This window comes from Massilia sp. 2TAF26 (genome assembly GCF_052115005.1).
In the GTDB taxonomy this organism is placed as follows: Bacteria; Pseudomonadota; Gammaproteobacteria; order Burkholderiales; family Burkholderiaceae_D; genus Telluria.
Window position 1 is genome coordinate 1 of sequence record NZ_JBFRFV010000004.1, and the last position, 56,957, is coordinate 56,957.

Genomic DNA, 56,957 nt, shown 5'->3' on the forward strand with positions numbered 1-56,957 from the left:
CCGCGCCTGCGGCCGCACCGGCGACGGCGGCCGCCGCGCCGGCCGCCAGGTCCGCGCCGTCCGAGCTCTCCGGCATCGCCGCCCTGCTGCAGGGCGGCCGCCTGCTCGCCATCATCCCCGCCTTCATCCTGCTCGGCCTCGGCCTGGCGTTCACGCCCTGCGTGCTGCCGATGGTGCCGATCCTGTCCTCGATCATCGTCGGCGAAGGCCAGCAGAGCGGGCGCGGGCGCGGCTTCGTGCTGTCGCTTTCGTATTCGATGGGGATGGCGATCGTCTACACCCTGCTGGGCGTGGCCGCCGGCCTGCTCGGCGAAGGCCTTGCCGCGGCCTTGCAGAATCCCTGGGTACTGGGTGCTTTTGCCCTCTTGATCGCGGCGATGTCGCTGTCGATGTTCGGTGTGTTCCAGCTGCAGGTGCCGGCCGCGCTGCAGACCCGCCTCGCCGACGCCTCCGGGCGCCAGGCTTCCGGCAAGCTGGCCGGGGTGTTCGTGATGGGCGCAATCTCGGCCCTGATCGTCGGCCCCTGCGTGGCCGCCCCGCTGGCCGGGGCCCTGGTCTACATCAGCCAGACCCGCGACGTGCTGATCGGCGGCGCCGCGCTGTTCGCGATGGCCGTCGGCATGAGCATCCCGCTGCTGCTGGTCGGCGTCTCGGCCGGCTCGCTGTTGCCGCGTGCCGGTTTGTGGATGGAGTCGGTCAAGCGCTTCTTCGGTGTGCTGATGCTGGCGATGGCCCTGTGGATGGTGGCGCCGGTGCTGCCTGGCCTGCTGCAGATGCTGCTGTGGGCCGCGCTGCTGCTGGGTTACGGCTTCTACCTCCTGCGCGCCGCCGGCAAGCCGCGCCACTGGGCCGGCATGGCCTTCGGCGCGGCGCTGGCCGTGCTCGGCGCGACCCAGCTGGTGGGCCTGGCCAGCGGCGCGCGCGATCCGCTCGCGCCGCTGTCGCGCTTCGCCGGAGGCGCCCCGGCCGAGGGTCTGGCCTTTACCCGCATCAAGACCGTCGAGCAGCTCGACGCCGCGCTGGCCGCCACCAACGGCAAGACCGCCATGCTCGACTTCTACGCCGACTGGTGCGTGTCCTGCAAGGAGATGGAAAAGCTGACCTTCATCGCCCCCAAGGTCAAGTCGCGCCTGGCGAACACCGTACTGCTGCAGGTGGACGTGACCGCCAACGATGCGGCCGACCGCGCGATGCTGAGGCGTTTCGGCCTGTTCGGGCCGCCGGGCATCATCCTGTTCGACCGGGCAGGGAAGGAGATTCCCGATGGGCGGGTGATCGGCTACCAGGACAGCGCCAAATTCCTGGCCTCGCTGGACCGGCTGCAGTAAAAAAAGGAGCGCCGCGGCGCTCCTTGTTCATGGTGCGGACCGATCAGCCGCGCGCGGTCTCGCCGCCGCGGTGCTGCCAGCCGCCGTGGCCGCCATGGCGGCCGAAGCGCGACTGCATCTGCGCCGCCTTCTCGTCGAAGACCTTCTTCTGGTCCGGCGACAGCACCGAATAGAAGCTGTTCAGGGCGCCCAGGCGCTGCTCCATGAAGGCGGTGCGCTGCTTCTGCAGTTCGATCATCTTCTGGGCGCGCTGCGGCGCCGTCAGACCGGCCCAGGCGGCGCGGTCATGCTGCCCGGGGCGCTGGGCCGGCTTCATCGAGGCGACGAAGCTGTTCCAGGCGTTTTCCTGGGCCGGCGTGATCTTGAGCTCGTCGTGCAGCTTGGCGATGCGCTCGGCGCGCATCTGCTCGCGCTTGGCCGCGAACTCGGCGCGCTTGGCCTGGTGCGCTTCCTTGCTCAGCTGCGCTTTCGGGTGCGCGTCGGGCGCCTGGGTTTGCGCCTGGGCGCCAATCATTGCGCCGCCCAGCGACAGGGCGGCCAGTCCGGTGAGGAGGGTTTTGCGTAAGGTGTTCATCTCTTTTTTCCTTATCCACTAGTGCGTTGAATGTGGCGGCTGCCACGGCGGCGTGCATCCGACTTCGGATAACTTCCGGGAACTTCGGAGAACATCTCCTTGCACGGTGATGTCATCATCGGTGAAAGATGTAAGCGCAGCGTGTCCGCTGTCTCGCCCTTTGTATCAATTTGTTTCCCTGTGCCATCCATATACATGCCGATACAAAGTCGCTGTTCAGGGGTACGCTAAGTCGCGATAATGATGTCATGGATACTCCATCTACCATTCTGATCGTCGACGACGACCGTGACATCCGCTCGCTGCTGGCCGATTACCTGGAAGCGAACGGCTACCGCGCGCTGGCTGCCGCCGACGGCACGGCAATGTGGAAGACGCTGGATGAGTCGCGTCCCGACCTGATCGTGCTCGACCTGAACCTGCCGGGCGACGACGGCCTGACCCTGTGCCGCAAGCTGCGCGCCACCTCGACCCTGCCGGTCATCATGCTCACCGCCCGCAACGAGCCGCTGGACCGTATCCTCGGCCTCGAGATGGGCGCCGACGACTACCTGCCGAAGCCCTTCGAGCCGCGCGAACTGCTGGCCCGCATCCGCAGCGTGCTGCGCCGCAGCCACGCGATGCCGCCCAATTCCCAGGCCGAGAACGTGCAGCAGATGAAGTTCTCGGGCTGGACCCTGGACCTGACCGCGCGCCACCTGGTCAACCCGCAGGGCGTGGTCATCATGCTGTCGGGCGCGGAGTTCCGCCTGCTGCGCGTATTCCTCGAACATCCGAACCGCGTGCTGAACCGCGACCAGCTGCTGAACCTGACCCAGGGCCGCGACGCCGATCCTTTCGACCGCTCGATCGACATCCAGATCAGCCGCCTGCGCCAGAAGCTGGGCGAGGACGCACGCATGCCCCAGATTATCAAGACAGTCCGTAACGGCGGCTATGTGCTCGCCGGCCAGGTGAGCGTGGAGCCCGGCGCGTGAAGGCATTCTTCGGCTCGATGACGGGCCGTGTGTTCATCACCCTGCTGCTGGGGATCCTGCTGACCGCCGCGCTGACCCAGCTGCTGGCCGATGCGGAGCGCCAGCGCGTGCTCGACGAGTTCCGCGACCTGCATTCGCTCGACCGCGCCGAACAGCTGATCGTGGCCACCGAGATCGTCCCCGAGTCCGCGCGCAGCGCCTACCTGCAGGTGGCGAACCGCCCCGGCATGCGCCTGGAGGCGGTCGGCCCGAACCCGCCGGCGCTGACCCCGACGCCGAGCGAGTTCGTCGCAGACCTCGACGCGCGCATGAACAAATCCCCCGGCAACAAGCCCTACCGCCTGCAGTCGCTGGCGGTGCGGCCGGAGTCCTGCGCGCGCGCGCGCGAGCAGCCGGTGGTGTTCGGCCTGCTGCGCATGAAGTGGCGCGGCACCTGCGAGAGCATCATGGTCAATCTGCGCGACGGCACTCCGCTGATCCTGTCGGTGCTGCCGCCGCGCTCGGCCACCTCGCCGGAGCGCACCGACTACCGCGGCACGATTTCGCTGTTCCTGGTCAGCATCGCCTTCCTGGCCTACCTGGTGGCGCGCATGACCACGCGTCCGCTCAAGCAGCTGGCTCAGGCCGCGAAAGACCTCGGTAACGACATCAACCACCCGCCGCTGGACCTGACCGGCGCCGACGAGATCCGCCAGGCCAGCGCCGCCTTCAACGCGATGCAGGCGCGGATCCGCCAGTACATCTTCCAGCGCACCCAGATGCTGGCCGCGATCACCCACGACCTGCAAACCCCGCTCACGCGCATGCGCCTGCGGCTGGAGAAGGTCAGCGAGGAAGAGCTGCAGCAGCGCCTGATCGGCGACCTGTCGGCGATGCAGGCGATGGTGAAGGAAGGCCTGGACCTGGCGCGCAGCATGGACACCACCGAGACCATGCAGATGATGGACCTCGATTCGCTGCTCGATTCGGTATGCGCCGACGCCGCCGACGCCAGCCAGCGCGTGACCCTGAGCGGCACCGCCAACATGGCGCTGCTGGGCCGTCCGATGGACCTGCGCCGCTGCCTGGTCAATCTGATCGACAACGCGGTCAAGTACGGCCACTCGGCCAAGGTGTCGGTGGACCGCATCAACGGCGCGGCGCGGATCCGCATCCGCGACGGCGGGCCCGGCATTCCGGGCGCCGAGCTGGCGCGCGTGTTCGATCCCTTCTACCGGGTCGAGGGCTCGCGTTCGCGCGAGTCGGGCGGCACCGGCCTGGGACTGACGATTGCGCGCAACATCGCCGAACAGCATGGCGGCAGCATCGTGCTGGCCAACCACCCGGAAGGCGGGCTCGAAGTGACGCTCATGCTGCCGGAGTATTACCCAGGGAAGTAACGACGCGGTCATCCCGATGTGCGAAAATCGCCGCGGGGACCACGTGTCGACTGCGTGTATCTCATCCTCATCGATAATCATAAAAATGAAGCCGCCGGCACTGGCGGCATAGGGAGTGGAATGAAAAGGAATCACCTCGGACTCATCGCCGCCGCCGTCATCATCGCGGGCGCCGGCGTCAGTGCTTGCAGCCAGGAGAAGGACGGCGCCAATGGCGGCGCCGGCGGCGGCGCCAAGGGAAAGGGCGGCCAGCCGCCCGCGGTCGTCAACGTGGTGGCGCTGCAGCGCCGCGACGTGCCGGTGGTCCAGCAGGCCAGCGGCACCGTCACCCCGATCCGCACCGTCGACCTGCATCCGCAGACCACCGCGACCATCCGCCAGGTCCACATCAAGGAAGGCCAGTTCGTGAAGGCCGGCGAGCTGCTGTTCTCGCTCGACGACCGCGCCGACCGCGCCAACCAGGACAAGGCCCAGGCCCAGGTCGAACGCGACCGCGCCCAACTGGCCGACCTCGAGCGCCAGTACAAGCGCAGCCAGGACCTGTTCGCCCAGAAATTCATCGCCCAGAGCGCGGTTGACACCCTGAAGGCCCAGGTCGACCAGGCGCGCGCGACCCTGCAGTCGGACATCGCGGCCGCGCGCGCGGCCGGCGTCTCCACCAGCTACACCGCGATCCGCGCGCCGATGTCCGGCCGCGTCGGCGGCATCGGCGTCTATCCGGGCAGCCTGGTGCAGCCGTCCACCTCGCTCACCACCATCACCCAGCTCGATCCGATCACGATCGCCTTCACGCTGCCGGAAGCCAGCCTGCCGTCCCTGCTGGCGGCGCAGAAGCGCGGCAAGATCGAGGTGCAGGCCATCCCCGGCGCCGGCCTGGAGCCGGTCACCGGCACCCTGAGCTTCATCGACAACACCGTCGACCCGACCGCCGGCACCATCAAGGTGAAGGCCGAGTTCGCGAACCGCGACACCACCCTGTGGCCGGGCCAGTACGTGAACACCAAGGTGACGGTGCAGACCATCAAGGATGCCGTGGTGGTGCCGCAGAGCGCCATCATCACCAATGCCCAGGGCACTTTCGTGTACGTGCTGGAGAAGGATCACTCGGCGCGCCAGGTGCCGGTGCAGCGCCTGTACGGCGCCGGCATCGATGCCGCTGTCAGCGGCCTGAGCGGCAACGAGCAGGTCATCACCGAGGGCAAGCAGAACGTGCGCCCGGGCGGCAAGGTGCGCCTGGCTTCCGAAATGGGCAAGGGCGAAGGCAAGGGTAACGGCGCGGGCGAAGGCAAGGGCGCCGGCGCGGGCAGCAAGGGCGGGGCCGCATGAACCTCTCCGAACTATGTATCCGCCGGCCGGTCATGGTCGTGCTGCTGTCGATCAGCCTGATCCTGGTCGGCGTGCTGGCCTACACGCACATCCCGGTCGCGGCGCTGCCCAGCTATAACACCCCGGTCATCAACGTCAACGCCAACCTGTCGGGCGCCAGCCCGGAGATCATGGCGTCGTCGGTCGCGCTGCCGCTCGAGAAGCAGTTCTCGACCATCGCCGGCATCAACCTGATCACCTCGACCAGCACCCAGGGCAATACCTCTCTGACGCTGGAATTCGATTCCTCGATCGACGTCAACAAGGCGGCGGTCGACGTCCAGGCCGCGCTGCTGGGCGCCCAGCGCCAGTTGCCGCAGGAGATGACGGACCTGCCGTCCTACCGCAAGGTCAATCCGGCCGACGCGCCGGTGCTGTTCATGACCATGACCTCGCCGTCGATGAACCTGTCGGAGCTGAACGACTACGCCGAGAACCTGGTGTCGCCGGCGATCTCGACCCTGCCGGGCGTGGCCCAGGTGCAGGTCAACGGCGGCAAGAAGTTTGCCGTGCGCGTGCGCGCCAAGACCGACCTGATGAACGCGCGTAACCTGACGATGGACGAGCTGGCGGCTTCGCTGCGCACGGCCAACTCGAACGCCGCCCTCGGTATCCTGGACGGTCCGCAGCAGACCCTGACCATCCAGGGCCCGCCGCAGATGATGAAGGCGGCCGACTTCGCCGAGCTGATCGTCGCCACCCGCGACGGCCAGCCGGTGCGCCTGAAGGACGTCGCCACCGTCGAGGACAGCTACCAGTCGACCAAGGCCTACGGCGCCTACAACGGCGAGCGCGCGATCGTGCTGCTGGTGCAGCGCCAGCCGGACGCCAACACCGTCGCCGTGGTCGACCACGTGCGCAAGCTGCTGCCGCGCTTCCAGTCGCAGCTGCCGGCCTCGATCAAGATCAACCTGGTCAACGACCGCTCGGTCTCGATCCGCGAGGCGATCCACGACGTCAACTTCACGCTGGCGCTGACGGTCGGCCTGGTGGTGCTGGTGATCTTCCTGTTCCTGCATCGCCTGTCGGCCACCTTCATCCCGGCGATCACGATGCCGATCTCGCTGCTGGGCGCCCTGAGCCTGCTGTACGCGCTCGGCTACAGTCTCGACAACATCTCGCTGCTCGGCATCACGCTGGCGGTGGGCCTGGTGGTCGACGATGCCATCGTGGTGCTGGAGAACATCGTGCGCCACATCGAGATGGGCAAGAAGCCGCTGCGCGCGGCGCTCGAAGGCTCGCGCGAGATGGGCTTCACCATCATCTCGATCTCGGTATCGCTGGTGGCGGTGTTCATCCCGATCTTCTTCATGCCGGGCGTGATCGGCCTGCTGTTCCACGAATTCGCGGTGATCGTCGGCCTGTCGATCCTGGTGTCGGCGGTCGTCTCGCTGACCCTGGTGCCGATGCTGTCCTCGCGATTGCTGCCCGCTCATGAGGCAAATGCGGGCCATGACCACAGCGAAGAGAAGAGCTTCATCGGCCGCCATTTCGAGCGCGCCTTCACCAAGGTCCGGAACGGCTACGAGAAGACCCTCGACCTGGCGCTGCGCTTCCGCTTCGTGGTGCTGCTGATCGCCTTCGGCACCTTCGCCCTGACCGTGGTGCTGTACACGACCATCCCGAAAGGCTTCTTCCCCGAAGAAGACATCGGCCAGCTGCGCGTGTCCACCGAAGCCTCCGAAGACATCTCGTCGACCGCCATGGTGGCGCTGCAGACCCAGATCGCGGCCATCATCCAGGCCGATCCGGCGGTGCAGGACACGACCTCGTTCTCGGGCGGCGGCAACAACGGCCGCATGTTCGTGGTGCTCAAGCCGCGCGACCAGCGCGACAAGATGCCGCAGATCATGGAGCGCCTGCGCAAGGCGACCCGCAAGGTCGCCGGCATCAACGTCTACATGTCGCCGGTGCAGAACCTGCAGCTGGGCGGCCGCCAGAGCAAGAGCCGCTACCAGTACACGCTGCAGAGCGTGTCGGGCGGCGACATCGGCCACTGGGCCAACGAGTTCCAGGAACGCATGCGCAACAACCCGCTGTTCCGCGACGTCACCAGCGACACCCAGGAGAAGGGCCTGCAGGCGACTCTCGACATCGACCGCGACAAGGCCAACCTGCTGGGCGTGCAGCTGGGCGACGTGCGCACCGCGCTGTACGCCGCCTTCGGCGAACGCCAGGTGTCGACCATCTACTCGACCGCGGCCAGCTACTACGTGATCCTGGAAACGGCCAACGAAGACCGCCAGTTCGAAGACGCGCTGTCGCGCCTGTCGGTGCGCAGCAAGAACGGCCAGCTGGTCCAGCTGTCCAGCCTGGCCACCGTCAAGCGCACGGTCGGCCCGATCGCCGTCAACCACCAGGGCCAGCTGCAGGCGATCACGCTGTCCTTCAACCTGGCGCCGGACGCCCCGTTGGGCGACGCCACAGCGGCGATCGACCAGATGGGCCGCGAGATGAAGATGCCGGCCTCGGTCATCACGAAATATGGCGGGGATGCCGCGGTTTTCCAGGATTCCCAGTCGAGTCAGCTGATCCTGATCATCGCGGCGGTGGGCGTGATCTACGTGCTGCTGGGCGTGCTGTACGAGAGCTTCATCCACCCGATCACGATCCTGGCCGGCCTGCCCTCGGCGGCCGTCGGTGCGCTGATCACGTTGCGCCTGTTTAACCTGGACCTGACGATGATCGCCATGATCGGCATCCTGATGCTGATCGGTATCGTGAAGAAGAACGCGATCATGATGATCGACTTCGCCCTGGACGCCCAGCGCAACCAGGGAATGACGCCGCAGCGGGCGATCCGCGAGGCCTGCATCCTGCGCTTCCGTCCGATCATGATGACGACCCTGGCCGCGTTGATGGGCGCGCTGCCGATCGCCCTCGGCCTGGGGGCCGGCGCCGAGCTGCGCCAGCCGCTGGGCCTGGTGGTGTGCGGCGGCCTGATCTTCTCGCAGGTGATCACGCTCTACATCACCCCGGTGATCTATCTCTATCTCGACAAGTACAGCGGCAAGGGTCCGATGACCGATGACCACCTGGCCGAGCTGGAGTTGCCTCACCATGAGGCGCCGAAGGTCGTCCTGACCAAGGCTGCCTGATCGAAACGATTACGTTGGTCACCCCCGGTGACCAACGCTCTGTCGCGCCGCTGATACACTCTGTAACATCCATTAATCCGACCAGCTTGTAAGCTGTTAGCGAAGGTCCAACAAACGTGCGCGGGCCGCCCGAAACAGGGTAGACTGCGGCCCTCGGATCATTCTTTGCTACTTCCCGGAAAGTTGTACAGCTATCTTGCGTGACCATTCCCATACTCCATCGGACGAGAGCGATGTGTGCGCACATTGCGGCCAGCCCTTGCCTGGACGAAAGGTAGCGACGTATGGGGAGCGCCGCCTCAATCGCACCGGCCTGATCGTCACGATCGGCCTGCACCTGCTGCTGGTGGCGATCTGGCTGTTCCATCCACAGCGCGACCAGCACGCGGCGCCGCCGAAAGGGGAAGAAGCGATCGTCTGGCTGCCGCCCGAGAAGCCGAGCAAGCCGGCGCCGAAAACCCCGCAGCAGGAATCGAAACAGAGCGCGAAGCCGGCGCCGTCGAAGCCGAGGCCGCGCGTGACCCAGGTCCAGCGCCTGCCCGACACGATCACCTTGCCGAACGAAAAGCCGGTCGAGCAACCCAAGCCGCAGCCGAAGGAAGAGACCAAGCTGCAGCCGGACGAGACCGACATGGCGGCCTATATCGAGAAACGCCGCCAGGCACGCGGCGCCCGCAGCGAGCAGCCGGCCGAGGAAAGCGACGCCCAGCGCGGCATGCGCAACGCCCTCGCCAACGTCGCCGCCATCAACGGCCGCGGCGGCCAGGATCCGAACGAGACCGGCGGCGTGTTCAGCGTCACCAACAAGAGCTTCAGCCACGCCGACCTGAAATTCCGCGGCTGGAACCCGAACTTCAAACGGCGCTGGCTGACCGCGGTGTCGGTGGAGCGCGGCAGCGATCCGGACATCGAGACCGCCATCGTCAAGAAGATGATCGAGCTGATCCGCAAGGAAAAGACTGGCGACTTCGAGTGGGATTCGCATCGTCTGAACAAGGTGGTGACCTTGTCGGCGCGGCCTCAGGATACGAAGGAGCTGATGGACTTCCTGTTCAAGGAAATGTTCCCGGATTACAAGCCACCAAAGTGATCGGCATCCGGCAACAAAAAACCGCGCCTCGGCGCGGTTTTTTCATTGTTCAATTTATTTAAACAATCAAGCCATCGCCTTCAAACGACGCGCCACATCCAGCGCGAAATAGGTCAGCACGCCATCGGCGCCGGCGCGCTTGAAGGACATCATGGTCTCCAGGATGATCTTGTCCGGATCCAGCCAGCCGTTCTGGAAAGCCGCCTGCAGCATCGCGTATTCGCCGCTGACCTGGTAGGCGAAGGTCGGCACCTTGAACTCGTCCTTCACGCGGCGCACCACGTCCAGGTAGGGCATGCCGGGCTTGACCATGACCATGTCGGCGCCTTCGGCGATGTCCAGCGCCACTTCGCGCAGGGCTTCGTCGCTGTTGGCCGGGTCCATCTGGTAGGTGTTCTTGTCGGCCTTGCCCAGGTTGGCGCTTGATCCGACCGCGTCGCGGAAGGGGCCGTAGTAGCCGGAGGCGTACTTGGCCGAGTAGGCCATGATGCGGGTGTGGATGAATTCCCTTTCTTCCAGCGCCATGCGGATCGCGCCGATGCGGCCGTCCATCATGTCCGAGGGGGCGATGATGTCGACGCCGGCCTCGGCCTGGGCCATCGCCTGGCGGGTCAGCATGGCGATGGTCTTCTCGTTGACGATGTAGCCGTTCTCGTCCGGCAGGCCATCCTGGCCATGGGTGGTATAGGGGTCGAGGGCGACGTCGGTCATGATGCCCAGCTGCGGGAAGTTGCGCTTGAGCTCACGGACCGCGCGCGGCACCAGGCCTTCCGGATTGGTCGCTTCGACGCCGTCATAGGTCTTCAGCGAGGCGTCGACCATCGGGAACAGGGCCAGTACCGGGATTCCCAGGCTCACGCACTCTTCCGCGACCTTCATCAGCAGATCGACCGACACGCGTTCCACGCCGGGCATCGAGGCGACCTGCTGGCGCTGGTTATGGCCGTCGATGATGAACACCGGGTAGATCAGGTCGGACGCGGTGACGGTGTTCTCGCGCATCAGGGCGCGCGAGAACGGGTCGCGGCGCATGCGGCGCATGCGCACGGCGGGGTACTGGGAAGGGGTAATGATCGGCATGTCTTTTCCTTGAAAGGTTCAGAGCGGAGCGTCCTGCGGGGCCTCGTCTTCTTCGGTACCGTCGTCGTCCAGGCCCAGCAGTTCGATGATCTTGTCGTTCGCTTCGTCGATGCCCACGCGCTTGAGGGCCGAGAACAGCTGCACCGTGAACGGGAAGCCATTGCCTTCCTCGTCGACGTAGCTGTCGAGCACCTGTTGCGCCTGGCGCAGCGCATTCGTCGACTCGTTGCGGTTCAGCTTGTCCACCTTGGTCAGGATGCAGTGGATCGGCTTGCCGGTCGGGGCGAACCATTCCAGCATCTGGATGTCGAGCTCGGTGAACGGGCGGCGCGAATCCATGATCAGGACCAGGGCCGCCAGCTGCTCGCGGCGCTGCACGTAGTCGCCCAGCAGCCTTTGCCAGTGCAGCTTGGCGTCGCCCGACACTTCCGCATAGCCATAGCCGGGCAGGTCGACCAGCAGGGCGCGGATTTCGTCGACATTGGTCGCGTCCTTGCGGTGCATGGCCACGTGGGCGCCGCCGATCGAGAAGAAGTTGATGTGCTGGGTGCGTCCCGGCGTCTTGGAGGCGAAGGCGAGTCCCTTCTGGTTGGTCAGGATATTGATCGCCGTCGACTTGCCCGCGTTGGAGCGTCCGGCGAAGGCGATTTCCGGCACCTGGGTGCGCGGCAGGTCGCGCAACTGGTTGACGGTCGTGAAGAAGCGGGCTTGCCAGAGTTTGGACATGGGTGGGGGCGCTTGTTGAAGCGAAAAAGACAACAAAAGAGGCGGTTCGGAAACAAAGCTATTGTACAATAGGGAGTTACCTGTCGTCGGCGCTAAGAACGCGAACGCTCTTCGATGGCAGGACACGAGCATGGCCGCTGCACTGTACGCAAGAATTATTGTCTTAATTTTTTCAGGGTGCTTGAATGAATCGTGTGTTTCTCCCGGCCGCCGGCGCGGCAATCGTAAAGTCCTTGCTGCTCGCGACCCTGGTGGTTGCCGGCAGCGCCTCCGCCGCCGATGCGGCGCATGGCTCCGCTCCGAAGCTTGACCCCGCGAAGGGCGGCTCCCTGTACGACTCCGGCGACAACGCACGCGGCCTGCCGGCCTGCGCTTCCTGCCATGGCGCGGGCGGCAACTCCACCATCGTCGCCAATCCCAAGCTGGCCGCCCAGCCGGCGGCCTACATCCACAAGCAGCTGGTCGACTTCACCACCCCGAACCGCCAGCAGCCGGTGATGACCACCTACGCCAAGATGCTGAGCGACGACGAGAAGTCCAATATCGCCGCCTGGCTGTCGACCCAGCAGGTCAAGCCGGGCGCGGCGAAAAACAAGGACACCGTCGAACTGGGCCGCAAGATCTATCGCGGCGGCATCGCCGACCGCGGCGTGGCCGCCTGCGCCAGCTGCCACGGCGCCACCGGTTCGGGCATCCCGGCCCAGTATCCGCGCCTGGCCGGCCAGCACCAGGACTACACCTTCACCCAGCTGCAGGCCTTCAAGAGCGGCGCCCGCAACAACAGCCCGCAGATGGGCACGCTGGCCAAGCGCATGTCGGACGAGGAAATGAAAGCCGTCGCCGACTATATCGCCGGCCTGAAATAATCCGCCTGCGCGGGAGCGCGACGGGCGGCCGCGGCTGCGGCCGCGTGTTATCTTAGGAAGCGATGAGTACCACCGGAATTGAACTGAAGACCCGCCGCCGCGGCCTGGCCGAGGCGGTCGAACTGGTATCGTCGATGCGCTTCGCGATCACGCTGCTGGTGATGGTGGCGATCGCGGCCATCATCGGCACCGTGATGAAGCAGAATCAGGCCTCGCCCGACTACGTGAACCAGTTCGGTCCGTTCTGGTTCGAGATCTTCCGCAAGCTGGGCCTGTACACCGTCTACAGCGCCTGGTGGTTCCTGGCGATGCTGGCGATCCTGATCGTCTCGACCAGCCTGTGCATCGCCCGCAATGCGCCCAAGATGCTGCGCGACATGCGCAGCTGGCGCGAAAGCGTGCGCGAGGAATCGCTGCGCAACTTCCACCACAAGACCGAATGGACGGCCGCGGGCAGCCCGGTGGCGCTGGCCAGCCGGACCGCCCAGCGCCTCGGCAATGCCGGCTACCGCGTGAAGCTGGTCGACAAGCCGAACGGCGTGCTGGTGGCGGCCAAGAAGGGCGCCGGCAACAAGTTCGGCTATATCTTCGCCCACTCGGCCATCGTCGTGATCCTGCTGGGCGGCCTGCTCGATTCCGACCTGCCCATCCGCTTCCAGCAATGGTTCATGGGCAAGACGCCGTATATGGGCGCCGGCCTGATTTCGCAGATCCCGCCCCAGCACCGCCTGGGCCTGGGCAATCCCAGCTTCCGCGGCAACACCATGATCCCGGAAGGGCAGAACAGCAGTACCGCCATCCTGCAGCAGGCGAACGGCGTGCTGGTGCAGGAGCTGCCGTTCACGATCCACCTGAACAAGTTCATCGTCGACTTCTACTCGACCGGCATGCCCAGGCTGTTCGCCAGCGAAGTCGTGATCCGCGATCACGAGACCGGCAAGAGCTTCCCGGCCAGCATCAAGGTCAACCAGCCGCTGATCTACCGCGGCGTCGCTGTCTACCAGTCCGGCATCGAGGATGGCGGCAGCAAGCTGAAACTGACCGGCTACCCGATGACGGGAAGTTCGGATAAGGCGTTCGCGATCGAGGGCGAAGTCGGCGGCGCGACCGAATTGAAACCCGCCGAACTCCAGCGGGCCGGCGGCGCCTACACGATCGAATGGTCGGGCTTCCGCGCCTTCAACGTCGAGAACACGAAGGAAGGCCAGGACACGCGGGACGTCAAGAAGGGCGAGTCGTTCAACGAGCAGTTCGCGCGCACCCTGTCCCAGCATACGGGCTCGGCCGCCAAGAACGCCAACAACAAGGACCTCAGGAACGTCGGCCCGAGCGTCCAGTACAAGCTGCGCGACAGCACCGGCCAGGCGCGCGAATTCATGAACTACATGCAGCCGGTGACGCTCGAAGGCGCCCAGGTCTACCTGGCCGGCGTACGCAACAACCCGGGCGACCAGTTCAGCTACCTGCGCATCCCGGCCGACGACCAGCACAGCGTGCGCGAATGGATGCGCCTGCGCGCCGCGCTGGCCGACCCCGCGCTGCGCGAGGAAGCCGCGCGCCGCTATGCCGAGCGGGCGATGCCGCAGTCGCGCGATGCGCAGTCAAAGCTCGATCCCGCCCTGGCGCGCCAGCTTGAGGAATCGGCGGCCAAGACCCTGGCGATCTTCGCCGGCGACGGCAAGGGCGGCAGTGGCGGTTATGTGGCGGTCTCGCAATTCCTCGAACGGATTCCGCCGGCCGAACAGGAAAAGGCGGCCAATGTCTTCATGAAGATGCTCAACGGCGTGATGTGGGAGCTGTGGCAGGCTGCGCACGTGCATGCGGGCGAGCCGCCGGTCGAGCCCAGCGAGGCCCACGGCCGCTTCCTGCAACTGGCCACGAACGCCTTGTCCGATAGTTTCTTCTACGGCGCACCGGTCTACCTCTCGCTCGAGGATTTCACGGAAGTGAAGGCTTCGGTGCTGCAGGTGACGCGCTCGCCGGGCAAGAAAGTGGTCTACCTGGGCTGCTTGCTGCTGGTGATGGGCATCTTCGCGATGTTCTACATCCGCGAGCGCCGCATCTGGGTCTGGGTCAAGGAACAGGACGGGGATGCACATGCGCTGATGGCGATGAGCACCCAGCGCAAGACGCTCGACTTCGAACGGGAGTTCGATGATTTGAAGAACAGGCTGCCGCAAGCGGAGCAAATCGGCGTAAGCTAGGCCTGGCACCGGAGATAGAGAGGACCTATGTCTCAAGCAACCCAACCACCCAGCACGCCTTCGCAGGCGGCATATACGCAGCCGCCGGGCTTCTTCAAGAGCCTGACCGTCATCGACTGGCTCTACGGCGCCGGCCTGATGGCGGCAGTGCTGTTCGCCCTGCAGCGTTTCGGCAGCTTCATGGACGTCTACGAGCAGGCGATCCTGGTGCTGGCGGCGCCCACCTTCGCCCTGCTGGGCTGGCACTGGAAGCCGGTGCGCTGGCTGATCCCGCTGATCGCCGTGCTGTCGCTGTGGGGCGTGTCGCTGTACGGCGGCTCGCTGGATGCCGCGAACCAGAAATTCTTCCTCAAGTACATGCTGTCGAGCCAGTCCGCGATCCTGTGGATGAGCGCCCTGTTCGTGTTCTCGACCGTGTTCTACTGGGGCGGCCTGATCGCCAGGTCGCCGTTCGGCGCCAGCGTCGGCTCGACCCTGTGCCGGGCCGCCGTGGTGCTGGGCTTCACCGGCATGATGGTGCGCTGGTACGAGTCCTACCTGATCGGCAGCGACGTCGGCCACATCCCGGTATCGAACCTGTACGAAGTCTTCATCCTGTTCTCGATGATCACGGCGCTGTTCTACCTGTACTACGAACAGCGCTACAAGACCCGTCAACTGGGGCCGTTCGTGCTGCTGGTGATCTCGGCCGCGGTCGGCTTCCTGCTGTGGTACACGGTGGCGCGCGACGCCGCCGAGATCCAGCCGCTGGTGCCGGCCCTGCAGAGCTGGTGGATGAAGATCCACGTGCCGGCCAACTTCATCGGCTACGGCACCTTCGCGCTGGCGGCCATGGTCGGCTGCGCTTACCTGCTCAAGTCGCACGGCATCCTGGCCGACCGCCTGCCTGCGCTCGAGGTGCTGGACGACGTCATGTACAAGTCGATCTCGGTCGGCTTCGCGTTCTTCACGGTGGCGACCATCCTGGGCGCGCTGTGGGCGGCCGAGGCCTGGGGCGGCTACTGGTCCTGGGACCCGAAGGAGACCTGGGCCCTGATCGTCTGGCTGAACTACGCGGCCTGGCTGCACATGCGCCTGATGTCCGGCCTGCGCGGCCGCCCGGCCGCCTGGTGGGCCCTGATCGGCCTGCTGGTCACCACCTTCGCCTTCCTGGGCGTGAACATGTTCCTGTCGGGCTTGCACTCCTACGGCAAGCTTTGAATGACAGTCCGATTACAAATCTGTCAGAAGGCTCTACGGTAACAGCTAACCGGGAACAGATGGTGTAAGGTTGATATGTCCGGCGCATGTCGTGCGCCGGACATGCTTAGTGGAGCCAGCCATGCTGATCAAACGAAACCCGAACGGTATCGACTTGCCGTTTCCTTCCGAAATTACGCCGCGCGAGGTCTATGAAGGCCGGCGCAAGTTCATCGCGCAGATCGCCGCCACCGCCGCGGTCGGCTCCTCGCTGTGGGAGCTCGCCAACCGCGAAGCCTTTGCGCAGGGCGCTCCCGCCGCCAAGCTGGCCGCCACCCGCAACGCCGCCTTCTCGACCACCGAAAAGCCGACCTCCTTCGAGGATGCGACCCACTACAACAACTTCTACGAATTCGGCACCGATAAATCCGACCCGGCCCAGAACGCCCATACGCTGCGCACCCGGCCGTGGACGGTGCAGATCGACGGCGAAGTCAAGAAGCCGCTCACCCTCGACATCGACCACCTCACCAGGCTGGCGCCGCTGGAAGAGCGCATCTACCGCCTGCGCTGCGTCGAAGGCTGGTCGATGGTGATTCCCTGGGTCGGCTACTCGCTGGCCAACCTGATCAGGCAGGTCGAGCCGAACGGCAATGCGAAATACGTGGAGTTCACCACCCTGGCCGACAAGCGCCAGATGCCCGGCGTCGGCAGCCGCGTGCTGGAATGGCCCTATGTGGAAGGCTTGCGCATGGACGAAGCCATGCATCCGCTGGCCCTGCTCACGGTGGGCATGTATGGCCAGGTGTTGCCGAACCAGAACGGCGCGCCGGTGCGCGTGATCGTGCCCTGGAAATACGGCTTCAAATCGGCCAAGTCGATCGTGCGCATCCGTTTCGTGCGCGACCAGCCGCGCACCGCCTGGAACACGGTGGCGCCCGAGGAATACGGTTTCTATTCGAACGTGAACCCGAACGTCGACCACCCGCGCTGGTCCCAGGCCAGCGAGCGCCGCATCGGCGAAGGCGGCTTCTTCGCGCCGAAGCGCAAGACCCTGATGTTCAACGGCTATGATCAGGTGGCTTCCCTGTATAGTGGGATGGACTTGAAGAAATTTTTCTGACCAAGGAACGATGACAGCCAACGCGACCCAAAGACCGGCCATCAAAAAGCCGTCTCTCGGCCCGACGCCCAAGCAGCTCGCCGCGCTCAAGGCCGTGGTGTTCGTGCTGGCGCTGCTGCCGTTCGCGCGCATCGTCTGGCTGACGGTTCGGCAGGTGCCGGTCGACCCGGTCGAGTTCGTGACCCACGGGACCGGCGACTGGGCCCTCTACCTGCTGTGCGCCACCCTGGCGATCACGCCGCTGCGCCGCTTCACGGGCTGGAACTGGCTGATCCGCCTGCGGCGCATGCTGGGCTTGTATGCCTTCTTCTATGCGCTGATGCACTTCCTCACCTTCCTGTGGGCCGACCACCGCTTCGACTTCGGCGCCATGTGGAAGGACGTGATCAAGCGCCCCTTCATCACGGTCGGCTTCATCGCCTTCGTGCTGCTGCTGCCGCTGGCCGCCACCAGCACCAACGCCATGATCAAGCGCCTCGGCCGGCGCTGGGCCCAGTTGCACCGCCTGATCTACCTGATCGCGCCGCTGGCGATCCTGCATTACTGGTGGATGAAGGCGGGCAAGCACAACTTCGAGCAGCCCATCGTCTGGGGCCTGGTCGTCGCCGTGCTGCTCGGCCTGCGCGTGGTCTGGAGCTGGAACCGCGCGCGCAGTCCCGCTCCCTCGCGATCGGTGGGTTCCTGACGTGATGAAGGGGCCTTCCGTCATCGGCCTGCTGCTGGCACTGGTGCTCGTGCTGGTGCTGGCCGCGTCGCGCTTCCGTACCGGCTCGTCGGTCGACCGCTGCCTGGTGCTGGACGGACGCTGGAACGAGCAGGCCGCCGCCTGTGCACGCCAGGCCTGGCCGGAAGACCGTTCCCGCGGAAGAGATTAAGAGTTACAAATCGGCGCTGCAAACCGTGCAATCTGACCTAGAATTCAGTAAGGATCGCACTTGAGGACGTCGACATGGACACCCGTACGAAAGGCGCGGCGAAACGCCTGATTCTTTCGCTGGCGGCCGCAAGCCTGTCGGGCTGCGTCTACGCGCCGCCGCCCTATGCCGCCTACGATGCCTACGGCTCGGCGCCGGTGGCGGCTTCTCCCTATTATTACCCCTACAGCTACGGCTACCCGACCTATGTCGGGCCGCCGCTCTCGCTCAGTTTCGGCTTTTACGAGCACAGCTACCGCGGCGGCTATCGCGGCGGCTGGGGCGGCGGGCGCGGCTGGGGAGGCCGCGGCGGCTGGGGTGGACGGCACTGAGCGCTAGCGTACCAGCGAACGCGGCGTCGGCGCGAGGCGCAGGGTTTGCGGCGCCCCTTCCATGCGCGCCGCGGCGGCCGCCTGCATGGCGCGCCAGCGCTGGTCCGCCGCCAGCGCCTTCAGGTGCCTGTCGTAGGCGTCCGCATCGTCGAAGGCGGCAAAGCTGACGAACACGTTTTCCTTTTCCCGCACCGGCAGGCGCTCGAAGGTATTCCTGCTCCTGTCCGTCACATACTGGGCGAGGATGCGCGCGCCGCGGCCTTCGAGCAGCGGCGCCATCTCGCGCCGGAACGCGGCGGCGAATTCCGCCAGTGTGTCTTCCCGCAAGTAATAGATCGTCGCGACCACCAGGCGGCTGGCGGCAATGTCTCCCCTGGCCGGGCGGGCCAGGCCGTCGAGGGCGAAGCCGCTGCCGGCGAAGGCCGGGTGCAGCAGCAGCACGTTGTCGTTATCGGCCAGGGTGGCGTTGGCCTGGTTCCGGTTGGCCTGCCATACGGGACCGTAGTAGAAGGCGGTAAGGGCGTCGTGGCGCTTCTGCATGTCCGCAAAACCGCGCACCCACACGAAACGGTCGGGGTCGGCGAGGTCGCGGAAGGTGGCGGCGATGCGCATGCCGGTGGCTTCCTGGCTTTCGATGAAGCGGTCCTCGAACAGGGAGATGAGTTCGTCGCGCTTGCCCGGGTACATCGTGTACTGGCGCAGCTCGACGATCGGGCAGCAATCCTGGGCGGCCATGGCGGCGGACGAGCTCAGCGCGCAGGCCAGCGCCGCGCCGGAAAGGATACGGCGGCTCATGCCTGCCACCCTTGCACGACGGTGACGATGCCGGTGCCGACCAGCAGCATGCCGACCGCGCGCGTGGCCAGCCCGCTGGCGCCGAGCGAGCCGCCGGCCCTTTGCGCCAGCAGGGCGACGCCGCCGTAGACGCCGGCCTGGGTGCCGGCCGTGATCAGACCCAGCGAGGTGGCCTGGGCCCAGATCGGTCCCTGGGCCGGCTTCAGGAATTGCGGGAAGATCGCCAGCATGAACACATAGGCCTTCGGGTTCAGCAGGCAGGTCGCCATCCCCTTCAGGAACACGGACGACGCCGGCTGCGCGGGGGCGTCGGCGCGCACCTCGAGCGTGGTGGCGCCGGCGCGCGCCAGGTTCCAGCCGATCCAGGCGATATAGGCCGCGCCGGCCACCAGCAGCACATTGAACAGCGCGGGCCACAGCCGCACGATGGCGGCCACGCCGAGCGCGCCCATCGCGATATGGCAGACGCCGCCCGCGACGATGCCGCCCACCGCGGCCAGGCCTGCGCCGCGCCCGCCGGTCAGGGCATTGGCCAGCACATAGGCCATATCGAGCCCGGGCAGGGCGATGATGCCGAATACAAGGACAAAATACAGCCAGAGCGTGCCGCTGCCGTTCATGTTCGCCTCCATGGTCAAAATGTCAGCGTAAGCGGTATATAGGTCATAATCGGTCCTATGTACCATCCGACCACCCGCGTTCTCGCCTTGCTCGAACTGCTGCAGACCCATGGCCGCATGAGCGGCGCCGAATTGGCGCCGCGCCTGGGCGTGGACCGCCGCACCCTGCGCCGCTACGTCGGCAAGCTGGAAGACATCGGCATCCCCATCACGGCCGAGCGCGGACGGGCGGGCGGCTATGCGCTGATGCCCGGCTTCAAGCTGCCGCCGATGATGTTCACCGAGGACGAAACCCTGGCGCTCTCGCTCGGCCTGCTCGCCGCGCGCGGACTCGGGCTGGCCGAGGCGGCGCCGGCGGTGGCCAGCGCCCAGGCCAAGCTGGAGCGCATCATGCCCGACCAGCTCAGGCGCCGCGTGCGCGCCGTCGACGAAACCGTCAAGCTCGATGCGGCGCGCGCGCTGGCGCCGGCCAACAACCAGCCGCTGGTGCTGCTGACCGGTGCGGCCCAGGCTTGCCGCCGGGTGCTGCTGCGCTACCGCGACCAGCACGGCAACGAGTCCGTGCGCCGCTTCGATCCCTATGGCGTGGCGCTGCGCCACGGGCGCTGGTACGCGGCCGGCATGTGCCATCTGCGGCAGGAGTTGCGCACCTTCAGGCTGGACCGGGTCGCGGGCGTGGAGCCGCTGGAGGAAGATTTCGAGCGGCCGCCCGGCTTCGATCCGATGGCCCACGTCGTGCGTTCCATCGCGACCCTGCCGCGCGCCTTTTCCATTGAAGTGCTTTTGAAGGCCGACCTGGCCTCGGTGCGGGCCCACCTGTTTGCCGAAGCGGGGGTATTGGAGGAAACGGCCGGCGGCGTGGTGGTGCGCGCCCAGTCCGACGAACTGGACTGGTTCGCGCGCCAGCTGGCCAGCATGCCCTTCGAGTTCGAGATCCGTCACCCTCCAGAGCTGAGGGCGGCGGTGGGGGACTGCGTCCGGCGCCTGCTGCGCTGCGCCGAGAGCACCTGACAAATCCTCCATGGCAGCGTTGCATCGTCTCGCCGTACTAGCGTACTGTCTTCGCGGTCCGCCGCTGCGGCGATGCGCCTTGCCCTGAAGGTTTTGTCAGGCGCTCTTATTTGACGATGGTTTCCAGCGCAAACAGCTCTTCCGGCGTCTCGCGGCGGCGGATCAAATGGACCTGGTCGCCGTCGACCAGCACCTCGGCCGCGCGGCCGCGGGTGTTGTAGTTCGAGGCCATCGTGAAGCCGTAGGCGCCGGCCGCCATCATCGCCAGCACGTCGCCCGGCTCGACCGCCAGGTCGCGGTCGCGCGCCAGCCAGTCGCCCGATTCGCAAACCGGGCCGACCAGGTCGTACTTCACGGTGCCGCCTGCGCGCGGGACCACCGGCTTGACGTCCATCCAGGCCTGGTACAGGGCCGGACGGGCCATGTCGTTCATGGCGGCGTCGATCACGCAGAAGTTCTTTTCCTCGCCCGGCTTCAGGAATTCCACCGACATCAGCAGCACGCCGGTATTGCCGACGATCGAGCGGCCCGGTTCGAAGATCACCTTGATCGGCTTGCCCTCGTACTTCTCGGCGCGCCAGGCGTCCACGCGCGCGAACACGCGCGACACGTAATCGCCGATCGCCACCGGGGCGTTGTCGCCGGTGCCGTAGTCGATACCGAGGCCGCCGCCGACGTCCAGGTGGTGCAAGTGGATGCCTTCACCGGCCAGGGTGTCGATCAGCTCGATCAGCTTGTCCAGCGCTTCCAGCAGCGGTGCGTCATCCAGCAGCTGCGAACCGATGTGGCAGTCGATGCCGACCACTTCCAGGTGCGGCAGGGACGCTGCGGTACGGTAGGTGTCGAGCGCGTCCGAGAAGGCCACGCCGAACTTGCTGGCCTTCAGGCCGGTGGCGATGTAGGGGTGGGTCTTGGGATCGACGTTCGGGTTCACGCGCAGCGACACCGGCGCGCGCTTGCCGCGGCGGCCCGCCACCTCGTTGATGCGGTGCAGTTCGGGGATCGATTCGACGTTGAAGCACAGGATGCCCTGGTCGAGCGCCAGCTCGATCTCGGCCACGGTCTTGCCCACGCCCGAGAAGATCACCTTGCCGGGATCGCCGCCGGCCGCGATCACGCGCAGTAGTTCGCCGCCGGAGACGATGTCGAAGCCGGCGCCTTCGCGCGCCAGGATGTCGAGGATGGCCAGGTTCGAATTCGCCTTCATCGCATAGCAGACCAGGGCATCGCGGCCCTTGGCCGGCGCCGCATAGCCGCGGAAGTTCTGCAGCAGCTGGGCCTTCGAATACACGTAGGTCGGGGTGCCGAAGCCTTGGGCGATGGCGGACAGGGGGACGCTTTCGGCGTGCAGGACGCCGTCTTGGAACGAGAAGTGCGACATGGTTACTGTTGGCTGGCCGGGGTGGGCGGGTTGGTGGCTTGGGTATTGTTGGCGTTCGATCCCGCGCTCGGCGTGGTCGTGCCGGCGGCCGGCGCCGGCGGCGTGGCGGTGGTGGCCGGAACCACGGCGGCCGGGGCCGGAGCGGCGGGGCGGGCCGGCGGCTTGGGCATGTAGAGCGGGCCGGGCTGGCCGCAGGCGGACAGCAGGACCAGCGTGGCCACAGCAAAGGCCGGGAGCGCAAATGGGGACTTCACGATTAGAATCACGGTTTGATTAGCAGACCTTGGAGTGTAGCATGACCGAAACCGAATTTTTGGACCTCGCCGAGTCCACCCTGAACGAGATCGAACTGGCCTTCGATCGCCTGTTCGAGCAGGACGTCGTTGACGTCGAATGCAAGCGCAGCGGCAATGTGCTTGAGATCGAATTCGTCGACAACGGTTCGAAAATCATCGTCAACAGCCAGGCCCCGCTGCAGGAGATGTGGGTGGCAGCGCGTGCCGGCGGCTTCCACTACAAGCGCGTCGGCGACGAATGGCGCAATACCCGCGACGACAGCGAGCTGTTCACCTCGCTGTCCGACTACGCCACCCAGCAGGGCGGGGCGCCGGTCAAATTGCGCTGAGGACGCCCAGCAGGGCTTCCATGTCCACCGGCTTGACGAAATGGTGGTCGAAGCCGGCGGCGCTGGTCCTGGCGCGGTCTGCATCCTGTCCATAGCCGGTGATGGCGATCAGGGTCGCCTGCGCCATCCGTGGCAATTGGCGCAGGCGCTGCGCCAGCTCGTTGCCGTCCATGTCCGGCAAGCCGATGTCGAGCAGGCAGGCGTCGAAGGGCTCCGCGGCGGCGGATGCCAGTGCCGCGTGGGCGCTCTGCACGACCACGACCCGGTAGCCGGCGGTTTCCAGGAACAGGCCGAGCATCTGGCCGGCATCGTCGTTATCGTCGACGACCAGCAGGCGCAGTCCATGGGTGTCGCTCGGCGCCTCGCCGTGCTGCGCAGGGGCGGCGCCGGCGCCGGGCGTCTCGACCCGCGGCAGGCTGACCGTGAAGCGGCTGCCCTTGCCGGCGCCCTCGCTGAACGCCGAGACCCTGCCGCCATGACGCGCCACCAGGTTCCGGACCAGCGCCAGGCCGATGCCGAGCCCGCCCTGGGAACGGTCGGAGCTGCGTTCAGCCTGTGCGAACAGGTCGAACACCCGGTCGAGCATCTCGGGGGCGATGCCGATGCCGTTGTCGGTGACGGTATAGTCAACGCTGTCGCTAGTGGCGTGCAGCGCCACCGCGATCTCGCCGCCCTCGGGCGTGTATTTCGCGGCGTTGTTCAGGATATTCGCGACCACCTGCACCAGGCGCTTCTGGTCGCCGTGCACGAAGGCGGTGTCGCGCGGCAACTGGATCGAGACGCGGTGCCGCCGGCTCTCGATCAGCGGGCGCACCTGCTCGACGGCGGCGGTGACGATCTGCCTGGCGTCCAGCAGGGTTTCGTCGAGCGTGACCAGGCCGCGCGATACCCGCGACAGGTCGAGCAGGTCGTCGATCAGGCCCGTCATGTGCTTCACCTGGCGCGCAATGATCTCGCTGGTCTGGCGGATCTTTTCGCGGTCGAGGTCGGGGATGCGGAGCAGGTCGGAGGCCGCGCGGATTGGCGCCAGCGGATTGCGCAGCTCATGCCCCAGCATGGCCAGGAACTCGTCCTTGCGCTGGTCGACTTCGCGCATCGCATACTGCCTGCGGCGGGCGCGCAGGGCCGACTGCGCGGCGCTCACCAGGGTCACGCCCTGCGCCGGACGCTCCAGCAGCGAGACATTGCCCAGTTCCAGGTAGCGGTGCTGCGGGCCGGGCGCCGCGGCGCCGCGCCGGCTCATGATCAGGACCGGCAGGTCGGACCAGTCCGGTTGGTGGTCGATGAAGTGCCTGAGGACGCGCACGAAGTCCGGCGTGACCGCTTCGTCGCCGACCAGCACCGCACCGGCGCCGCGCCCGAGTTCGTCGATCAGCTGGCCAGGCTGGGCGCACACGCCGCAGGCGATGCCGGCGCGCCCGAACAGCTCCTCGATCAGGCGCGCGTCCTTGCCCACCGGTGCATGGATCAGGATGCGCTCTTCGAGATCGTTGGCCTGCATCAGTTCGCAGAAGCGGGATCGTGCCGTCCGCCGTCCGGGTCCAGGATGGTCGGTACGCCCGTCAGGACACCCTGGAAATTCCTGAGCACGGCGCCGACGACGATGCCGTTTTGGGTGATGTCGAACTGCCGAAGCGTGGTCTCGTGCGCGCTRCCGCGCTTCTTGAACACGGAGATCGCCTTCTGGACGGCGCCCTGGGCTTCGAAATAACGCAGGATCAGGACATTGTCCGCCATGTAGCTGACATCCATTCCGGTCGACATGCTGCTGCCGACGATGCCCTGCTGGACACCGACCAGGAAGGTCGCCACCCCGCGCTGCCCCAGGTAGGTCAGCACTTCGTGCAAATGGGTCGACAGGAAACCGGCTTCCGGCATGGCGTTCATGTAGCCGTTCAGGCTGTCGATCACGATCACCCTGGCGCCCTGGTCCGCCGCGCCGCATACGGCATGGGTGAATTCGCCGGGCGACATCTCTGCCGGATCGATCTGGTGGACGTTCAGCAGGCCGGATTCGAAAGGCGTGTGCAGGTCGAGGCCGATGCCTTCGCTGCGGTTCAGCAGGGTATTGAAGGATTCCTCGAACAGGAACATGGCGGCGCGCTGGCCGCGGTCGGTCACCGCCTTCACGAACTGGATGGCGACGCTGGACTTGCCGGTGCCCGGCGGCCCCGACACGAGGGTGCTCGATCCTTCCTCGATCCCGCCGCCCAGCAGCTGGTCCAGCTTGGCAAGGCCGCTGCCGAGCTGGGCGCGCCGGCCGATCTCGCGCGACTCGGCGGCGACGATGCGCGGGTAGACCACCAGGCCGCCGGTGACGATCGAATAGTCGTGCGGGCCGCGCCGGAAGGCGACCCCGCGGTATTTCAGGACCCGCACCAGGCGCCGTTCGGCGCCGTACTCGGAATCGGTGTGCTGCAGCGAGATAACGCAATGGGCGATACTGCGCACCTGCTGGTCGCCCTTGAGCGAGGTCTTGTCGTCGAGTAGCAGGGCGGTGCAGGAACGCTTCGAGAAGTACTGCTTGAGCGCCAGCACATGGCGCCGGTAGCGCAAGGGAGTGCCCGACAGGAGCTGCAGCTCGGACAGCGAATCGAGCACGACCCTGCTCGGATTGAGCTTCTCGACCAGCCTGATGATCATGTTGTTGGTTTCGCCCAGCTCGACTTCGGACGGATCCATCACCGTGTACTGCTCGCTGGGGTCGAGCAGGCTTTCATCCGGTATCACTTCCTGGACGGAGATGCCGTCCAGCGACATGCCGTGCGTCTCGGCGACCGCGCGCAATTCGACTTCGGTCTCGGCCAGGGTGATGTACAGCACGGTCTCGCCGCGCGCCGCGCCTTCCGCCAGGAATTGCAGCGCGAGTGTCGTCTTGCCGGCGCCGGGATCGCCTTCGACCAGGTAGAGCCTGTCCCTGGTGAGGCCGCCGCCGAGGACGTTGTCGAGACCCGGGATGCCGGTCGAGATGAATGCGGTGCTGGAAGTGTTCTGGGTGCTCATGACAATGTCTTGCGCAGAGGGTGCCGCATTGTTCCTAAACCATCATGATTACATAGTTTTTGCAACAATACGTGCACCGTAGACCAGTCCTCAGAACAGCTCGTTCCTCACCGCGTCGCGGGTCTTCTGCTGGTCCGCCGGCGGCTGCGCGCCGACGTCCAGCGACTGCACGCCGGTACCCGGCGGGTTTTCCACGTAATAGTACTCGTCGCCATATTGCACCAGGCCGGCCGGCACCTGGCGCTCCGCCACCGGCACGTCCTTCAGCGCCTTCTGCATGAAGCCGATCCAGATCGGCAGCGCCAGGCCGCCGCCGGTTTCGCGGTTGCCCAGGTTGCGCGGCTGGTCGTAGCCCATCCAGGCGATGCCCACCAGGTGCGGCTGGTAGCCGGCGAACCAGGCGTCGATCGAGTCGTTGGTGGTGCCGGTCTTGCCCGCCAGGTCGGGGCGTTTCAGCATCTGCTGGGCCTTGGCGGCGGTGCCGAAGCGGGCCACGTCGCGCAGCATGCTGTCCATCAGGTAGGCATTGCGTTCGTCGATCACGCGGTTGGCGTCGACGCCGGCGCGTTCCGGACGCGCTTCCGACAGCACCTTGCCGTCCGCGTCCGTCACCTTCGAAATAATGTAGGGCATCACGCGGAAGCCGCCGTTCGCGAACACGGAATACGCGCCCGCCATCTGCAGCGGCGTGGTGGCGCCCGCACCCAGCGCCAGGGTCAGGTAGGGCGGGTTCTTGTCGGCGTCGAAGCCGAAGCGGGTCGCGTATTCCTGGCCGTAGCGGGCGCCGATCTTGTTCAGGATGCGGATCGAGATCATGTTCTTCGACTTCATCAGGCCGCGCCGCATCGTCATCGGGCCCTCGTACTTGCCGTCGTAGTTCTTCGGCTCCCAGGCCTGGCCGCCGGTCGAGCCGGCATCGAAGGAAATCGGAGCGTCGTTGATCAGGGTCGCCGGCGAGAAGCCGCGCTCCAGCGAGGCCGAATAGATGAAGGGCTTGAACGAGGAACCCGGCTGGCGCCAGGCCTGCGTGACGTGGTTGAACTTGCTGCGGTTGAAGTCGAAGCCGCCGATCAGGGCGCGGATCGCGCCGTCGTCCGGGCTCACCGCCACGAAGGCCGATTCCACCTGCGGCATCTGGGTGATGCTCCAGGCCGAGCCGCCGTCCTGGGTCACGCGGATCACGGCGCCGCGGCGCAGGCGGCGGGTCTCGGCCGCTTTCGGCGACAGCCATTCGCGCGCGAAGGCCAGGCCGGGTCCGGTGATCCTGATCTCTTCGCCGGAGGCCAGCACCGCCGTCACCTGGGTGGGTGAGGCCTGCTGCACGATGGCGGCGAGGATGTCGTCGGAATCGGGATGCTCGGCCAGCTCGGCCTCGATGGCTTCATCGGCCTCGGCCTTGGTTGAAGGGATCTCGATGTATTTTTCCGGGCCGCGGTAGGGGTGGCGGCGCTCGTAGTCCATCACGCCGCGGCGCAGCGCCAGGTAGGCGGCGTCCTGGTCGGCCTTGGTGATGGTGGTGAACACGTTCAGGCCGCGCGTATAGGTGTCTTCCTTGAACTGCTCGTAGACCAGCTGGCGCGCCATCTCGGCCACGTACTCGGCGTGCACGCCGAAGGCCGTGCTGTCGGTCTTGATCTTCAGTTCCTCGTTTTTCGCGGTCTCGTACTGCGCATCGGTGATGTAGCCGAGGTTGTGCATGCGCTGCAGGATGTACTGCTGGCGCAGGCGCGCGCGCTTCGGATTCACCACCGGGTTGTAGGCCGAGGGCGCCTTCGGCAGGCCGGCCAGCATGGCCGCTTCGGCCACCGTAATGTCCTTCAGGTCCTTGCCGAAGTAGATCTGGGCCGCCGACGAGAAGCCGAAGGCGCGCTGGCCCAGGTAGATCTGGTTCATGTAGACCTCGAGGATCTGGTCCTTGCTCAGGTTCTTCTCGATCTTCCAGGCCAGCAGGGCCTCATAAGCCTTGCGCTTCAGGGTCTGTTCCGACGACAGGAAGAAGTTGCGCGCCACCTGCTGGGTGATGGTCGAGGCGCCCTGGCGCGCGCCGCCGGTGGCGTTGTGCAGGGCCGCGCGCAGGATGCCCCAGTAGTCGACGCCGCCGTGCTCGTAGAAGCGGTCGTCCTCGATCGCCAGCACGGCCTTCTTCATCACGTCCGGGATGTCCTTGAAGTGCACCAGGGTGCGGCGCTCCTCGCCGAATTCGCCGATCAGGACGTTATCGGCGGTGAAGATCCTTAATGGCATCTTCGGCCGGTAGTCGGTCAGGGTATCGAGGGCGGGCAGGTTGGGGTAGGCCATCGCCAGCGCGAACACGACCACCAGCACGCCGCACACCGCCAGGCCGGACAGGGCCGCCAGCAGGGTCAGGACGATACGCTTCGGGCTGTGCTTGCTGGAAGGCGGCGGGGAGGGCGGGGGCGGCGCCCCGTTCGGAGATGCTTTCATGCGCATGAATGGTTCGCTGTGTTGATCAGATTCATTATAAGGCAGGGGCGATATCGAAACACTGCTGGTCAAGTCGATAACAGGTGTGTAAACGGTGACAATATTGATCTACGACAGGGAAAAACCAACTGTCGTTTTCCTGCTTCGGACCAAAGTGTTCCCATGTAGAAATATCTTGTCTGAGGTCATCCTTATTGCTACGATTTAACACAGTGCCTTCAGTATGCACATAAATAAGGCGCACTAAGTCGCTGGTTTTTCTAAACAAATAATTCCCCAACGCGGGCGTTCAATAGCCGTTCTTCAGGAACGCAAAGAAGCAAAGAGGGAGCAACGCTCGTGATCAGTCTAGGTTCCTTGTTCGGACAGTCCAACCCGCCCTTGATCGGGATCGACATCAGTACGTCCGGCGTGCGACTGGTGGAGCTGGCGGACGCCGGCAAGGGTGCGCTGCGGCTGGAGCGCTATGCTTCCGAGCCGTTGCCGCGCGGTACCGTGGTCGACGGTAACATCGAGAATATCGAAGCCGTATCGGAAGCGGTGCTGCGCGTCTGGAAGAAGAGCGGCAGCAGGGTCAGGCATGTCGCGCTCGGCATGCCGCCGGCCGCCGTCATCACCAAGAAAATCATCCTGCCCGCGGGCCTGGCCGAAGACCAGCTCGAAGTGCAGGTGGAGTCCGAGGCCAGCCAGTATATCCCGTTTGCATTGGACGAGGTCAGCCTGGACTTCGACGTCATCGGCGCGGCGCCGAACTCGCCGGAAGACATGGAAGTGATGCTGGCGGCGGCGCGCCGCGAGAAGGTCGAGGACCGGGTCGCGATCGCCGAGGCGGCCGGCCTCACCGCCACCGTGATGGACATCGAATCGTATGCGGCGCGTTCGGCGGCCCAGCGCGCGATCGAAGAGGAGGGCGGCGCCAGGGAGGGGCAGATCGTGGCCCTGTTCCAGATCGGCGCCCAGGCCACCCATATCTCGGTGCTGCAGAACGGCGAGACCATCTACGAACGCGAACAGCCCTTCGGCGGCATCCAGCTGACCCAGGACATCGTGCGCGCCTACGGCCTGTCCTTCGAGGAGGCGGAAGCGCGCAAGAAGGCCGGCGACCTGCCGGATAACTACGGCGCCGACCTGCTGACGCCCTTCCTGGAAAACGCCGCGCTGGAAATCACGCGCGCGATCCAGTTCTTCTTCACCTCGACCCCGTACACCCGCATCGACCAGATCTACCTGGCCGGCGGCTGCGCACAGGTGGCCGGCCTGCCCGACATCATCGCCAGCCGCACCCGGATCAGCTGCAGCGTGATCTCGCCGTTCAAGGGCATGCAGCTGGCGCCCTCGGTGCGCGAACAGCAGCTGCGTCACGAAGCGCCGGCCTACCTGGTCGCCTGCGGCCTGGCACTGCGGAGGTTTGGCTGATGATCCGGATTAACCTGCTTCCCCACCGGGAAGCGAAACGCAAGCAGAAGCAGGCGGCGTTTGCCGCGCTGCTGGCCCTCGGCGGCGTGCTCGGCGGGGCCCTGGTGCTGATGGTGGGCGGCTATAACGCCAGCGTCATCGCCACGCAGAACCAGCGCAACGAGGTGCTCAAGCAGGCCAACGCGGAACTCGACGTCAAGATCAAGAAGATCGCCAACCTGAAGTCCGAGATCGAGGCGCTGAAGGCGCGCCAGCAGGCGGTCGAAGACCTGCAGGGCGACCGCAACCAGCCGGTCTACCTGCTCGACGAACTGGTGCGCCAGACGCCGGAAGGGGTCTACCTGAAGAGCTTCAAGCAGGATGGCCAGAAGGTGCTGCTGACGGGCGTGGCGCAGTCGCAGGAACGGGTCGCCGAACTGCTGCGCAACCTGTCGGGCAATTCGCCGTGGCTGGAGCGCCCGGAACTGGCCGAGGTGCGCGCCGCCACCCTGGCCCAGAGCAAGACCGGACGCAAGGTCGTCGAATTCACGCTGAACGTGTCGATCAAGCGCGTGCGTGAAAAAGAAGAGATCGCCAAAGAGAACGCGAAGCCGGGACCGAAAAAATGAACATCGATCTGAAACAGCTGGGTGCCGACATCGCCTCCCAGTTCGAAGGCCTGCAGGGCCGCCATCCCGGCCTGTGGCCGCTGGCGCCGCGCCTGCTGTGCGCGGCCGGCGTGATGGCCGCCGCGATCGGCCTCGGCTACTTCTTCTACTGGAGCGGCCAGTTCGAGGAGCAGCAGGCCCTGGCCGCGCAGGAGCAGACCCTGCGCGACGCCTACAAGGCCAAGATGGCGCAGGCGATCAACCTGGACGCGCTCGAAGCCCAGCAGCAGCAGGTCAACCGCTACGTTGAACGCCTCGAGAAGCAGTTGCCGAGCAAGGCCGAGATGGCGGCCCTGCTGTCGGACATCAACCAGGCGGGCCTCGGCCGCGGCCTGCAGTTCGAGCTGTTCCGGCCGGGCCAGGCGGTGGTGAAGGATTACTATGCCGAGCAGCCGATCGACATCAAGGTTACCGGCAGCTACCACGACATCGGCGAATTCGCCGCCGACGTGGCGAAGATGCCGCGCATCGTCACCCTGAACAACCTGGCGCTCAGCACCGGCAAGGACGGCATGCTGTCGCTCGACGCCATCGCCAAGACCTTCCGCTACCTCGACCAGGACGAGCTGGACGCGCAATCGAAGGCCAGGAAGAAAAAGAAGAAGGAGGCCAAGGCGTGAGCGGGTACATGATGAAGCGGGCCGGCGCCCTGGCGGCTGCGGCGCTGCTGCTGGCCGGCTGCGGCGACAGCGACGTCAAGGAAGTGCGCGACTGGATGGACCAGGTCAAGCACGACACCCGGCCGGCCGTGAAGCCGCTGGCCGAACCGAAGGATTTCATCCCCTTCGCCTACGGCGACAGGGAAGCGGTGGATCCCTTCAATCCGAACAAGCTGCTGAACCAGCTGGCCAAGGCGGCGGAGACGTCGCCGGACCCGAACAAGCCCGACCTGAAGCGCCCGCGCGAACTGCTCGAGAACTTCCCGCTCGACACCATGCGCATGGTGGGCACGATGCAGAAGGGCGGCGCGAACTATGCGCTGCTGCAGGTCGACCGCGCGGTCTACCAGGTCCGCGCCGGCCAGCGCATCGGCCAGAATTTCGGCATCGTCACCCGCGTGGGCGACGACGCCATCAATATCCGTGAAGTGGTGCAGGACGCTGCCGGCGAGTGGGTCGAGCGCATCGCGAAGCTTGAGCTGCAAAGCAAGGAGAATCATAAATGACCCGACTTGGAAGCATCGCCCTCGGCCTGGTGCTGGCCTTCGGCGCCGGCAGCGTCTTCGCACAGGACAACGCGATCGAATCGATCAGCGCCAACCAGCAAGGCAATAACGTCGTCATCAACGTGGCGATGAAGGAGGCCCCGGCCAGGTTGCCGATCGGCTTTTCGATCACCAACCCGGCGCGCATCGCGCTCGATTTCGGCTCTACCGCCAACGCCACCGGCAGGAGCGCCCAGGACATCAACCTGGGCGACGTGCGCGGCGTGAACGTGGTGCAGGCCGGTGAGCGCACCCGCCTGGTGCTGAACCTGAAGCGTCCGCTGAGCTATGCCGCCGCGATCTACGGCAAGTCGGTGATCCTGACCGTCGAAGGCTCGGGCGGCGTGGCGCAGGCGGTCAACGCGGCCGGCCTGCCGGCCCATCCGGCGGCCCCGGCGGCGGTGCGCCAGAACCTGCGCGACCTCGATTTCCGCCGCGGCGCCAATGGCGAAGGCCGCATCGTGGTCGACCTGCCGAACAGCCAGGTGCCGGTGGACGTGCGCCAGGCCGGCAACCAGATCACGGTCGACTTCCTGCGCACCGGCCTGCCGGCCACGCTGCGCCGCCGCCTCGACGTGACCGATTTCGGCACCCCGGTCACGAAGATCACCACCACGCCGCAAGGCGAGAACGTGCGCATGACGATCGACGCCCAGGGCAACTGGGAACAGAGCGTGTACCAGAGCGACACCCAGCTGGTCATCGACGTCAAGCCGGTCAAGGAAGACCCGAACCGCCTGGCCCAGGGAGCGCAGGGCTACAAGGGCGAGAAGATCTCGTTCAACTTCCAGAACGTCGAAGTGCGCGCCGCCCTGCAGGCGGTGGCCGACATCTCGGGCCTGAACATCATCGCCAGCGATTCCGTCAGCGGCAGCCTGACCCTGCAGCTGAAGCAGGTGCCGTGGGACCAGGCGCTGGACGTGATCATGCAGGCCAAGGGCCTCGACATGCGCAAGAACGGCAACGTGCTGTGGATCGCGCCGAAGGAAGAGATGCTGACCAAGGAAAAGCTGGAGCTCGAGCAGAAGGCCCAGATCGCCGACCTCGAGCCGCTGCGCTCCGAGATCTTCCAGCTGAACTACCAGAAGGCCGAAGCCTTCCGCACCGTGTTCGGCCTGGATGGGGGCGGCGCTGCCGGCGCCAGCAACCGCGTGCTGTCGAAGCGCGGCAGCGCCACCATCGATCCGCGCACCAACCAGGTGTTCGTGACCGACATCGCGTCCAGGCTGGAAGAGGTGCGCAAGCTGATCCAGAAGGTCGACATCCCGACCAAGCAGGTGCTGGTCGAGGCGCGCCTGGTCGAGGCCAACGACGGCTTCTCGCGCAACCTCGGCGCCAAGCTGGGCTTCGCCGACATGCGCACCATCCGCGGCGGCGACTCCGGCTACCAGGTCAGCGGCAACCAGCGCGTGGCGGTCGGCGGCAACCTGAACGGCATCGGCCAGACCACCGGTCAGCTGGCCCTGACCAGCGATTCCTACAACAACACCCAGCTGGTCAACCTGCCGGCGGCGCCGATCAACGGCGTCAATGCGCCGACCATCGCCTTCTCGCTGTTCTCGTCGGCGGCCAACCGCTTCCTGAACCTGGAGCTGTCGGCGCTGGAAGCGGACGGCAAGGGCAAGATCATCTCCAGCCCGCGCGTGGTCACCGAGGACAACGTGGCGGCCGTGATCGAGCAGGGCGTCGAGCTGCCGTACCAGCAGGCCACCAGCAGCGGCGCGACCTCGGTCACCTTCAAGAAGGCCAACCTGCGCCTGGAAGTGACGCCGCAGGTCACGCCGGACGGCAACGTGGTGCTGGAAGTCGACGTCAACAAGGATTCGAAAGGCGAGAGCACCGCCTCCGGCTTCGCCATCAACACCCAGCACGTGAAGACCAAGGTGATGGTCGAGAACGGCGGCACCGTGGTGCTCGGCGGTATCTACCAGCAGACCGAGACCTCGAACGACTCCAAGGTGCCGCTGTTCGGCGACCTGCCGGTGGTCGGCTACCTGTTCAAGACCACGGCGCGCTCGACCTCGAAGACCGAGTTGCTGGTATTCATCACCCCGAAGATCGTGACCGAGCACCTGCAGAACGCGGCACACTGAACCAGTCAACACAATCGACAAGAAGAAGGCAGACATGAGCAATACCAACATCGCGCGCCGCGGCGCGCCCGTCGCCACCGCGCTGCTGATGGCGCTGGTACTGAGCGCCTGCGGCGGTGGCGGCGGCAGTCCTGGCGCCGTGACCGGCGGCGGCAGCGGTTCCACCGGCAGCGGCAGCGGCGGCACCGGCACCGGCGGCACCACCGTGACCGCCAGCCCGAGCGTGAGCGTGGGCTTTACCGGCGCCGGCGGCGCCGCATCGAACGCCCTGTCGAGCGCGACCCCGCTGACGGTCAAGGCGACCGTGCTCGACGCAAACAAGAAGCCGGTGCCGAACGCGATCGTCACCTTCGCCACCGACAATAGCCTGGCGGTATTCTCGCCCTCGTCGGGCACCGCGCTGACCGACGTGAACGGCGTCGCCAGCGTCACCATGCGTCCCGCCAGCGCAGCCTCGGGCGGCGCCGGCACCGTCACCGCCACCAGCACCGTGGCCGGCAGCGCCGTGACGGGCAACTCCAACTTCTCGGTCGGCGCCACCGCGCTGTCCTTCGGCGCCCTGAGCGCTTCCTCCGCCTCCATCCAGGCCTACGAATCGACCGACCTGTCGGTGAGCGTGATGAGCGGCGGCGCCGCCTACACCGCGCAGCCGGTCAACGTGAGCTTCAGGTCGGACTGTGCCGACAAGGGCAAGGCGACCCTGGCCGCCACCGTGGCGACCAACAACGGCGTCGCCAAGACCGTCTACCGCGACAAGGGCTGCGGCACCAGCGATGTGATCACCGTGTCGGCGGACGGCATCTCCACCCAGTCCACGCTGTCGCTGACGATCGCGCCGCCGCGCGCGGCCTCCGTGCAGTTCGCATCGGCATCGCCGACCAGCCAGTCGCTGGTGGTCCAGGGGCAGGGCGGCATCAACCGTACCGAAACCGCGCTGCTCACCTTCAAGGTGGTCGATACCTTCGGCAACCCGCTGGCCGGCCAGCAGGTCACCTTCCAGCGTTACCCGGACACTGCCGACGTCACGATCAACAAGCTCAGCGATACCACCGACGCCAGCGGCAACGTCGTGACCACCGTGAATTCGGGCTCGACCGCCACCTCGTTCAAGGTGCGCGCCACCTTGCCGAACACGGGCGCCAACGGCAATCCGGATATCTCGACCCTGTCGGACTCGATCGTCGTGACCACCGGCAAGCCGGTGCAGCGCGCGTTCTCGATCGCGACCGACAAGTTCAATTTCGAAGGCTGGAATGTCCAGAGTTCGCCGACCAATCCGGCCGCCACGGTCTCGGTCAGCCTGGGCGACGCCTTCTCCAACCCGGTGCCGGACGGTACCCCGGTGGTCTTCCAGACCAACCTGGGCATCATCGGCACGTCCGACAAGGGCGGCTGCAACACCACCAACGGCACTTGCGCGGTGCCGCTGCGCGCCCAGGCGCCGTTCACCGCCACCCCCGGCGTGCCGGCCACGGCATGCAACAGCATCACGCCCGACAGCACCCGTGCCGGCCTGGCGACGATCTGCGCCAGCACCACCGACGGCACCAACTTCCTGACTGCGCGGACCGCGGTGTTCTTCAGCGGCGGCACGGCCATCAACACCTTCATGAACGGCAGCAGGGTCTCGTTCAATGCACTGACGCCGAATGACCTCGGATCGATCAGCGCCAGCGCCACCAAGGTGTTCCAGCTGCAGTTCAATGACGTGAACTTCAACCCCTTGCCGGCAGGCAGTACGGTGGCGATCACGAGCATGCTCAACGGTAACGCGGCGGCGGTCCAGCCGGCCACCGTGCCGAACATCGCGCCGCATAGCAGCAGCAACGTGGACGATCCGAGCGGGATCGCGGTCGGCGGCAACCAGGGCTCGACCCACACCTTCAGTATTTCGGGCTCGAATCCGACCAACTGCACGACCACCGTACAGTCCTCGTTCAACGTCACCGTCACCACGCCGGCGCCGTTCAATACGGTAACGACCATTCCTTTTAAACTCACGTTCACCTGCCCGTAATACAATGCACTGAAACCGGTAGCAACTGAACGAATCACGCGGCGGCCAGGTTATCCTGGCCGTTTGCTTTTTGAGCGATCGAGAATAGTGCCTCACTGCAAGAACAACAACATCTTCCTCGTCGGCCTGATGGGCGCCGGCAAGACGACCATCGGGCGCATGCTGGCGCGCCGGCTGGGCATGCACTTCGTCGATTCGGACCATGAGATCGAAGCCCGCACCGGCGCCTCGGTGCCCTGGATCTTCGAGATCGAAGGCGAGCCCAGCTTCCGCCGGCGCGAAGCCGACATGATCCGCGAACTGACGGCCGGCAGCGGCCTGGTGCTCGCCACCGGCGGCGGCGCGGTGCTGAATCCGGACAGCCGGCGCCTGCTGTCCGAGCGCGGCACCGTGATCTACCTGCGGGCCAGCGTCAACAGCATCCTGGCGCGCACCTCGCACGACAAGAACCGTCCGCTGCTGCAGACCGCCGATCCGCGCAAGAAACTGGAAGACCTGACCGCCCAGCGCGAACCCCTGTACCGCGAGATCGCCGACCTCGTCATCGACACCGGCCGGCCTAACGTACAATCGATGGTTCAGACAATACTGGACCAGCTGGCCGCGCTGGATGCGGCGCGCCAGCGGACCAAGGCACGCACACACATGAACGAACAAGCCTTTACTACCCTTAACGTCGACCTGGGCGAACGCAGCTATCCGATCCTGATCGGACGCGGACTTTTAGAGGACAGCGAACTGCTGACCCGCTATATCGGCACAAGCAGCGGCGCCGGCGGAAAAGTCGCGATCGTCACCAACACCACGATCGCGCCGCTGTACCTGGAAAAGGTGGCGGCGCCGCTGCGCGCGAGCGGACGCGACATCGTCACCATCGTGCTGCCGGACGGCGAGGAATATAAAAACTGGCAGAGCCTGAACCTGGTGTTCGACGCCCTGCTGGCCAACAAATGCGACCGCAAGACCACCCTGGTGGCGCTGGGCGGCGGCGTGATCGGCGACCTGACCGGTTACGCGGCCGCCAGCTATATGCGCGGCGTGCCCTTCGTGCAGATCCCGACCACCCTGCTGTCCCAGGTCGATTCCTCGGTCGGCGGCAAGACCGGCATCAACCACCCGCTCGGCAAGAACATGATCGGCGCCTTCTACCAGCCGCGCGCCGTGATTGCCGACACCGCCACTCTCGACACCCTGCCGGCCAGGGAACTGTCGGCCGGCCTGGCCGAGGTGATCAAGCATGGCGCCATCCTCGACCTGTCCTTCTTCGAGTGGATCGAGGCGAATATCGGCAAGCTGGTCGCGCGCGATCCGGCCGCGCTGGCCCACGCCATCCTGCGCTCCTGCGAGATCAAGGCCGACGTGGTCCGCCGCGACGAACGCGAAGGCGGCCTGCGCGCGGTGCTGAACTTCGGCCACACCTTCGGCCACGCGATCGAGAACGGCCTCGGCTACGGCGCGTGGCTGCACGGCGAGGCGGTCGGCTGCGGCATGGTGATGGCGGCCGACCTCTCGCACCGCCTTGGCCTGCTGGGCGCCGACGAAGCCCTGCGCGTGCGCCGGCTGGTGAAGGCGGCCGGGCTGCCGGTCGAAGCGCCGGACCTGGGCGCCGATCGCTGGATCGAGCTGATGGAAGTCGACAAGAAGAACGAGGGCGGCGCCATCAAGTTCATCCTGCTGAAACCCCTGGGCAGCCCGAGCATCACCGGGGCGCCGCGCGAGCAGCTGCTGGCGACCCTGGACGCCAACGTCGCGACTGTCGGGAGAGGGCGGGGATGATCGATTTCGACGCCCACCTGGCACCCTATGCGGCGCACTCGTCGAAGTCCCGTGGGCGTCGCCATCCCGAACCCGCGGCCGGCTCGCGCAGCGAATTCCAGCGCGACCGCGACCGCATCATCCACTCCACCGCCTTCCGCCGGCTGGAATACAAGACCCAGGTCTTCCTGAACCACGAGGGCGACCTGTTCCGCACCCGCCTGACCCACTCGATCGAAGTCGCCCAGATCGCGCGCACCTTGGCGCGCAGCCTGCGCCTGAACGAGGACCTGGTCGAAGCGGTCTCGCTGGCCCACGACCTCGGCCACACGCCCTTCGGCCACGTCGGCCAGGACGTGCTGAACGAATGCATGAAGGACCATGGCGGCTTCGAGCACAATCTGCAGAGCCTGCGCGTGGTCGACCACCTCGAGGAGCACTACGGCGCCTTCGACGGCCTGAACCTGACCTTCGAAACGCGCGAAGGCATCCTGAAGCACTGCTCGCTGACGAATGCGCGCCAGCTGGGGGAACTCGGCCAGCGCTTCATCGACAGGCACCAGCCCAGCCTGGAAGCCCAGCTGGCCAACCTGGCCGACGAGATCGCGTACAACAACCACGACATCGACGACGGCCTGCGCTCCGGCCTGCTGACCATGAAGCAGATGGAAGAGGTGGAACTGTTCGCGCGCCTGCACCACCAGGTCGTGCAGCAGTACCCCGGCCTGCCGGGCCGGCGCGAGCTGTACGAGACGATCCGCCTGATGATCACGGCGATGACGGCCGACCTGGTCGAGACCTCGGCGGCACTGCTGCTCGAGGCGGCCCCGAAGAGCATCGACGAGGTGCGCGCCGGACCGCCCCTGGTCCGCTTCTCGCCGAAGATGCGCGAAGAGACCACGGCCCTGAAACGCTTCCTGTACGCCAACCTCTACCGCCACTACAAGGTCAACCGCATGCGCGTGAAAGCCAGCCGCATCGTGCGCGAACTCTTCGACGCCTTCATGACGGACCCGGTGCTGCTCCCCTTCGACTACCAGGTAGCATCCGGCGACACCATGAAGCAGGCCCGCAAGATCGCCGACTACATCGCGGGCATGACGGACCGCTACGCGATCCGCGAACACAAGCGGATTTTCTCTCTGGATGAGTTGTAAAAATTCGGGGTCAGAGCACTCTTCGGCCCAAATTCGGGGTCAGAGCACTTTTTCGAACAATTCCTCGCGCTCAACACCATCAGGGCCAAGCTGGCGGCTCTCGTGGTGGGCTTGCGCAATCTGCCTAAAAAGATGGCAGCAGGACGTTGCCCAGAAAAGTGCTCTGACCCCGAATTTGTTCAGCCGAACAGGGAGGGCTGGCCGAGCTGGCCCAGCAGTTTCTTGATGGGTGCCGGCAGTGCGGCTTCTTCGATTCGGGCCAGGTCCCACCACACGTGGCTAGCAGGGAGCTCGGCGCGCGACGCCAGCCCGATCCGGTAGGGGTGGATGTGCAGCTTGTAGTGCGTGAAGCCGTGTTCCAGCGGCAGCAGCGTTTCCGTCTCGTCGACCATGCCGAACCTGGCGGCCGCCTCCGACGCCGCGCCCCGGTCGAGTTCTTCGTCCTCATCCAGCGCCACATGCCCGTCGACTTCCGGCAGCGACAGCAGGCCGCCCCAGATCCCGGTGCCGGGCCGCTGCTCGAGCAGCACCTGGCCGCGGTCGATCACGACCAGCATCTGCGCGCGCTTTTCCGGCGTCGCCTTTTTCGGTTTGCGCACCGGCAGTTCGGCGGTGCGCCTCAGGGCGTGGGCCACGCAGCGATCCTGCAGCGGACAGCGGCCGCAGTCGGGTTTCGAGCGCGTGCACAGGGTCGCGCCCAGGTCCATCAGGCCCTGGGTATAGGATTCGATCCCCTCGCCACCTTCGGGCAGCAGCGCCTCGGCACGGCGCCACAAGGCGTCTTCGACCGGCTTCAGGCCGGGATACTGGTCGATGCCGAACACGCGCGCGAACACGCGCTTGACGTTCCCGTCCAGGATCGCGGCCCGCGTACCGCTGGAAAACGCGGAGATGGCGGCGGCGGTCGAGCGCCCGATGCCGGGCAGGTCGGCCAGCAGCGCCGGATCGGACGGGAACACGCCGCCATACTCGGCGACCACGCGGCGCGCGCAGGCGTGCAGGTTGCGCGCCCGGGTGTAGTAGCCCAGGCCCGCCCAATACGCCATCACCTCGTCGACGGGGGCGTCGGCCAGCGCCTGCACGGTCGGGAAGCGCTCCAGGAAACGCGCGTAATAGCCCAGCACCGCGGCCACCTGGGTCTGCTGCAGCATGATCTCGGACAGCCAGATGCGGTAGGCGTCGCGCGTGTTCTGCCAGGGCAGGGCGTGGCGGCCGTGCTGGCGCTGCCAGTCGATCACGGCGCGTGAAAAGCCGGGGTCTTCCAGCGCGCTCAAATCAAATTCGGTCAATCGTTTCATGCTATTTCCAAAACCTGCGATGCCGATGCCGGCGCCGCGTCCTGCGAAGCCTCCAGCACCTGCGTCACCGCGCCCGTCAGTGCGGACAATTTCGTCTTGACCTGCTCGAGTGCCTGCTGGGCCGATTCGAAGGCGGCGATCTTCTGTTCCAGGCTTTCGGTGGCGTCGTGGATGCGCTGGATCGACGATTGCCGGTGCCGCAGCTGTTCGCGGTGCTGGCGGATCTGCGCTTCCAGCGGCGCCATGATCACCTTCAGCCAGGCCTCGACATCGGCATTCGCGGCGCGGAACGTGTGTTTGACGCGCGCGGCGATGGTGTCGACGAAGCGCTCCAGCATCGTGCCGCGGCTGGTGATCAGCAGGGTCGCGGTGCCGGACTGCTTCTGCCAGATCGCTTCGACGGCGTCGACTTCGCTGCGGTAGCGCGCCAGCGACAGGGGCATCGGCATCGCCAGCGCCAGGCCGTGTTCGGCCGAGAAGCGGCGGTACATGGTCTCCATCATCGCGCCGATCTCGCCGATCTTGGCGGTGGAGGCGTCCAGCCTGGCGCGCGCCTCGTCGAAGAAGGTCCGTACCGGCGCGCGCATGCCGGTGGCGAACAGCACGCCTTCCATCGCGGAGCGCACCGCATCGACCTGCTCCTGCAGCACGTCCATGCCGATGCTGCTGTACAGCTCCGTCGACAGGGTCGCGAACACGGCGCGCGTGCCCTGCAGCTTGAACAGGCTGGCGTCGAATTCCTTTTTCTCCATCTCGACGCGGCGCATCATGTGGGCGATCACGCCCTGGTTCTTGCCGCGCAGGCTTTGCAGCTCCTGCAGCTGCTCGACCAGGTCGCGGATGCGCGCCCCCAGCAGCGCCTGCTGGCCGGCCGTGATGGCGTCCATGTCTTCGCGCAGCTGGCGGCGCAGGATGTCCTGGCGCGCCGGAATGAGTTCGTTGAACAGGGCCGATTCCAGCAGCCCGATGCGGCTCTTCTCGAACAGCGCCATGTCCTGGTTGACGCGCCCGACCAGGCCCTTCTGGGCCGATACCGGGAACACCCGGGATGTTTCGAGGCCGAGCAGCTGGGCCGCGCCGGCCTGCTGGCGCGCGATCGCGGCCTCGTTCTCCGCTTCCGTGCGCAGCTCGTCCCACAGGGCGTCGATCTTGTTCAGCACGACGATACGCCCCGGGCCGGCGCCGATGTGGGTGCGCCAGACTTCGATGTCGCTCTTCGTCACGCCGGTCTCGGCGGCCAGGATGAACAGCACCGCGTGCGCGTTCGGGATCAGGTTGAGGGTCAGTTCCGGCTCGGTGCCGATCGCGTTCAGGCCCGGCGTGTCGAGGATGACCAGGCCCTGCTTGAGCAGCGGATGCGGGAAGTTGATCAGCGCATGCCGCCATTGCGGGATCTCGACCAGGCCATCGTCGCCGAGGGCACCAGCCAGATCGGGGTCTTCCGGATCGTAGAGGCCGTAGCTGCGCGCATCGGTGACGCTCACGCGGCGCGTCAGGCTGACCTGGCGGAAGGTCTCGATCATGCGCTCGGGCGATTCGAGCTCGAGCGGCAGCACGGTCCAGGCGGCGGGATCCTCGCGGTAGTCGCTGGTGGCCAGGCGCCCGGCGCGGGTCTCGATCGGCAGCAGGCGGATGCAGGCCGGCAGCTGCGGATCCCATGCCAGCTCGGTCGGGCACATGGTGGTGCGGCCGGGACTGGACGGCACGATGCGCTGGCCGTAGTCGGCAAAGAAGATCGCATTGATCAGCTCCGATTTACCGCGCGAGAATTCGGCCACGAAGGCCACCGACAGGCGGTCGTCGCGCACCCGGGCCAGGGCCCGCGCCAGCCGCTGTTCGGCCGCGCCGTCCAGCAGTTCGGCCGCTTGCACCCAGCCGCGGTAGCGTTCCAGCGCCTCGGCGACACTGGCGCGCCAGGCCCCGTATTGTTGAATATCTTGCATTGTTGTGCCGCCTATCTTTGGCTTACTTCTGGCAGGTCGCGCAGTAGAACGTCGACCGCTGGCCTTGGACGATCTGGCGCACGGGCGCGCCACAGTTTCTGCAAGGCACTCCTGCACGATCATAGACGAAATATGTCTGCTGGAAATATCCGGACTGCCCATTTACTGCAATAAAGTCACGCAGGGTACTGCCACCCTGCACAATCGCGGCGGCAAGGATCTCGCGGATGGCCTCGGCCAGCTTGTCATAGCGGGCGCGGCTGATGCGCGACGCCGCCGTCTTCGGATTGATGCCGGCGCGGAACAGGCTCTCGCAGGCGTAGATATTGCCGACGCCGACCACGATGTCGCCGGCCAGCAGCACCTGCTTGATGGGCGCGTTGCGGCGCCTCGTCTCGCGGTGGAGCAGGGCGCCCGAGAAGCCGTCCTCGAGCGGTTCGACGCCCAGGCCGCGCAGCAGGATGTGCTGCTCGAGTTCGCCGTCGTCGTTGCCGTGCCAGAGCACGGCGCCGAAGCGGCGCGGATCGTGCAGGCGCAGCACGCGCCGGCCTTCGGGGCCCGCATTTTTCTCTCGGACGATCAGGTCGACATGGTCGTGTTTTTTCAGCTCGACCCCCTCCGGCAGCACCCGCAGGTGGCCGGACATGCCGAGGTGGATGATCAGGGTGCCGTGCTCGAAATGGATCAGCAAATACTTGCCGCGGCGGCTGGTCGACAGGATTTCGCGTCCTGCCAGCAGCGCGTCCAGGTTCGGCGGAAACGGCCAGCGCAGGCCTTCGCGCCGCAGCACGACCTGTTCGACGACACGGCCTTCCAGGTGCGGAGCGACGCCGCGCCGAGTGACTTCTACTTCCGGGAGTTCGGGCATATCAGGGAAAGATGCAGGGAAGAACAGTGGAAAAGTATGTAAATTCGTGTTGCAACGGCGCACGCGCGGCAGGCGTTAAGCGTAGAATCGGTCCATCTTGTTGATGCGGGATCGACCTTGAAAAACACTTTCGCCATTGTAACCCTCTCGGCCCTGCTGTCTGCATGCGCTGTGGCGCCCAAGCAGCAGCCGGCCAGCCAGGCCGACCATTCCGACCAGCCGCTCGCCGCCGCCGAGGCGCAACGCCGCGCCGCCGCCGGCGAGCCGGCCCAGGACAGCGCCCAGCAGGGGGACGAGCAACTGCCGAATGTGACGATGACGCCCCAGATGATGTCCCAGCTCATGGGTGCCGAGCTGGCATACAAGAAGGGCGACTGGCAGGGGCCCTACCTCACGCTGATGAGCCTGGCCCAGCAGACCAGGGATCCGCGCCTGGCCAAGCGCGCCGCCGAGATGGCGCTGTCGGCCAAGCAGCCCGACGACGCCCTCGCCGCGGTGAAGCTGTGGCGCCAGTACGCACCCAACTCCGACGAGGCCAACCAGTACTATCTGGGGCTGGTGGTCCTGTCCGACAACCTCTCCGAAGCGGAAAATGTGCTGAAGCAGCGCCTTGCCGACGCCACCCCGGGCGCCCGCGGCCTGATGATGTTCCAGATGCAGCAGCTGGTGATGCGCGCCAAGGACAAGGACGCCGCCATCGCCATGCTCGATCGCCTGGTCGCGCCCTACGGCAACATGATGGAAACCCACGTGGTGCTGGCCCAGTCCGCCCTGGCGCGCGGCGCCAAGGAAGATGCCTTGCGCGAAGCCCGCGCCGCGCTGCAGATCAAGCCGGATTCCGAGATCGCCGTCCTGACCCTGGCCCAGGTGACGGAGGGCGACGAACAGTCGGCGAAGGTGCTGGCCGACTTCCTGGCCACCCATCCGGACGCCAGGGAAGTGCGCACCGCCTACGCCCGCATACTGGTCAACGCCAAGCAGTACGAGGCCGCGCGCAGCGAATTCCTGGCGCTCGACAAGGCCCAGCCGAACAATCCAGGCACCCTGTACGCGCTCGGCATCCTGTCGATGCAGATGAACGACAACCAGGGCGCCGAGCAGTACTTCACGCGCTTCGTCGACGTCATGGAAAAGGCCCCGGAAGAGGAGCGCGACCCGACCAAGGCCGTGCTGATCCTGTCCCAGCTGGCCGAGGACCGCGGCGACATCCCGGGCGCGCTGGCCTGGCTCGACCGCCTCGACACGAACGACCCGAAGCTCCAGTTCGGCTCCGACCTGCGCCGCGCCCAGCTGACCGCCAAGCAGGGCGACCTGGCCGGCGCCCGGAAGCTGCTGGGTACGCTCAAGCCCGCGGAGCCGGCCGAGCAGGCCCAGGTCCTGCTGGTCGAAGCCCAGCTGCTGCGCGATGCCGGCAAGAACCAGGAAGCCTTCAAACTGATGGAGCAGGGCCTCAAGCGCTTCCCGGAAAACACGGATTTCCTTTACGACTACGCCCTGATGGCCGAGAAGATGGGCAAGCCCGCGGTAATGGAGAAAGCGCTGCGCCAGGTGATCGCCAAGGCGCCCGACAACCAGCATGCGTACAACGCCCTCGGCTATTCGCTGGCGGAGCGCAACGTGCGCCTGAAGGAAGCCTACCAGCTGATCGACAAGGCCCAGAAGATGGCGCCGAGCGATCCCTTCATCATGGACAGCATGGGCTGGGTGCAATACCGCATGGGCAAGCTGGACGAGGCCGAAGCCCAGCTGCGCAAGGCCTACGCGCTGCGCAACGATCCGGAGATCGCCGTCCACCTGGGCGAGGTCCTGTGGAAGAAGGGCCAGCACGACGATGCGCGCAAGCTGTGGCGCGAGGCGCGGGCCAAGGATCCGAAGAACGATGCGCTCAAAAGCACGCTGACCCGCTTGCGCGCATCGCTCTGACAGAATCTTTCAAAAAATGGCTATTTTTGAAATAATATTTCATCAATTCGCCAGCTTTTATTAACGTCGTCCCCGCGCAGGCGGGGACCCAAGTTCGTACCGATGCCGATCAAGTTTCCATTTCGCCTGCTAGCAGCCGCCACCATCGCCTTCACCTTGGCCGGCTGCGCCACCTCCACCGCCAATCTGTCCACCGCCTCGGTCGCCGCCTACCGCGACACCATCGACCTGAACGGCAAGATCGCGGTGACCTACCAGAACAATAACGAGACGAACCGGGTCGGCGGCAAATTCAGCTGGACCCAGCGTCCGGGGCACGTCGAGGTATCGATGTTCGACCCCTTCGGCCAGACCGTTGCCGAGATCAGCGTTACGCCGGACTCTGCCACGCTGACCCAGCCCAAGCGCGAACCGCGCACGGAAAAGGACATCGACACGCTGACCCGGCAGGCGCTCGGTTATTCCCTGCCGGTGGCCGGCCTGCGCGACTGGCTGCAAGGCTATGCCACGGATGCCCAGGGCAAACGCTTCGTGGCATCGCCGGCCAACAACAATGTGTTCACGCGCGATGGCTGGAACCTGCGCTTTGCCGAGTGGCAGGACAAGCCGGGCCCAAACGGCGCGCCACTGCCCAAGCTCATCCAGGCGAACCGCGGCGCCACCGCCGATAGCGGCGACCTGTCGATCAGCATCACGATCTTCCCGGAAAGCTGAGATGGCGCTGTCTTCCCTGCACGGCTGCCCCGCGCCAGCCAAGCTCAACCTGTTCCTGCACGTGACCGGCCGCCGCCCGGACGGCTATCACCTGCTGCAATCGGTGTTCCAGCTGATCGATAAAAGCGACACCCTCGACTTCGACCTGCGCGCCGACGACCGCATCGTGCGCGTCAACGACGTGCCCGGCGTGCCGGAAGAGCAGGATTTGATCGTGCGTGCCCTGCGCGCGCTGCAGGCCGAGTTTCAGCGCCGCCACGGCAGGCTGCCGCCCGGCATCAGCGTGCGCATCGACAAGCGCCTGCCGATGGGCGGCGGGCTGGGTGGCGGATCGTCGGACGCCGCCACCGCGCTGATGGCCGCGAATCATTTGTGGCAGGCCGGCCTGAGCGATGCGGAACTGATGGCGATCGGCCTGCCGCTGGGCGCCGACATTCCTTTCTTCCTGTTCGGCGAGACCGCGTTTGCCGAGGGAGTAGGGGAGGCGCTGCAGGCGGTGCCGGGGCCGGATTGCTGGTATGTGGTGATCGAGCCGGGTGTTTCTGTGCCCACTGCGGCAATTTTTACGGCGCCCGATTTGACAAGAAACACTAAACCCGTCAGAATAGCGGACTTCCTAGGGCATCAAGCCGAATCGAAAGATTCAGCGGGGTTCGGGAAAAATGATTTGCAGGACGTGGCAATTCGCCTGTTCCCGCCGGTAGCAGAGGCGGTCGAATGGTTGAGCGGTCATGGGGCGGCCAGGATGACTGGCTCCGGAGCGTGCGTGTTCAGCGCGTTTTCCACAGAGCAAGAAGCAGAGCAGGTGCTGAAGCAGGTACCGGCGAAGTGGACAGCGTGGAAAGCAAGTTCGCTAACGAAACATCCGATGAAATCGCTCTTGCAAATCAACGAGTTGTAGAATAAAATTTTGCCTGTCAGCGCAACGGCAACAAGCTAAAGCGGTGATAAGAAGCAAAAGCAGTACAAGTTTCAGTGTAGGGGAATCGCCAAGCTGGTTAAGGCACCGGATTTTGATTCCGGCATACCAAGGTTCGAATCCTTGTTCCCCTGCCAAAGATTTTGCCTGAGCTGTGGATGACTAGTGCTCCAGCAGGCAATGGAAGTGGGAGCCGCCTAGAGCGGCCCATTTTTTTTGTAGTCCAAGCGTTAATCTTCTTGCATTAACGTCTTTTCAGTTTCTTTCAACGCTTACTCTTCTGGGACTCCCCATGGCTTACGAAAACCTGATGGTTTTTACCGGCAATGCCAATCCGGCGCTAGCAGAAGGGGTCGCAAAAAACCTCGGCATCCCGCTTGGCAAGGCCGTGGTCTCGAAGTTCTCCGATGGCGAAGTAATGGTCGAAATCAACGAGAACGTTCGTGGCAAGGACGTCTTCGTTCTGCAATCGACCTGCGCTCCCACCAATGACAACCTGATGGAAATCATGCTGATGGTCGACGCTCTCAAGCGCGCATCGGCAGGCCGCATCACCGCGGCGATTCCCTACTTCGGCTATGCCCGCCAGGACCGTCGCCCGCGCTCGGCGCGTGTTGCGATCTCGGCCAAGGTCGTCGCCAACATGCTGCAGGAAGCTGGCGTGGAACGTGTGCTGATCATGGATCTGCACGCCGACCAGATCCAGGGCTTCTTCGACATCCCGGTCGACAACATCTACGCATCGCCGATCCTGCTGGGCGACCTGCAGAAGCGCAACTACGACGACCTGCTGGTCGTGTCGCCGGACGTCGGCGGCGTGGTGCGCGCGCGTGCGCTGGCAAAGCGCCTCGGCTGCGACCTGGCGATCATCGACAAGCGCCGCCCGAAGGCGAACGTATCGGAAGTCATGAACATCATCGGTGAAGTCCAGGGCCGTAACTGCGTGATCATGGATGACATGGTCGACACCGCGGGCACCCTGTGCAAGGCCGCCGAAGTCCTGAAAGAGCGTGGCGCCAAGAAAGTCGTGGCGTACTGCACGCACCCGGTCCTGTCCGGCCCGGCCATCGAGCGTATCGCGAATTCGCCGCTGGACGAACTGGTCGTCACCGACACGATCCCGCTGAGCCCGGCAGGCCAGGCTTGCAGCAAGATCCGTCAACTGACCAGCGCGCCGCTGCTGGCCGAAACCTTCAAGCGTATCGTGAAGGGTGACTCGGTCATTTCGCTGTTCGTCGACTAAGAGAATAAGAACGTGGGCACCCGTGCCCACGTCCATGCGTTGTCGATTTCTTGAGTGCGTAGCAATGCGCTCATTCCACGGACACTCCTGGTCGCGGGGGTGTTCACAATTCGGGCAACCGGGCCGGAGCTTTCCGGCATTCGTGCCCATTTATTTTTGGAGTTTCACATGAAAGTAGTCGCATTCAAACGCGAACAGCAAGGTACCGGAGCGAGCCGCCGCCTGCGCAACGCTGGCCAGACCCCTGGCATCATCTACGGTGGCGCCGCTGCCCCGGAACTGATCGCCGTTGACGGCAACGCGTTGTTCCACGCGCTCAAGAAAGAAGCTTTCCACGGTGCCGTTCTGGACCTGGAACTGGATGGCAAGGCTCAGCAAGTGCTGCTGCGTGACTTCCAGATGCACGCATACAAGCAACTGGTCCTGCACGTCGACTTCCAGCGCGTCGATGCTTCGCAAAAGATCCACACCAAGGTCGCCCTGCACTTCGTCAACGCCGAGATCTCGCCGGCAGTCAAGCTGGGCGGCGCCATCGTGTCGCACGTGCTGAACGAACTGGAAGTGTCCTGCCTGCCGGGCAAACTGCCGGAATTCATCACCGTCGACCTGAGCAAGCTGGAAACCGGCGCATCGGTCCACGTGTCCGACCTGACCCTGCCGGAAGGCGTGACCGTGGTTGCTCACGGCAAAGACCAGACCATCGCCACCTCGTCGGTGCCGCGTGGTGCCGCTACGGCCGAAGCCGCTGCCGAGTAATTTGTACTCGCTACCGCTCTTTCGGGAGCGGTTTGACAAAAACCCGCCCGACTCGCGTCCGGCGGGTTTTTTGTTTTGTTCAGCCATTCGCGGTTTTCCGCGATAATCGAGTTTTACGCGAACTTGACCGTTTTATGCACATCCGCCTGATCGTCGGCCTCGGCAACCCCGGCCCGGAATATGAACAAACCCGCCACAACGCCGGCTTCTGGCTGGTCGACAACCTTGCCAACACCTTGCCCAACTGCCGCCTGCAGCGCGAATCGCGCTTCAACGCCATGGTCGCCAAGACCTCGATCTCGGGCAATGAGGTGTGGCTGCTGGAACCGCTGACCTTCATGAACCGCTCCGGCCAGTCGGTCGGCAGCCTGGCGCGCTTCTTCAAGATCGCCCCGGAAGAGATCCTGGTGGTGCACGACGAACTCGACCTTCCTCCCGGTGCAGCCAAGCTCAAACGAGGCGGCTCCTCGGGCGGCCATAACGGCCTGAAGGACATTACCTCGGCGCTCGGTACCCAGGACTACTGGCGCCTGCGCCTCGGCATCGGCCATCCGCGCACCCTCAACCTGCAGCAGGGCGTGGCCGACTTCGTGCTGCACCGTCCGCGCCGCGAGGAGCAGACCCTGATCGAAGAGGCGATCGACAAGTCGCTGCGCATCATTCCGATGGTTTGCGAGGGCAAGCTGAACCAGGCCACGACGCAACTCCACACCGATTGATGTAGGGTGGGCGCGGCCGGCGTAGGCTCACCGAGCCCACCCTGCCTAGATCAATCCGCGTGCCAGCGCTTTTAAAGTCGCCGCCGGCCGCGAACTCGCCTCCAGTTTTTCGAAGATATGGTCGACGTGGGTGCGCACGCTGGCCGGACTGATCTTCATGGCGCGCGCCGCTTCCCGGCTCGTTTCTCCCAGGCTGATGTGGCGCAGCACCTCGATCTCGCGCGGCGACAGCAGGGGATCGCGGACCGGCTTCACCTTGCCGGGCTTCGGTGCCATCGCCCGCGCCGCCTCGATCACGGCGGCAACTGCTTGGCGGTCGAAGCGTCCGGCGCCGGCCTGGGCGACGAGGAGGGTCCCGGCGGCGGCCTCGCCATGGGCCGGACGCCAGGGGCGCGGCGAGCACATCGCCGTGTAGGCGGCCGCCACCGCCAGCACCCTTTCCTGCATCCCGATCGCTTCCCCGCGCGCCTTGCGGAAGTATCCGCTGCCGTCCACGCGCTCGTAGACGAAGGAGGCCAGGGTCGCATCCTGGACGATGGCGGGCACCTGGTCGCCGGCGCGCGCGGTCCAGAACGGCACTCGCCGCACCTGGTCCCACTCCAGCACGGACAGTTTTCCCGGGCGCTGCCACACCGCGTTCGGCACCGCCACCCGCCCGATCCCATGCAGCAGGGCGGCCCGCACCAGCGGCTTTTCCTCGAGCGCGATCAGGCCCGCCGGCACCGCGCTGCGTTTCGCCAGCTCGGCCACGCGGCGCGAGTAGCCGGCCAGCCAGGGCAGCTTCAGCTCGATCACGTCGGCGATGATGGTGAGCGGCACGCGGCGGTCGTGGCCGGGATAGTCGGCCGCGCAGGAGGGCTCGTCCAGCGCCGCCAGCCAGTCCTGGGCGTGGGGCAGCAGGCGCTGCACCAGCGTCGCCGGATATTTGACGCCGGCCCGTTCGCCGATCAGCTTCAAGGCACCGTCCGTGCCGTGGGCCGGCGCCAGCACCTCAAGGTCGCCGGCCAGGCGCACGTAGTACACGGCGCGCGGGATGTTCGGCGCGAACAGCGCATCCTGCATGTCGCCGCGGTGGTGGCTGCCGAACAGGTGGCGCAGGGCTTCCTCGACATCGTTCGACAGGCCCAGCAGCGCCGCGATGTCGCCCGCGACTTCGCACTGCATCTGGGCCAGCGGCAGCACATTGGGCAGGGTCAGGTTGGGATTGCCGGACATGGTGCGCGTTACCATCGCGTGGCGGCCGAGGACGTCGTCGCCGAGCAGGTTGGCGAAGCCGGCCGCCGTCGCCGTGCTGCCCGACCAGCGCAGCAGCCCGACCAGGCGGGTGCTGGTGCAGGCGTCCGCGGCGTCGCCGTTTTCTTCCGCCAGCCGCGCGGCCAGGCGCGCCGTCCGGATCGAGTGGTCGGGCGGCAGGCCCATGCTCAGGTCGCCGACCATGGCCAGCACCTGCACGGCATCTTCCACGCTGATGGTTTCGTCGAGTTGCATGGCCATAATGTAACGGCCAACATGAGAGTCAACAAGGAGCACGCATGAAACTACGCATCAGGCGCTATCGCCCGGCCGACCGCAAGGCGGTGCTGGCCGCTTTCCGCAGCAATGTCCCCGACCATTTTCCGGCATCCGAAGAGGCCTGGCTGCGTTCGGCCCTGGACGAGCCGGACGGTCCCTTCTTCGTCGCGGTCGAGGGGGAGGAGGTGGTCGCCTTCGGCGGCTATGAACTCTCGGCGTTCTACGACCTGGGCACGCTGGTGTTCGGCCTGGTGCGCGCCGACCGCCACGGTAGCGGCATCGGCCGTCTTCTGCTGAACTACCGCCTGCTGCACATGGCGGGACGCAAGCTGAGGCCGCGCTGGGTGACGGTCGACACGCATCCGCACACGGCCGGCTTCTTCCAGCGCTGCGGCTTCGAGGTGATCGCGCGCTGGCCCGGCGGCTACCGCTCGGGACGCGAGCGGGTGGACCTGCGTTTCGAACTGAGCGACGAGGCGGTGGCGCGGCTGCGCACTTAGAGCGCCTGCTTGCCGGCGACGACGATCTGGCTGCGCAGGTCGCGGATGATGCGCTCCAGCGCCGGCTGCATGGCACGGAAGTCGGCCGGGGTGCAGGTGGCGCGGCCATGGCGGAAGGTCAGGCGGCGCCTGACCACGACCTCGCTGCCGCGCCGCGCGTAACTGGCGCGATAGGTGATGCCGCCGTCCATCAGCTGCACCGGGCGCGGCATGGCGAGGATGCGCACCCCCTTCGGGAAGCGGAATCCGGTTTCGTCGTCGATGTCGATGGCCGGGCAGACGAAGTCCTGGCGCCGCTCGCTCTCCTCGCCGAGCTTGAACACGGCCTCGCCGAGCCCTCCCCAGAGATCGTAGGTGGTGGCCAGCCCGCTCGGGCCGGGCAGGTCGAGGAAACCGTCGCTGGTGCCGGAAAAGGACAACCGGACCTCGTCGCCGCTGCCGGCGCCATCGCCCGGGACCGCATCGAAGACGCCGCGGCTTTTCCGCCCCAGGCCTTGCAGCATGCGCTGGGCGAAGGCGTCGCGCTCGGCCTGGCGCGAATCCTTCATGGCGCTACGCCAGGGCTCGGCCATCGCGCCGCTGGCCGTCTTGCTCAGCCTGAAGCGGCTCTGGCCGTCGCGGCGGATGTCGAACCAGGTCGTGGTGCGCTTGCGCTCGGGCTGGAGGATCGGCGTCATCGCGAAGGTTCCGGTCTTCAGCAGCAGTACCGGCTTGCCGAGGATGCCGGCCGGCAGATAGCCCGCGCCCACCGTCTCCGCCGTCGGATCCAGGTAGAGGCCGAGGCTTGGCACCCAGGTGATCATGTGGTTGAACACGCCCAGGGTCGGCGCATCCGGCAGGCGGTAGGCGTTGCCGTTGTTGACCAGCGCGCCGCTGCTCTCGATGCCGACCGCGGCCAGCAGGGCTTCCAGCAGGCCGGCGTGGTCCTTGCAGTGGCCGCGGATGTTGTGCCTGACCCAGTCCGACAGCGCCAGTGCACGGGCGCGCGCGTCCGGCAGCCCGGCCGTCAGCTGGCGCGCCAGGGCCGTGATGGCCGCCGACGGCTGGGCCTTGCCGGCGGCGCGCGCGGCACCGAGGCGGAAGGCGCGCGCGAAGGCGGTGTAATCGGGAAAGGTCGAGACCGCCAACCGTTTGCCGTAGTCGAGGTAGCTGACCGAGCCGGCCTCGAGGCGATCGTTGTCGCCGTTCACGTAGCGCCACTGGTAGCGCCGGCGCCCCGGCGGACTGTCGCCCGGCACCGGGACGAAGCCGACCGCGTCCGCATGCAGCGGCATCGAGGCCGGCATGTCGTAGACCAGCAGGTAATGTTTGTTGAGGTAGAAGGGCGCGGACGACAGGTCTTCGAAGTGACCGGGGAACAGCGCCGCCTTGCGCCTCAGCACGTAGCGCACCGCCAGCTGGTCGCCTACCGCGGCCTCGGGAAACACCACGACTTTCAGGCGCGTGTCCTGGAACATCGGCGCTTCGCCGCTTGCACTCGCCGCTTCCTGCTGGTCCTGCACCTGGCCCGGCTGCACCGGCACCCGCCGGCCGTCCGGCTTGATGGTCCAGGCCTCGAGCGACAGCACCTCGTCCAGGCTGCGGTTGTAGCTGATCGTGGCCTGGCCGTGGGCACGCAGGGCGCGCTGCTGGACGATGGTCTTGGCAAGATCGACGCTGAGCCGGTAACTGCCGTCGGGCTCGACCACGTAGTGCTGGATGAAGCGGTCGATCACCACCGCCGGATCGGTGCCGGTGTCGCGCGCCCGCGCAGGGGCGCTGGCAAACACCAGGGCCAGCAGCACCAGCAGGGCGGCAAGCGCCGGCAAGCCCGGAAGCCAGGCCGGGCAGGGCGCGATAGCGGACTGTGCTGTGCAGCGGCGGGTGGCCATGCGGCTTCCATGAAGTGAGCGATCGGACCATGTTACGAAGGCCGACCTGTTGACCCTTGAGCGAACGCAAGCGCGCTCTTCCTGCGATAATTTCGGGATGAGCGCACTAAGCTTCCACGCCGGGCCGCTGGCCCTGGCCCAGATCCGCGCGCATGGCCTGCGCGCCCGCGACATCGCGGTCGTTCCCGCCGCCGCCGGCGGCCCCAAGGGACTGATCTTCCGCTCGCTCGACCAATGGGTGTTCGGCGAGTGGTTCCCAATCGCACCGCGCGAGCGCACCCTGATCGGCTCCTCGATCGGCGCCTGGCGCATGGCGGCCGCCTGCCAGAAGGATCCGGTGAAGGCTTTCGCCCGCCTGGGCGAGCTCTACAGCGGCCAGCGCTATACCAGCACGAAGCCCTCGCAGGAACAGATCGACGAAGTGGTGCAGGGTTTGCTGGGAGAATTCGTGCGCGGCCACGAGGACGATATCGTCAACCACCCCCAGCACCGCCTGCACCTGCTGACCGTGCGCGGCAAGCGCTCACTGGCAGCGCCCGGGCACCGGTATGCGGAAATGAAGGGATTCGCGGCGGCGGCGCTGCACAACCTGGCGTCGCGCGACCGCCTGGCCCGGCTGATGGACCGGGTGGTGATCGGCGACGTGCGCAGCGCTGCAAGCTGGCTGGGCGAGAAGTTCGACAGCTTCGCCACCCACTTTTCGCCGCTGACGCGCGAGAACCTGGCGTCCGGCCTGCTGGCTTCCGGCACCCTGCCGATGCTGATGAAGCCGGTGCGCGACATCGCCGGGGCGCCGCAGGGCCACTACTGGGATGGCGGCATCATCGACTACAACCTGGCGCTGCCTTACACGCGCCTTTCACAGCAGGAGCAGGGCGCGATTGTCCTGTATCCGCACTTTAGCGAGCACATCGTGCCGGGCTGGCTGGACAAGGCGCTGCCCTGGCGCCGCGCCGCACGCGGACCGAACCGCGGCTGGCTGGACAATGTGCTCATCGTGGCGCCGAGCCCCGAATTCCTCGCCAAACTGCCGCGCGGGAAACTGATCGACCGTAGCGACTTCAAGTTCTACGGCCTCAACCACGATGCGAGGATTCTTGCCTGGAAACAGGCGATGGACGAGGGCGGGCGGCTGCGCGACGAGTTCGCCTCTTTCGTCGAAAAGCCGGATCTGTCGCGCATTCGTCCCCTTTGATCAGGCATTTGCAGTCTTCGGGGGCAAGCGGGGTTACAATATGAGGTTTCGTAAATTCGACCCCTGAAAGCTTCCCATGAGTCTCAAATGCGGCATCGTCGGCCTGCCCAACGTCGGCAAGTCCACCCTGTTCAACGCCCTGACCAAGGCCGGCATCCCGGCTGAAAACTATCCGTTCTGCACCATCGAGCCGAACGTCGGCGTGGTCGAGGTGCCGGATCCGCGCATGCAGGCGCTGGCCGACATCGTCAAGCCGGAACGCATGGTCAACGCGATCGTCGAATTTGTCGACATCGCCGGCCTGGTGGCGGGTGCGTCGAAAGGCGAGGGCCTGGGCAACCAGTTCCTGTCCCACATCCGCGAGACCGACGCGATCGTCAACGTGGTGCGCTGCTTCGAAGACGACAACGTCATCCACGTTGCCGGCAAGGTCAGCCCGCTGGACGACATCGAAGTGATCCAGACCGAACTGGCGCTGGCCGACATGGGCGCCGTCGAAAAGGCGATCCACCGCGAGAACAAGAAGGCGCGCTCGGGCGACAAGGATGCGGCCAAGCTGGTCGCGATCTGCGAGCGCCTGATGCCGCACCTGAACGAAGGCAAGCCGGTGCGCACCGCCGGCCTCGATGCGGACGAGATGGCCATGATCAAGACGCTGTGCCTGATCACCGCCAAGCCGGCCATGTTCGTGGCCAACGTGTCCGACACCGGCTTCACCAACAACCCGCTGCTCGACCAGTTGACCGAATACGCGAAAGCGCAGAACGCGCCGATCGTGGCGATTTCCGCCGCCATCGAAGCAGAAATCGCCGACCTCGACGACGCCGACAAGGCTGCCTTCCTGTCCGACATGGGCATGGAAGAGCCGGGTCTGGACCGTTTGATCCGCGCCGCCTACAAGCTGCTCGGCCTGCAGACCTACTTCACGGCCGGCGTCAAGGAAGTGCGCGCCTGGACCATCCATGTCGGCGATACCGCCCCGCAGGCGGCTGGTGTGATCCACACCGACTTCGAACGCGGCTTCATCCGCGCGCAGACGATTTCCTACGATGACTACATTGCCTACAAAGGCGAGGCGGGTGCGAAAGAAGCCGGCAAGATGCGCGCCGAGGGCAAGGAATATGTGGTCAAGGATGGCGATGTGCTGAACTTCCTGTTCAACGTCTAAGCAAGCCCCCGCACCAAAGAAAAAGCCGCATACCCATGCGGCTTTTTTTCCATTTGGCAAAAACGAACGCTCAAATCGCCTCGGCAATCGCCTTCCCAACCTCCGTCGTATTCGCCGACCCACCCAGGTCCGGCGTCTTCGGCCCCTGCGCCAGCACCAGTTCGATCGCCTTCATGATGGCGTCGTTCGCAGCCTGGTAACGCTCATCGCCGTTGCCGAGGAATTCCAGCATCATGGCGCCGGACCAGATCATGCCGATCGGATTGGCGATGTTCTTGCCGTAGATGTCGGGCGCGGAACCGTGCACCGGCTCGAACAGCGAGGGGAAGCTGCGGTCCGGGTTCAGGTTGGCCGACGGTGCGATGCCGATGGTGCCGGTGCAGGCCGGGCCCAGGTCCGACAGGATGTCGCCGAACAGGTTGGAGGCGACCACGACGTCGAAGCGCTCCGGCGACAGCACGAAGCGGGCGCACAGGATGTCGATGTGGTACTTGTCCCACTTCACGTCCGGATAGGATTCGGCCATCGCTTCGACCCGCTGGTCCCAGTAGGGCATGCTGATCGAGATGCCGTTCGACTTGGTGGCGGAGGTCAGGTGTTTTTTCGGACGGCTCTGGGCCAGGTCGAAGGCGTACTTCAGGATGCGGTCCGTGCCCTTGCGGGTGAATACGGCGTCCTGCACCACGAATTCGCGGTCGGTGCCTTCGAACATCTTGCCGCCCACGGAAGAGTATTCGCCCTCGGTGTTTTCGCGCACCACATAAAAGTCGATGTCGCCGGGCTTGCGGTTGGCCAGCGGGCTCGGTACGCCGGGCATCAGGCGCACCGGGCGCAGGTTGACGTACTGGTCGAATTCGCGGCGGAACTTCAGCAGCGAGCCCCACAGGGAGATATGGTCGGGAACCAGGTTGGGCATGCCGGCGGCGCCGAAATAGATGGCGTCGAAGCCTTCGAGCTGCTGGCGCCAGTCGTCCGGCATCATCTGGCCATGCTTGAGGTAGTAGTCGCAGTTGGCCCAGGCCATGGTCGTGAATTCGAGGTCGAGGCCGAAGCGGGCGGCGGCGGCTTCCAGCACGCGCAGGCCTTCCGGCATCACTTCGTTGCCGATGCCGTCGCCGGCGATGACTGCAATCTTCTGCTTCTTCATGGTGGTTCCTTGAACATGGGTTGACGTTGGCTAACATCATATCGAATACGATCAGGCATATAATCGGTAGATTCGTGAATCGAAAAGACACGAAACGTAAATAATCTTGCCGATGCTTCCTCTTCCCATGCGCCCAGATCTCCATGCCAGCCGTTCCCTGCTGGAAGACCTCAAGCTGTTCTGTACCGTCGTCAGGAAGCACAGCTTTTCCGCGACGGCGGCTGAGCTCGGGGTCTCGAATGCCTTCGTCAGCAAGCGCATCGCGGTGCTGGAACAGACCCTCGGGGTGCGCCTGCTGCACCGGACCACGCGCACGCTGGCCCTGACCGACCATGGCACGGTGGTCCACCAGTGGGCGCTGCGGATCCAGGAAGACGTCGACCAGCTGGGCGAGGCCATCTCGCAGAAGGGGAGTACGCCGCGCGGGCTGCTGCGCCTGTGTACCAGTTCCGGATTCGGGCGCAACCGCGTCGGCCAGGCTGTCTCCGCGCTGGCCCGCAAGTATCCCGAGCTGGAAGTGCAGCTCGAACTGCTGGACCGGCCGATCGACCTGATCGCCGAAGGCTTCCACCTCGACATCCGGGTGGGACAGGTGCAGGAGCCGCACCTGATCGCGCGCCGCATCGCCAGGAACCAGCGCGTGCTGTGCGCCGCGCCGGCCTATCTCGAGCGCCACGGCATGCCGCGGCAGCTGGCCGAGCTGGCGCAGCACCAGTGCATCGTGATCCGCGAGCGCGACCAGGACTTCGGCCGCTGGAAGCTGAGCGGGCCGGCCGG

49 protein-coding genes and 1 tRNA gene (1 of these 50 running past the window's edge) are annotated in these 56,957 nt (G+C 66.0%); 34 read left to right on the top strand and 16 right to left on the bottom strand.

Annotated features, from left to right (window positions below):
* Window positions 1-1,328: protein-disulfide reductase DsbD (gene dsbD, locus AB4Z32_RS05170; RefSeq protein ID WP_441934849.1), on the top strand; the 1,328-nt coding region annotated here is incomplete at its 5' end.
* 43 nt (window positions 1,329-1,371) lie between these two features.
* Here the strand turns inward: dsbD and AB4Z32_RS05175 are convergent.
* Entirely contained in the window at window positions 1,372-1,902 is a 531-nt protein-coding gene (locus tag AB4Z32_RS05175; protein ID WP_441934850.1) for a Spy/CpxP family protein refolding chaperone, read from the bottom strand.
* A gap of 248 nt (window positions 1,903-2,150) precedes the next feature.
* Between AB4Z32_RS05175 and AB4Z32_RS05180 the strand changes: the two genes are divergently transcribed.
* The 5 genes from AB4Z32_RS05180 to AB4Z32_RS05200 all read left to right on the top strand — a co-directional run bounded on the left by AB4Z32_RS05180 (window position 2,151) and on the right by AB4Z32_RS05200 (window position 9,811).
* Window positions 2,151-2,879: a response regulator gene (locus tag AB4Z32_RS05180; protein WP_441934851.1), complete on the top strand. Its 729-nt coding sequence runs from the start codon at window positions 2,151-2,153 to the stop codon at window positions 2,877-2,879.
* Entirely contained in the window at window positions 2,876-4,258 is a 1,383-nt protein-coding gene (locus AB4Z32_RS05185; RefSeq protein WP_441934852.1) for an ATP-binding protein, read from the top strand. Before AB4Z32_RS05180 ends, AB4Z32_RS05185 begins: the two co-directional genes overlap by 4 nt.
* 120 nt (window positions 4,259-4,378) lie before the next feature.
* Window positions 4,379-5,584, top strand: a complete 1,206-nt coding sequence (locus tag AB4Z32_RS05190; RefSeq protein WP_441934853.1) for an efflux RND transporter periplasmic adaptor subunit — start codon at window positions 4,379-4,381, stop codon at window positions 5,582-5,584.
* Window positions 5,581-8,721, top strand: a complete 3,141-nt coding sequence (locus tag AB4Z32_RS05195; RefSeq protein ID WP_441934854.1) for an efflux RND transporter permease subunit — start codon at window positions 5,581-5,583, stop codon at window positions 8,719-8,721. Before AB4Z32_RS05190 ends, AB4Z32_RS05195 begins: the two co-directional genes overlap by 4 nt.
* A 235-nt stretch (window positions 8,722-8,956) precedes the next feature.
* On the top strand, window positions 8,957-9,811 hold the full coding sequence (locus tag AB4Z32_RS05200; RefSeq protein ID WP_441934855.1) for a hypothetical protein: 855 nt from the start codon (window positions 8,957-8,959) through the stop codon (window positions 9,809-9,811).
* Window positions 9,812-9,877: 66 nt separating this feature from the next.
* On the opposite strand, the gene hemB is transcribed toward AB4Z32_RS05200, so the two are convergent.
* Entirely contained in the window at window positions 9,878-10,891 is a 1,014-nt protein-coding gene (gene hemB / locus AB4Z32_RS05205) for a porphobilinogen synthase (protein WP_441934856.1), read from the bottom strand.
* An 18-nt stretch (window positions 10,892-10,909) separates the two neighbouring features.
* The gene (yihA, locus tag AB4Z32_RS05210; RefSeq protein WP_441934857.1) at window positions 10,910-11,617 is read right to left on the bottom strand and encodes a ribosome biogenesis GTP-binding protein YihA/YsxC; all 708 of its coding nucleotides are present in this window, start codon (window positions 11,615-11,617) and stop codon (window positions 10,910-10,912) included.
* A 185-nt stretch (window positions 11,618-11,802) separates the two neighbouring features.
* On the opposite strand from yihA, the gene AB4Z32_RS05215 reads away from it, so the two are divergent.
* The 7 genes from AB4Z32_RS05215 to AB4Z32_RS05245 all read left to right on the top strand — a co-directional run bounded on the left by AB4Z32_RS05215 (window position 11,803) and on the right by AB4Z32_RS05245 (window position 18,235).
* Entirely contained in the window at window positions 11,803-12,483 is a 681-nt protein-coding gene (locus AB4Z32_RS05215) for a c-type cytochrome (RefSeq protein ID WP_441934858.1), read from the top strand.
* Window positions 12,484-12,545: 62 nt separating this feature from the next.
* On the top strand, window positions 12,546-14,687 hold the full coding sequence (locus AB4Z32_RS05220) for a cytochrome c biogenesis protein ResB (protein WP_441934859.1): 2,142 nt from the start codon (window positions 12,546-12,548) through the stop codon (window positions 14,685-14,687).
* A 27-nt stretch (window positions 14,688-14,714) separates the two neighbouring features.
* A complete protein-coding gene (gene ccsB, locus AB4Z32_RS05225; protein WP_441934860.1) occupies window positions 14,715-15,887 on the top strand; it encodes a c-type cytochrome biogenesis protein CcsB in 1,173 nt (390 codons plus the stop codon).
* Between the two features lie 121 nt (window positions 15,888-16,008).
* Window positions 16,009-16,989, top strand: coding sequence for a protein-methionine-sulfoxide reductase catalytic subunit MsrP (gene msrP / locus AB4Z32_RS05230; RefSeq protein ID WP_441934861.1), 981 nt, complete (start codon window positions 16,009-16,011; stop codon window positions 16,987-16,989).
* A gap of 10 nt (window positions 16,990-16,999) precedes the next feature.
* On the top strand, window positions 17,000-17,674 hold the full coding sequence (locus tag AB4Z32_RS05235) for a sulfite oxidase heme-binding subunit YedZ (protein ID WP_441934862.1): 675 nt from the start codon (window positions 17,000-17,002) through the stop codon (window positions 17,672-17,674).
* Window positions 17,675-17,678: 4 nt separating this feature from the next.
* Entirely contained in the window at window positions 17,679-17,864 is a 186-nt protein-coding gene (locus tag AB4Z32_RS05240) for a hypothetical protein (RefSeq protein WP_441934863.1), read from the top strand.
* Window positions 17,865-17,938: 74 nt separating this feature from the next.
* Window positions 17,939-18,235 carry a hypothetical protein gene (locus AB4Z32_RS05245; RefSeq protein WP_441934864.1) on the top strand — a complete coding sequence of 99 codons (297 nt, stop codon included), beginning with the start codon at window positions 17,939-17,941 and terminating at the stop codon, window positions 18,233-18,235.
* A 3-nt stretch (window positions 18,236-18,238) separates the two neighbouring features.
* Here AB4Z32_RS05245 and AB4Z32_RS05250 read toward each other — a convergent pair whose 3' ends face one another.
* Window positions 18,239-19,030 carry an NIPSNAP family protein gene (locus tag AB4Z32_RS05250; RefSeq protein ID WP_441934865.1) on the bottom strand — a complete coding sequence of 264 codons (792 nt, stop codon included), beginning with the start codon at window positions 19,028-19,030 and terminating at the stop codon, window positions 18,239-18,241.
* Window positions 19,027-19,650 (bottom strand): LysE family translocator, encoded by a 624-nt coding sequence (locus AB4Z32_RS05255; RefSeq protein ID WP_441934866.1) that lies wholly within the window; start codon window positions 19,648-19,650, stop codon window positions 19,027-19,029. Before AB4Z32_RS05255 ends, AB4Z32_RS05250 begins: the two co-directional genes overlap by 4 nt.
* 57 nt (window positions 19,651-19,707) lie before the next feature.
* Between AB4Z32_RS05255 and AB4Z32_RS05260 the strand changes: the two genes are divergently transcribed.
* The gene (locus tag AB4Z32_RS05260) at window positions 19,708-20,661 is read left to right on the top strand and encodes a helix-turn-helix transcriptional regulator (RefSeq protein ID WP_441934867.1); all 954 of its coding nucleotides are present in this window, start codon (window positions 19,708-19,710) and stop codon (window positions 20,659-20,661) included.
* A gap of 106 nt (window positions 20,662-20,767) precedes the next feature.
* Here AB4Z32_RS05260 and lysA read toward each other — a convergent pair whose 3' ends face one another.
* Both lysA and lptM read right to left on the bottom strand, forming a co-directional pair.
* The gene (gene lysA, locus AB4Z32_RS05265; RefSeq protein ID WP_441934868.1) at window positions 20,768-22,042 is read right to left on the bottom strand and encodes a diaminopimelate decarboxylase; all 1,275 of its coding nucleotides are present in this window, start codon (window positions 22,040-22,042) and stop codon (window positions 20,768-20,770) included.
* Window positions 22,043-22,044: 2 nt separating this feature from the next.
* Window positions 22,045-22,296: an LPS translocon maturation chaperone LptM gene (lptM, locus tag AB4Z32_RS05270; protein ID WP_441934869.1), complete on the bottom strand. Its 252-nt coding sequence runs from the start codon at window positions 22,294-22,296 to the stop codon at window positions 22,045-22,047.
* Window positions 22,297-22,337: 41 nt separating this feature from the next.
* Here lptM and cyaY point away from each other — a divergent pair, with 41 nt between their 5' ends.
* Window positions 22,338-22,667, top strand: a complete 330-nt coding sequence (gene cyaY, locus AB4Z32_RS05275) for an iron donor protein CyaY (protein ID WP_441934870.1) — start codon at window positions 22,338-22,340, stop codon at window positions 22,665-22,667.
* Here the strand turns inward: cyaY and AB4Z32_RS05280 are convergent.
* The 3 genes from AB4Z32_RS05280 to AB4Z32_RS05290 all read right to left on the bottom strand — a co-directional run bounded on the left by AB4Z32_RS05280 (window position 22,654) and on the right by AB4Z32_RS05290 (window position 28,115).
* Window positions 22,654-24,168, bottom strand: a complete 1,515-nt coding sequence (locus tag AB4Z32_RS05280; RefSeq protein ID WP_441934871.1) for a hybrid sensor histidine kinase/response regulator — start codon at window positions 24,166-24,168, stop codon at window positions 22,654-22,656. The two genes, cyaY and AB4Z32_RS05280, sit on opposite strands and share 14 nt — an antisense overlap.
* A complete protein-coding gene (locus tag AB4Z32_RS05285) occupies window positions 24,168-25,670 on the bottom strand; it encodes an ATPase domain-containing protein (protein ID WP_441934872.1) in 1,503 nt (500 codons plus the stop codon). The genes AB4Z32_RS05280 and AB4Z32_RS05285 overlap by 1 nt, the downstream gene beginning before the upstream one ends.
* 90 nt (window positions 25,671-25,760) lie before the next feature.
* Window positions 25,761-28,115 (bottom strand): penicillin-binding protein 1A, encoded by a 2,355-nt coding sequence (locus tag AB4Z32_RS05290; RefSeq protein WP_441934873.1) that lies wholly within the window; start codon window positions 28,113-28,115, stop codon window positions 25,761-25,763.
* A 339-nt stretch (window positions 28,116-28,454) separates the two neighbouring features.
* Between AB4Z32_RS05290 and AB4Z32_RS05295 the strand changes: the two genes are divergently transcribed.
* From AB4Z32_RS05295 to AB4Z32_RS05330, 8 genes are all read left to right on the top strand, one after another.
* Window positions 28,455-29,531: a pilus assembly protein PilM gene (locus tag AB4Z32_RS05295; RefSeq protein WP_441934874.1), complete on the top strand. Its 1,077-nt coding sequence runs from the start codon at window positions 28,455-28,457 to the stop codon at window positions 29,529-29,531.
* On the top strand, window positions 29,531-30,139 hold the full coding sequence (locus AB4Z32_RS05300; RefSeq protein ID WP_441934875.1) for a PilN domain-containing protein: 609 nt from the start codon (window positions 29,531-29,533) through the stop codon (window positions 30,137-30,139). Before AB4Z32_RS05295 ends, AB4Z32_RS05300 begins: the two co-directional genes overlap by 1 nt.
* Entirely contained in the window at window positions 30,136-30,798 is a 663-nt protein-coding gene (locus tag AB4Z32_RS05305) for a type 4a pilus biogenesis protein PilO (RefSeq protein WP_441934876.1), read from the top strand. Before AB4Z32_RS05300 ends, AB4Z32_RS05305 begins: the two co-directional genes overlap by 4 nt.
* Window positions 30,795-31,343, top strand: coding sequence for a pilus assembly protein PilP (locus tag AB4Z32_RS05310; protein ID WP_441934877.1), 549 nt, complete (start codon window positions 30,795-30,797; stop codon window positions 31,341-31,343). Before AB4Z32_RS05305 ends, AB4Z32_RS05310 begins: the two co-directional genes overlap by 4 nt.
* Window positions 31,340-33,475, top strand: coding sequence for a type IV pilus secretin PilQ (gene pilQ / locus AB4Z32_RS05315; RefSeq protein ID WP_441934878.1), 2,136 nt, complete (start codon window positions 31,340-31,342; stop codon window positions 33,473-33,475). The genes AB4Z32_RS05310 and pilQ overlap by 4 nt, the downstream gene beginning before the upstream one ends.
* Window positions 33,476-33,509: 34 nt before the next feature.
* Window positions 33,510-35,492 carry an Ig-like domain-containing protein gene (locus AB4Z32_RS05320; RefSeq protein WP_441934879.1) on the top strand — a complete coding sequence of 661 codons (1,983 nt, stop codon included), beginning with the start codon at window positions 33,510-33,512 and terminating at the stop codon, window positions 35,490-35,492.
* Between the two features lie 87 nt (window positions 35,493-35,579).
* Window positions 35,580-37,268: a bifunctional shikimate kinase/3-dehydroquinate synthase AroKB gene (gene aroKB / locus AB4Z32_RS05325; protein ID WP_441934880.1), complete on the top strand. Its 1,689-nt coding sequence runs from the start codon at window positions 35,580-35,582 to the stop codon at window positions 37,266-37,268.
* Window positions 37,265-38,404, top strand: a complete 1,140-nt coding sequence (locus AB4Z32_RS05330; protein WP_441934881.1) for a deoxyguanosinetriphosphate triphosphohydrolase — start codon at window positions 37,265-37,267, stop codon at window positions 38,402-38,404. Before aroKB ends, AB4Z32_RS05330 begins: the two co-directional genes overlap by 4 nt.
* 179 nt (window positions 38,405-38,583) lie before the next feature.
* On the opposite strand, the gene mutY is transcribed toward AB4Z32_RS05330, so the two are convergent.
* The 3 genes from mutY to mutM are packed head-to-tail and all read right to left on the bottom strand — an operon-like array spanning window position 38,584 to window position 42,513.
* Window positions 38,584-39,702: an A/G-specific adenine glycosylase gene (gene mutY, locus AB4Z32_RS05335; RefSeq protein ID WP_441934882.1), complete on the bottom strand. Its 1,119-nt coding sequence runs from the start codon at window positions 39,700-39,702 to the stop codon at window positions 38,584-38,586.
* Window positions 39,699-41,645: a dynamin family protein gene (locus AB4Z32_RS05340; protein WP_441934883.1), complete on the bottom strand. Its 1,947-nt coding sequence runs from the start codon at window positions 41,643-41,645 to the stop codon at window positions 39,699-39,701. Before AB4Z32_RS05340 ends, mutY begins: the two co-directional genes overlap by 4 nt.
* A gap of 22 nt (window positions 41,646-41,667) precedes the next feature.
* The gene (gene mutM, locus AB4Z32_RS05345; protein ID WP_441934884.1) at window positions 41,668-42,513 is read right to left on the bottom strand and encodes a bifunctional DNA-formamidopyrimidine glycosylase/DNA-(apurinic or apyrimidinic site) lyase; all 846 of its coding nucleotides are present in this window, start codon (window positions 42,511-42,513) and stop codon (window positions 41,668-41,670) included.
* 117 nt (window positions 42,514-42,630) lie between these two features.
* Between mutM and AB4Z32_RS05350 the strand changes: the two genes are divergently transcribed.
* The 7 genes from AB4Z32_RS05350 (at window position 42,631) to pth (ending at window position 48,787) form a co-directional block, all read left to right on the top strand.
* Window positions 42,631-44,436 carry a tetratricopeptide repeat protein gene (locus AB4Z32_RS05350; RefSeq protein WP_441934885.1) on the top strand — a complete coding sequence of 602 codons (1,806 nt, stop codon included), beginning with the start codon at window positions 42,631-42,633 and terminating at the stop codon, window positions 44,434-44,436.
* Window positions 44,437-44,538: 102 nt separating this feature from the next.
* Complete coding sequence (locus AB4Z32_RS05355) at window positions 44,539-45,150, top strand: outer membrane lipoprotein LolB (RefSeq protein WP_441934886.1); 612 nt, start codon at window positions 44,539-44,541, stop codon at window positions 45,148-45,150.
* A 1-nt stretch (window position 45,151) separates the two neighbouring features.
* The gene (ispE, locus tag AB4Z32_RS05360; RefSeq protein ID WP_441934887.1) at window positions 45,152-46,051 is read left to right on the top strand and encodes a 4-(cytidine 5'-diphospho)-2-C-methyl-D-erythritol kinase; all 900 of its coding nucleotides are present in this window, start codon (window positions 45,152-45,154) and stop codon (window positions 46,049-46,051) included.
* Window positions 46,052-46,129: 78 nt separating this feature from the next.
* A tRNA-Gln gene (locus AB4Z32_RS05365) sits at window positions 46,130-46,206 on the top strand.
* A gap of 155 nt (window positions 46,207-46,361) precedes the next feature.
* Complete coding sequence (locus tag AB4Z32_RS05370; protein ID WP_441934888.1) at window positions 46,362-47,312, top strand: ribose-phosphate pyrophosphokinase; 951 nt, start codon at window positions 46,362-46,364, stop codon at window positions 47,310-47,312.
* A gap of 168 nt (window positions 47,313-47,480) precedes the next feature.
* Window positions 47,481-48,068: a 50S ribosomal protein L25/general stress protein Ctc gene (locus AB4Z32_RS05375; RefSeq protein ID WP_441934889.1), complete on the top strand. Its 588-nt coding sequence runs from the start codon at window positions 47,481-47,483 to the stop codon at window positions 48,066-48,068.
* Between the two features lie 134 nt (window positions 48,069-48,202).
* Window positions 48,203-48,787: an aminoacyl-tRNA hydrolase gene (pth, locus tag AB4Z32_RS05380; RefSeq protein WP_441934890.1), complete on the top strand. Its 585-nt coding sequence runs from the start codon at window positions 48,203-48,205 to the stop codon at window positions 48,785-48,787.
* A 45-nt stretch (window positions 48,788-48,832) separates the two neighbouring features.
* On the opposite strand, the gene AB4Z32_RS05385 is transcribed toward pth, so the two are convergent.
* On the bottom strand, window positions 48,833-50,275 hold the full coding sequence (locus AB4Z32_RS05385) for an HD domain-containing phosphohydrolase (protein ID WP_441934891.1): 1,443 nt from the start codon (window positions 50,273-50,275) through the stop codon (window positions 48,833-48,835).
* A 44-nt stretch (window positions 50,276-50,319) separates the two neighbouring features.
* Here AB4Z32_RS05385 and AB4Z32_RS05390 point away from each other — a divergent pair, with 44 nt between their 5' ends.
* Window positions 50,320-50,799: a GNAT family N-acetyltransferase gene (locus AB4Z32_RS05390; protein WP_441934892.1), complete on the top strand. Its 480-nt coding sequence runs from the start codon at window positions 50,320-50,322 to the stop codon at window positions 50,797-50,799.
* On the opposite strand, the gene AB4Z32_RS05395 is transcribed toward AB4Z32_RS05390, so the two are convergent.
* Window positions 50,796-52,670: a DUF3857 domain-containing protein gene (locus AB4Z32_RS05395; RefSeq protein WP_441934893.1), complete on the bottom strand. Its 1,875-nt coding sequence runs from the start codon at window positions 52,668-52,670 to the stop codon at window positions 50,796-50,798. The genes AB4Z32_RS05390 and AB4Z32_RS05395 overlap by 4 nt on opposite strands.
* A gap of 97 nt (window positions 52,671-52,767) precedes the next feature.
* Between AB4Z32_RS05395 and AB4Z32_RS05400 the strand changes: the two genes are divergently transcribed.
* Together AB4Z32_RS05400 and ychF are read left to right on the top strand one after the other, a co-directional pair.
* A complete protein-coding gene (locus AB4Z32_RS05400) occupies window positions 52,768-53,865 on the top strand; it encodes a patatin-like phospholipase family protein (protein WP_441934894.1) in 1,098 nt (365 codons plus the stop codon).
* A 76-nt stretch (window positions 53,866-53,941) separates the two neighbouring features.
* Window positions 53,942-55,033: a redox-regulated ATPase YchF gene (gene ychF / locus AB4Z32_RS05405; protein ID WP_441934895.1), complete on the top strand. Its 1,092-nt coding sequence runs from the start codon at window positions 53,942-53,944 to the stop codon at window positions 55,031-55,033.
* Window positions 55,034-55,103: 70 nt separating this feature from the next.
* Here ychF and AB4Z32_RS05410 read toward each other — a convergent pair whose 3' ends face one another.
* Window positions 55,104-56,180, bottom strand: coding sequence for a tartrate dehydrogenase (locus AB4Z32_RS05410; protein ID WP_441934896.1), 1,077 nt, complete (start codon window positions 56,178-56,180; stop codon window positions 55,104-55,106).
* A gap of 127 nt (window positions 56,181-56,307) precedes the next feature.
* Between AB4Z32_RS05410 and AB4Z32_RS05415 the strand changes: the two genes are divergently transcribed.
* Window positions 56,308-56,957 carry the 5' portion of a LysR family transcriptional regulator gene (locus AB4Z32_RS05415; RefSeq protein WP_441934897.1) on the top strand. The gene runs 262 nt beyond the window's last position, so 650 of the gene's 912 nt are visible here — the first part of the coding sequence; it begins with the start codon at window positions 56,308-56,310; its stop codon lies off the right edge, out of view.

Coding starts and splice junctions, on each gene's coding strand:
- AB4Z32_RS05390 (WP_441934892.1), top strand. CDS start 50,320: ATGAAACTACGCATCAGGCGCTATCGCCCGGCCGACCGCAAGGCGGTG.
- AB4Z32_RS05180 (WP_441934851.1), top strand. CDS start 2,151: ATGGATACTCCATCTACCATTCTGATCGTCGACGACGACCGTGACATC.
- msrP (WP_441934861.1), top strand. CDS start 16,009: ATGCTGATCAAACGAAACCCGAACGGTATCGACTTGCCGTTTCCTTCC.
- ccsB (WP_441934860.1), top strand. CDS start 14,715: ATGTCTCAAGCAACCCAACCACCCAGCACGCCTTCGCAGGCGGCATAT.
- AB4Z32_RS05220 (WP_441934859.1), top strand. CDS start 12,546: ATGAGTACCACCGGAATTGAACTGAAGACCCGCCGCCGCGGCCTGGCC.
- AB4Z32_RS05340 (WP_441934883.1), bottom strand. CDS start 41,645: ATGCAAGATATTCAACAATACGGGGCCTGGCGCGCCAGTGTCGCCGAG.
- AB4Z32_RS05400 (WP_441934894.1), top strand. CDS start 52,768: ATGAGCGCACTAAGCTTCCACGCCGGGCCGCTGGCCCTGGCCCAGATC.
- AB4Z32_RS05305 (WP_441934876.1), top strand. CDS start 30,136: ATGAACATCGATCTGAAACAGCTGGGTGCCGACATCGCCTCCCAGTTC.
- AB4Z32_RS05370 (WP_441934888.1), top strand. CDS start 46,362: ATGGCTTACGAAAACCTGATGGTTTTTACCGGCAATGCCAATCCGGCG.
- pilQ (WP_441934878.1), top strand. CDS start 31,340: ATGACCCGACTTGGAAGCATCGCCCTCGGCCTGGTGCTGGCCTTCGGC.
- pth (WP_441934890.1), top strand. CDS start 48,203: ATGCACATCCGCCTGATCGTCGGCCTCGGCAACCCCGGCCCGGAATAT.
- AB4Z32_RS05320 (WP_441934879.1), top strand. CDS start 33,510: ATGAGCAATACCAACATCGCGCGCCGCGGCGCGCCCGTCGCCACCGCG.
- AB4Z32_RS05175 (WP_441934850.1), bottom strand. CDS start 1,902: ATGAACACCTTACGCAAAACCCTCCTCACCGGACTGGCCGCCCTGTCG.
- AB4Z32_RS05375 (WP_441934889.1), top strand. CDS start 47,481: ATGAAAGTAGTCGCATTCAAACGCGAACAGCAAGGTACCGGAGCGAGC.
- mutY (WP_441934882.1), bottom strand. CDS start 39,702: ATGAAACGATTGACCGAATTTGATTTGAGCGCGCTGGAAGACCCCGGC.
- AB4Z32_RS05215 (WP_441934858.1), top strand. CDS start 11,803: ATGAATCGTGTGTTTCTCCCGGCCGCCGGCGCGGCAATCGTAAAGTCC.
- hemB (WP_441934856.1), bottom strand. CDS start 10,891: ATGCCGATCATTACCCCTTCCCAGTACCCCGCCGTGCGCATGCGCCGC.
- AB4Z32_RS05385 (WP_441934891.1), bottom strand. CDS start 50,275: ATGCAACTCGACGAAACCATCAGCGTGGAAGATGCCGTGCAGGTGCTG.
- AB4Z32_RS05300 (WP_441934875.1), top strand. CDS start 29,531: ATGATCCGGATTAACCTGCTTCCCCACCGGGAAGCGAAACGCAAGCAG.
- AB4Z32_RS05245 (WP_441934864.1), top strand. CDS start 17,939: ATGGACACCCGTACGAAAGGCGCGGCGAAACGCCTGATTCTTTCGCTG.
- mutM (WP_441934884.1), bottom strand. CDS start 42,513: ATGCCCGAACTCCCGGAAGTAGAAGTCACTCGGCGCGGCGTCGCTCCG.
- AB4Z32_RS05190 (WP_441934853.1), top strand. CDS start 4,379: ATGAAAAGGAATCACCTCGGACTCATCGCCGCCGCCGTCATCATCGCG.
- AB4Z32_RS05260 (WP_441934867.1), top strand. CDS start 19,708: ATGTACCATCCGACCACCCGCGTTCTCGCCTTGCTCGAACTGCTGCAG.
- AB4Z32_RS05330 (WP_441934881.1), top strand. CDS start 37,265: ATGATCGATTTCGACGCCCACCTGGCACCCTATGCGGCGCACTCGTCG.
- AB4Z32_RS05290 (WP_441934873.1), bottom strand. CDS start 28,115: ATGAAAGCATCTCCGAACGGGGCGCCGCCCCCGCCCTCCCCGCCGCCT.
- ychF (WP_441934895.1), top strand. CDS start 53,942: ATGAGTCTCAAATGCGGCATCGTCGGCCTGCCCAACGTCGGCAAGTCC.
- AB4Z32_RS05355 (WP_441934886.1), top strand. CDS start 44,539: ATGCCGATCAAGTTTCCATTTCGCCTGCTAGCAGCCGCCACCATCGCC.
- AB4Z32_RS05235 (WP_441934862.1), top strand. CDS start 17,000: ATGACAGCCAACGCGACCCAAAGACCGGCCATCAAAAAGCCGTCTCTC.
- AB4Z32_RS05395 (WP_441934893.1), bottom strand. CDS start 52,670: ATGGCCACCCGCCGCTGCACAGCACAGTCCGCTATCGCGCCCTGCCCG.
- AB4Z32_RS05280 (WP_441934871.1), bottom strand. CDS start 24,168: ATGCAGGCCAACGATCTCGAAGAGCGCATCCTGATCCATGCACCGGTG.
- AB4Z32_RS05255 (WP_441934866.1), bottom strand. CDS start 19,650: ATGAACGGCAGCGGCACGCTCTGGCTGTATTTTGTCCTTGTATTCGGC.
- lysA (WP_441934868.1), bottom strand. CDS start 22,042: ATGTCGCACTTCTCGTTCCAAGACGGCGTCCTGCACGCCGAAAGCGTC.
- AB4Z32_RS05250 (WP_441934865.1), bottom strand. CDS start 19,030: ATGAGCCGCCGTATCCTTTCCGGCGCGGCGCTGGCCTGCGCGCTGAGC.
- cyaY (WP_441934870.1), top strand. CDS start 22,338: ATGACCGAAACCGAATTTTTGGACCTCGCCGAGTCCACCCTGAACGAG.
- yihA (WP_441934857.1), bottom strand. CDS start 11,617: ATGTCCAAACTCTGGCAAGCCCGCTTCTTCACGACCGTCAACCAGTTG.
- AB4Z32_RS05240 (WP_441934863.1), top strand. CDS start 17,679: ATGAAGGGGCCTTCCGTCATCGGCCTGCTGCTGGCACTGGTGCTCGTG.
- AB4Z32_RS05195 (WP_441934854.1), top strand. CDS start 5,581: ATGAACCTCTCCGAACTATGTATCCGCCGGCCGGTCATGGTCGTGCTG.
- ispE (WP_441934887.1), top strand. CDS start 45,152: ATGGCGCTGTCTTCCCTGCACGGCTGCCCCGCGCCAGCCAAGCTCAAC.
- AB4Z32_RS05410 (WP_441934896.1), bottom strand. CDS start 56,180: ATGAAGAAGCAGAAGATTGCAGTCATCGCCGGCGACGGCATCGGCAAC.